General features: G+C 54.3%; 67 protein-coding genes, 3 tRNA genes and 1 pseudogene (1 of these 71 running past the window's edge). 50 read left to right on the top strand and 21 right to left on the bottom strand.

Annotation, left to right across the window (positions count from 1 at the left end):
• Together ACT3RQ_RS16170 and ACT3RQ_RS16165 are read right to left on the bottom strand one after the other, a co-directional pair.
• On the bottom strand, positions 1 to 932 hold the 5' portion of the coding sequence (locus ACT3RQ_RS16170; protein ID WP_444680889.1) for an IS110 family transposase. The gene continues 148 nt to the left of window position 1, outside the view; the window shows 932 of its 1080 coding nt (coding positions 1-932); the start codon lies at positions 930 to 932; its stop codon lies off the left edge, out of view.
• A 293-nt stretch (positions 933 to 1225) separates the two neighbouring features.
• Positions 1226 to 2091: pseudogene (locus ACT3RQ_RS16165) on the bottom strand (IS3 family transposase); the annotation flags it as partial.
• A 1217-nt stretch (positions 2092 to 3308) separates the two neighbouring features.
• On the opposite strand from ACT3RQ_RS16165, the gene ACT3RQ_RS16160 reads away from it, so the two are divergent.
• Positions 3309 to 3560: a hypothetical protein gene (locus ACT3RQ_RS16160; RefSeq protein ID WP_444680888.1), complete on the top strand. Its 252-nt coding sequence runs from the start codon at positions 3309 to 3311 to the stop codon at positions 3558 to 3560.
• 371 nt (positions 3561 to 3931) lie between these two features.
• Here ACT3RQ_RS16160 and ACT3RQ_RS16155 read toward each other — a convergent pair whose 3' ends face one another.
• Positions 3932 to 4996, bottom strand: coding sequence for a phage portal protein (locus tag ACT3RQ_RS16155; RefSeq protein ID WP_444680887.1), 1065 nt, complete (start codon positions 4994 to 4996; stop codon positions 3932 to 3934).
• Positions 4993 to 6783: a terminase large subunit domain-containing protein gene (locus ACT3RQ_RS16150; RefSeq protein WP_444680886.1), complete on the bottom strand. Its 1791-nt coding sequence runs from the start codon at positions 6781 to 6783 to the stop codon at positions 4993 to 4995. The genes ACT3RQ_RS16155 and ACT3RQ_RS16150 overlap by 4 nt, the downstream gene beginning before the upstream one ends.
• Before the next feature lie 145 nt (positions 6784 to 6928).
• Here ACT3RQ_RS16150 and ACT3RQ_RS16145 point away from each other — a divergent pair, with 145 nt between their 5' ends.
• From ACT3RQ_RS16145 to ACT3RQ_RS16010, 28 genes are all read left to right on the top strand, one after another.
• Complete coding sequence (locus ACT3RQ_RS16145) at positions 6929 to 7744, top strand: GPO family capsid scaffolding protein (protein ID WP_444680885.1); 816 nt, start codon at positions 6929 to 6931, stop codon at positions 7742 to 7744.
• 53 nt (positions 7745 to 7797) lie between these two features.
• The gene (locus ACT3RQ_RS16140; RefSeq protein WP_444680884.1) at positions 7798 to 8805 is read left to right on the top strand and encodes a phage major capsid protein, P2 family; all 1008 of its coding nucleotides are present in this window, start codon (positions 7798 to 7800) and stop codon (positions 8803 to 8805) included.
• Positions 8805 to 9485, top strand: coding sequence for a phage terminase small subunit (gpM, locus tag ACT3RQ_RS16135; protein ID WP_444680883.1), 681 nt, complete (start codon positions 8805 to 8807; stop codon positions 9483 to 9485). The genes ACT3RQ_RS16140 and gpM overlap by 1 nt, the downstream gene beginning before the upstream one ends.
• A 101-nt stretch (positions 9486 to 9586) precedes the next feature.
• The gene (locus ACT3RQ_RS16130) at positions 9587 to 10048 is read left to right on the top strand and encodes a head completion/stabilization protein (RefSeq protein ID WP_444680882.1); all 462 of its coding nucleotides are present in this window, start codon (positions 9587 to 9589) and stop codon (positions 10046 to 10048) included.
• Complete coding sequence (locus ACT3RQ_RS16125) at positions 10045 to 10260, top strand: tail protein X (RefSeq protein ID WP_444680881.1); 216 nt, start codon at positions 10045 to 10047, stop codon at positions 10258 to 10260. Before ACT3RQ_RS16130 ends, ACT3RQ_RS16125 begins: the two co-directional genes overlap by 4 nt.
• 18 nt (positions 10261 to 10278) lie before the next feature.
• Positions 10279 to 10620 (top strand): putative holin, encoded by a 342-nt coding sequence (locus tag ACT3RQ_RS16120; RefSeq protein ID WP_444680880.1) that lies wholly within the window; start codon positions 10279 to 10281, stop codon positions 10618 to 10620.
• On the top strand, positions 10620 to 10892 hold the full coding sequence (locus tag ACT3RQ_RS16115) for a phage holin family protein (protein WP_444680879.1): 273 nt from the start codon (positions 10620 to 10622) through the stop codon (positions 10890 to 10892). The genes ACT3RQ_RS16120 and ACT3RQ_RS16115 overlap by 1 nt, the downstream gene beginning before the upstream one ends.
• A 2-nt stretch (positions 10893 to 10894) precedes the next feature.
• Positions 10895 to 11251 (top strand): D-Ala-D-Ala carboxypeptidase family metallohydrolase, encoded by a 357-nt coding sequence (locus ACT3RQ_RS16110; RefSeq protein WP_444680878.1) that lies wholly within the window; start codon positions 10895 to 10897, stop codon positions 11249 to 11251.
• The gene (locus tag ACT3RQ_RS16105; RefSeq protein ID WP_444680877.1) at positions 11248 to 11592 is read left to right on the top strand and encodes a hypothetical protein; all 345 of its coding nucleotides are present in this window, start codon (positions 11248 to 11250) and stop codon (positions 11590 to 11592) included. Before ACT3RQ_RS16110 ends, ACT3RQ_RS16105 begins: the two co-directional genes overlap by 4 nt.
• A gap of 117 nt (positions 11593 to 11709) precedes the next feature.
• On the top strand, positions 11710 to 12192 hold the full coding sequence (locus ACT3RQ_RS16100) for a phage tail protein (RefSeq protein ID WP_444680876.1): 483 nt from the start codon (positions 11710 to 11712) through the stop codon (positions 12190 to 12192).
• Entirely contained in the window at positions 12189 to 12644 is a 456-nt protein-coding gene (locus ACT3RQ_RS16095) for a phage virion morphogenesis protein (RefSeq protein ID WP_444680875.1), read from the top strand. Before ACT3RQ_RS16100 ends, ACT3RQ_RS16095 begins: the two co-directional genes overlap by 4 nt.
• A 77-nt stretch (positions 12645 to 12721) precedes the next feature.
• Complete coding sequence (locus tag ACT3RQ_RS16090; RefSeq protein ID WP_444680874.1) at positions 12722 to 13312, top strand: phage baseplate assembly protein V; 591 nt, start codon at positions 12722 to 12724, stop codon at positions 13310 to 13312.
• A gap of 4 nt (positions 13313 to 13316) precedes the next feature.
• Positions 13317 to 13514, top strand: a complete 198-nt coding sequence (locus ACT3RQ_RS16085; protein WP_444680873.1) for a hypothetical protein — start codon at positions 13317 to 13319, stop codon at positions 13512 to 13514.
• Between the two features lies 1 nt (position 13515).
• Positions 13516 to 13851 (top strand): GPW/gp25 family protein, encoded by a 336-nt coding sequence (locus ACT3RQ_RS16080; RefSeq protein ID WP_444680872.1) that lies wholly within the window; start codon positions 13516 to 13518, stop codon positions 13849 to 13851.
• The gene (locus tag ACT3RQ_RS16075) at positions 13848 to 14690 is read left to right on the top strand and encodes a baseplate assembly protein (RefSeq protein ID WP_444680871.1); all 843 of its coding nucleotides are present in this window, start codon (positions 13848 to 13850) and stop codon (positions 14688 to 14690) included. Before ACT3RQ_RS16080 ends, ACT3RQ_RS16075 begins: the two co-directional genes overlap by 4 nt.
• On the top strand, positions 14683 to 15372 hold the full coding sequence (locus ACT3RQ_RS16070; RefSeq protein WP_444680870.1) for a phage tail protein I: 690 nt from the start codon (positions 14683 to 14685) through the stop codon (positions 15370 to 15372). The genes ACT3RQ_RS16075 and ACT3RQ_RS16070 overlap by 8 nt, the downstream gene beginning before the upstream one ends.
• Positions 15373 to 15384: 12 nt before the next feature.
• A complete protein-coding gene (locus tag ACT3RQ_RS16065; RefSeq protein ID WP_444680869.1) occupies positions 15385 to 17514 on the top strand; it encodes a phage tail-collar fiber domain-containing protein in 2130 nt (709 codons plus the stop codon).
• Positions 17515 to 17524: 10 nt separating this feature from the next.
• Positions 17525 to 18313, top strand: a complete 789-nt coding sequence (locus tag ACT3RQ_RS16060; protein ID WP_444680868.1) for a hypothetical protein — start codon at positions 17525 to 17527, stop codon at positions 18311 to 18313.
• A gap of 15 nt (positions 18314 to 18328) precedes the next feature.
• Entirely contained in the window at positions 18329 to 18517 is a 189-nt protein-coding gene (locus ACT3RQ_RS16055) for a hypothetical protein (RefSeq protein ID WP_444680867.1), read from the top strand.
• A 170-nt stretch (positions 18518 to 18687) separates the two neighbouring features.
• Positions 18688 to 19860, top strand: a complete 1173-nt coding sequence (locus tag ACT3RQ_RS16050) for a phage tail sheath protein (RefSeq protein ID WP_444680866.1) — start codon at positions 18688 to 18690, stop codon at positions 19858 to 19860.
• 36 nt (positions 19861 to 19896) lie between these two features.
• The gene (locus ACT3RQ_RS16045) at positions 19897 to 20403 is read left to right on the top strand and encodes a phage major tail tube protein (protein WP_444680865.1); all 507 of its coding nucleotides are present in this window, start codon (positions 19897 to 19899) and stop codon (positions 20401 to 20403) included.
• A 62-nt stretch (positions 20404 to 20465) separates the two neighbouring features.
• Positions 20466 to 20801: a phage tail assembly protein gene (locus tag ACT3RQ_RS16040; protein WP_444680864.1), complete on the top strand. Its 336-nt coding sequence runs from the start codon at positions 20466 to 20468 to the stop codon at positions 20799 to 20801.
• A 32-nt stretch (positions 20802 to 20833) separates the two neighbouring features.
• Entirely contained in the window at positions 20834 to 20977 is a 144-nt protein-coding gene (locus ACT3RQ_RS16035) for a GpE family phage tail protein (RefSeq protein ID WP_444680863.1), read from the top strand.
• 27 nt (positions 20978 to 21004) lie between these two features.
• On the top strand, positions 21005 to 23647 hold the full coding sequence (locus ACT3RQ_RS16030; RefSeq protein WP_444680862.1) for a hypothetical protein: 2643 nt from the start codon (positions 21005 to 21007) through the stop codon (positions 23645 to 23647).
• A 10-nt stretch (positions 23648 to 23657) separates the two neighbouring features.
• A complete protein-coding gene (locus tag ACT3RQ_RS16025; protein ID WP_444680861.1) occupies positions 23658 to 24101 on the top strand; it encodes a phage tail protein in 444 nt (147 codons plus the stop codon).
• A complete protein-coding gene (locus ACT3RQ_RS16020; protein WP_444680860.1) occupies positions 24098 to 25084 on the top strand; it encodes a contractile injection system protein, VgrG/Pvc8 family in 987 nt (328 codons plus the stop codon). The genes ACT3RQ_RS16025 and ACT3RQ_RS16020 overlap by 4 nt, the downstream gene beginning before the upstream one ends.
• A 135-nt stretch (positions 25085 to 25219) precedes the next feature.
• Positions 25220 to 26143: a HipA domain-containing protein gene (locus ACT3RQ_RS16015; protein WP_444680859.1), complete on the top strand. Its 924-nt coding sequence runs from the start codon at positions 25220 to 25222 to the stop codon at positions 26141 to 26143.
• Position 26144: 1 nt separating this feature from the next.
• Positions 26145 to 26915 carry an HIRAN domain-containing protein gene (locus ACT3RQ_RS16010; protein WP_444680858.1) on the top strand — a complete coding sequence of 257 codons (771 nt, stop codon included), beginning with the start codon at positions 26145 to 26147 and terminating at the stop codon, positions 26913 to 26915.
• Between the two features lie 163 nt (positions 26916 to 27078).
• On the opposite strand, the gene ACT3RQ_RS16005 is transcribed toward ACT3RQ_RS16010, so the two are convergent.
• Positions 27079 to 27429: a hypothetical protein gene (locus ACT3RQ_RS16005; RefSeq protein ID WP_444680857.1), complete on the bottom strand. Its 351-nt coding sequence runs from the start codon at positions 27427 to 27429 to the stop codon at positions 27079 to 27081.
• A gap of 155 nt (positions 27430 to 27584) precedes the next feature.
• On the opposite strand from ACT3RQ_RS16005, the gene ACT3RQ_RS16000 reads away from it, so the two are divergent.
• Positions 27585 to 27803 (top strand): DUF4113 domain-containing protein, encoded by a 219-nt coding sequence (locus ACT3RQ_RS16000; RefSeq protein ID WP_444680856.1) that lies wholly within the window; start codon positions 27585 to 27587, stop codon positions 27801 to 27803.
• On the opposite strand, the gene ACT3RQ_RS15995 is transcribed toward ACT3RQ_RS16000, so the two are convergent.
• The 5 genes from ACT3RQ_RS15995 to ACT3RQ_RS15975 form a co-directional block, all read right to left on the bottom strand.
• Positions 27795 to 28490 (bottom strand): hypothetical protein, encoded by a 696-nt coding sequence (locus tag ACT3RQ_RS15995; protein ID WP_444680855.1) that lies wholly within the window; start codon positions 28488 to 28490, stop codon positions 27795 to 27797. The genes ACT3RQ_RS16000 and ACT3RQ_RS15995 overlap by 9 nt on opposite strands.
• A complete protein-coding gene (locus ACT3RQ_RS15990) occupies positions 28468 to 29595 on the bottom strand; it encodes a hypothetical protein (RefSeq protein ID WP_444680854.1) in 1128 nt (375 codons plus the stop codon). The genes ACT3RQ_RS15995 and ACT3RQ_RS15990 overlap by 23 nt, the downstream gene beginning before the upstream one ends.
• Complete coding sequence (locus ACT3RQ_RS15985; RefSeq protein ID WP_444680853.1) at positions 29595 to 30647, bottom strand: hypothetical protein; 1053 nt, start codon at positions 30645 to 30647, stop codon at positions 29595 to 29597. Before ACT3RQ_RS15985 ends, ACT3RQ_RS15990 begins: the two co-directional genes overlap by 1 nt.
• 198 nt (positions 30648 to 30845) lie before the next feature.
• Positions 30846 to 31511 carry an XRE family transcriptional regulator gene (locus ACT3RQ_RS15980; RefSeq protein ID WP_444680852.1) on the bottom strand — a complete coding sequence of 222 codons (666 nt, stop codon included), beginning with the start codon at positions 31509 to 31511 and terminating at the stop codon, positions 30846 to 30848.
• 128 nt (positions 31512 to 31639) lie between these two features.
• Complete coding sequence (locus ACT3RQ_RS15975) at positions 31640 to 32086, bottom strand: hypothetical protein (protein ID WP_444680851.1); 447 nt, start codon at positions 32084 to 32086, stop codon at positions 31640 to 31642.
• Between the two features lie 43 nt (positions 32087 to 32129).
• Between ACT3RQ_RS15975 and ACT3RQ_RS15970 the strand changes: the two genes are divergently transcribed.
• From ACT3RQ_RS15970 to ACT3RQ_RS15910, 13 genes are read left to right on the top strand one after another with little or no spacing between them, the layout of a single operon-like run.
• Positions 32130 to 32687, top strand: coding sequence for a hypothetical protein (locus tag ACT3RQ_RS15970; RefSeq protein WP_444680850.1), 558 nt, complete (start codon positions 32130 to 32132; stop codon positions 32685 to 32687).
• A gap of 57 nt (positions 32688 to 32744) precedes the next feature.
• A complete protein-coding gene (locus ACT3RQ_RS15965) occupies positions 32745 to 32951 on the top strand; it encodes a hypothetical protein (RefSeq protein WP_444680849.1) in 207 nt (68 codons plus the stop codon).
• Positions 32952 to 32982: 31 nt separating this feature from the next.
• A complete protein-coding gene (locus ACT3RQ_RS15960) occupies positions 32983 to 33186 on the top strand; it encodes a hypothetical protein (RefSeq protein WP_444680848.1) in 204 nt (67 codons plus the stop codon).
• A 37-nt stretch (positions 33187 to 33223) separates the two neighbouring features.
• Positions 33224 to 33415: a hypothetical protein gene (locus ACT3RQ_RS15955; RefSeq protein WP_444680847.1), complete on the top strand. Its 192-nt coding sequence runs from the start codon at positions 33224 to 33226 to the stop codon at positions 33413 to 33415.
• Positions 33408 to 33725, top strand: coding sequence for an ogr/Delta-like zinc finger family protein (locus ACT3RQ_RS15950; RefSeq protein ID WP_444680846.1), 318 nt, complete (start codon positions 33408 to 33410; stop codon positions 33723 to 33725). Before ACT3RQ_RS15955 ends, ACT3RQ_RS15950 begins: the two co-directional genes overlap by 8 nt.
• Positions 33718 to 34119, top strand: coding sequence for a hypothetical protein (locus tag ACT3RQ_RS15945; protein WP_444680845.1), 402 nt, complete (start codon positions 33718 to 33720; stop codon positions 34117 to 34119). Before ACT3RQ_RS15950 ends, ACT3RQ_RS15945 begins: the two co-directional genes overlap by 8 nt.
• Complete coding sequence (locus ACT3RQ_RS15940) at positions 34116 to 34325, top strand: hypothetical protein (RefSeq protein ID WP_444680844.1); 210 nt, start codon at positions 34116 to 34118, stop codon at positions 34323 to 34325. Before ACT3RQ_RS15945 ends, ACT3RQ_RS15940 begins: the two co-directional genes overlap by 4 nt.
• On the top strand, positions 34322 to 36634 hold the full coding sequence (locus ACT3RQ_RS15935) for a replication endonuclease (RefSeq protein WP_444680843.1): 2313 nt from the start codon (positions 34322 to 34324) through the stop codon (positions 36632 to 36634). The genes ACT3RQ_RS15940 and ACT3RQ_RS15935 overlap by 4 nt, the downstream gene beginning before the upstream one ends.
• A 14-nt stretch (positions 36635 to 36648) precedes the next feature.
• Positions 36649 to 36864 carry a TraR/DksA C4-type zinc finger protein gene (locus ACT3RQ_RS15930; protein WP_126981681.1) on the top strand — a complete coding sequence of 72 codons (216 nt, stop codon included), beginning with the start codon at positions 36649 to 36651 and terminating at the stop codon, positions 36862 to 36864.
• Positions 36854 to 37141, top strand: coding sequence for a hypothetical protein (locus ACT3RQ_RS15925; RefSeq protein WP_444680842.1), 288 nt, complete (start codon positions 36854 to 36856; stop codon positions 37139 to 37141). The genes ACT3RQ_RS15930 and ACT3RQ_RS15925 overlap by 11 nt, the downstream gene beginning before the upstream one ends.
• Positions 37138 to 37347, top strand: coding sequence for a hypothetical protein (locus ACT3RQ_RS15920; protein WP_444680841.1), 210 nt, complete (start codon positions 37138 to 37140; stop codon positions 37345 to 37347). The genes ACT3RQ_RS15925 and ACT3RQ_RS15920 overlap by 4 nt, the downstream gene beginning before the upstream one ends.
• On the top strand, positions 37344 to 38492 hold the full coding sequence (locus ACT3RQ_RS15915) for a site-specific integrase (RefSeq protein ID WP_444680840.1): 1149 nt from the start codon (positions 37344 to 37346) through the stop codon (positions 38490 to 38492). Before ACT3RQ_RS15920 ends, ACT3RQ_RS15915 begins: the two co-directional genes overlap by 4 nt.
• Before the next feature lie 17 nt (positions 38493 to 38509).
• Positions 38510 to 39349, top strand: a complete 840-nt coding sequence (locus ACT3RQ_RS15910) for a hypothetical protein (protein WP_444680839.1) — start codon at positions 38510 to 38512, stop codon at positions 39347 to 39349.
• A 135-nt stretch (positions 39350 to 39484) separates the two neighbouring features.
• On the opposite strand, the gene ACT3RQ_RS15905 is transcribed toward ACT3RQ_RS15910, so the two are convergent.
• The 7 genes from ACT3RQ_RS15905 to ACT3RQ_RS15875 all read right to left on the bottom strand — a co-directional run bounded on the left by ACT3RQ_RS15905 (position 39485) and on the right by ACT3RQ_RS15875 (position 44284).
• Positions 39485 to 39560 (bottom strand) — tRNA-Thr (locus ACT3RQ_RS15905).
• Positions 39561 to 39632: 72 nt separating this feature from the next.
• A tRNA-Gln gene (locus tag ACT3RQ_RS15900) sits at positions 39633 to 39707 on the bottom strand.
• Between the two features lie 5 nt (positions 39708 to 39712).
• A tRNA-Phe gene (locus ACT3RQ_RS15895) sits at positions 39713 to 39788 on the bottom strand.
• A gap of 156 nt (positions 39789 to 39944) precedes the next feature.
• Positions 39945 to 40220 carry an oxidative damage protection protein gene (locus tag ACT3RQ_RS15890; RefSeq protein WP_172118873.1) on the bottom strand — a complete coding sequence of 92 codons (276 nt, stop codon included), beginning with the start codon at positions 40218 to 40220 and terminating at the stop codon, positions 39945 to 39947.
• 35 nt (positions 40221 to 40255) lie between these two features.
• Positions 40256 to 41350: an A/G-specific adenine glycosylase gene (mutY, locus tag ACT3RQ_RS15885; RefSeq protein WP_444640612.1), complete on the bottom strand. Its 1095-nt coding sequence runs from the start codon at positions 41348 to 41350 to the stop codon at positions 40256 to 40258.
• 112 nt (positions 41351 to 41462) lie between these two features.
• The gene (locus tag ACT3RQ_RS15880) at positions 41463 to 43802 is read right to left on the bottom strand and encodes an AsmA family protein (protein WP_444680838.1); all 2340 of its coding nucleotides are present in this window, start codon (positions 43800 to 43802) and stop codon (positions 41463 to 41465) included.
• On the bottom strand, positions 43799 to 44284 hold the full coding sequence (locus ACT3RQ_RS15875; protein ID WP_444640608.1) for an acetyl-CoA sensor PanZ family protein: 486 nt from the start codon (positions 44282 to 44284) through the stop codon (positions 43799 to 43801). The genes ACT3RQ_RS15880 and ACT3RQ_RS15875 overlap by 4 nt, the downstream gene beginning before the upstream one ends.
• 204 nt (positions 44285 to 44488) lie before the next feature.
• On the opposite strand from ACT3RQ_RS15875, the gene hisB reads away from it, so the two are divergent.
• The 5 genes from hisB to ACT3RQ_RS15850 all read left to right on the top strand — a co-directional run bounded on the left by hisB (position 44489) and on the right by ACT3RQ_RS15850 (position 47880).
• Positions 44489 to 45082, top strand: a complete 594-nt coding sequence (gene hisB, locus ACT3RQ_RS15870; protein WP_172118877.1) for an imidazoleglycerol-phosphate dehydratase HisB — start codon at positions 44489 to 44491, stop codon at positions 45080 to 45082.
• 88 nt (positions 45083 to 45170) lie between these two features.
• Positions 45171 to 45812 carry an imidazole glycerol phosphate synthase subunit HisH gene (gene hisH, locus ACT3RQ_RS15865; protein WP_172118878.1) on the top strand — a complete coding sequence of 214 codons (642 nt, stop codon included), beginning with the start codon at positions 45171 to 45173 and terminating at the stop codon, positions 45810 to 45812.
• A gap of 11 nt (positions 45813 to 45823) precedes the next feature.
• Positions 45824 to 46570 carry a 1-(5-phosphoribosyl)-5-[(5-phosphoribosylamino)methylideneamino]imidazole-4-carboxamide isomerase gene (hisA, locus tag ACT3RQ_RS15860; RefSeq protein WP_444640606.1) on the top strand — a complete coding sequence of 249 codons (747 nt, stop codon included), beginning with the start codon at positions 45824 to 45826 and terminating at the stop codon, positions 46568 to 46570.
• Complete coding sequence (gene hisF, locus ACT3RQ_RS15855) at positions 46567 to 47340, top strand: imidazole glycerol phosphate synthase subunit HisF (RefSeq protein ID WP_172118880.1); 774 nt, start codon at positions 46567 to 46569, stop codon at positions 47338 to 47340. Before hisA ends, hisF begins: the two co-directional genes overlap by 4 nt.
• A gap of 36 nt (positions 47341 to 47376) precedes the next feature.
• Positions 47377 to 47880: a hypothetical protein gene (locus ACT3RQ_RS15850; protein WP_441679879.1), complete on the top strand. Its 504-nt coding sequence runs from the start codon at positions 47377 to 47379 to the stop codon at positions 47878 to 47880.
• 12 nt (positions 47881 to 47892) lie between these two features.
• Here ACT3RQ_RS15850 and ACT3RQ_RS15845 read toward each other — a convergent pair whose 3' ends face one another.
• Entirely contained in the window at positions 47893 to 48495 is a 603-nt protein-coding gene (locus ACT3RQ_RS15845; protein WP_172118882.1) for a YjaG family protein, read from the bottom strand.
• A 113-nt stretch (positions 48496 to 48608) separates the two neighbouring features.
• Here ACT3RQ_RS15845 and ACT3RQ_RS15840 point away from each other — a divergent pair, with 113 nt between their 5' ends.
• Positions 48609 to 49301, top strand: coding sequence for a type 1 glutamine amidotransferase (locus tag ACT3RQ_RS15840; protein WP_444640605.1), 693 nt, complete (start codon positions 48609 to 48611; stop codon positions 49299 to 49301).
• Positions 49302 to 49422: 121 nt separating this feature from the next.
• Here the strand turns inward: ACT3RQ_RS15840 and selD are convergent, their stop codons facing one another.
• The 3 genes from selD to ACT3RQ_RS15825 form a co-directional block, all read right to left on the bottom strand.
• The gene (gene selD, locus ACT3RQ_RS15835; RefSeq protein WP_444640603.1) at positions 49423 to 50460 is read right to left on the bottom strand and encodes a selenide, water dikinase SelD; all 1038 of its coding nucleotides are present in this window, start codon (positions 50458 to 50460) and stop codon (positions 49423 to 49425) included.
• A 79-nt stretch (positions 50461 to 50539) separates the two neighbouring features.
• Positions 50540 to 51913 (bottom strand): DNA repair protein RadA, encoded by a 1374-nt coding sequence (gene radA / locus ACT3RQ_RS15830; RefSeq protein ID WP_444640601.1) that lies wholly within the window; start codon positions 51911 to 51913, stop codon positions 50540 to 50542.
• Between the two features lie 98 nt (positions 51914 to 52011).
• Positions 52012 to 52464: a copper resistance protein NlpE N-terminal domain-containing protein gene (locus ACT3RQ_RS15825; protein ID WP_193057399.1), complete on the bottom strand. Its 453-nt coding sequence runs from the start codon at positions 52462 to 52464 to the stop codon at positions 52012 to 52014.
• A 164-nt stretch (positions 52465 to 52628) separates the two neighbouring features.
• Here ACT3RQ_RS15825 and hisC point away from each other — a divergent pair, with 164 nt between their 5' ends.
• On the top strand, positions 52629 to 53690 hold the full coding sequence (hisC, locus tag ACT3RQ_RS15820) for a histidinol-phosphate transaminase (RefSeq protein ID WP_444680837.1): 1062 nt from the start codon (positions 52629 to 52631) through the stop codon (positions 53688 to 53690).
• Positions 53691 to 53825 lie beyond the last annotated feature (135 nt).

The raw sequence follows: 53825 nt of genomic DNA, 5'->3' as shown, positions 1-53825 counted from the left end.
TCGGCATCCAGACGTAGCCGCCCGATAGCGATGATATGCAGCGCACTATTGGCGGCGCGATCGCCACCCCGGTTGAGCCGGTGCTGCTGCGTCTTACCTGACGAGGCAGGAATAGGACTAACGCCACATAGCGCCGCAAAGCTGGCTTCTGAGCCAAGGCGGTCCGGATTGTCGCCTGCCGTGATCAGTAGCTGTGCGGCCGTCTCGTAGCCTACTGCCGTTCGCGACACCAACTTTGGTGCCAGCTCATCGACGATAGCCTTGATCATGACGTCCAAATCGGCAATCTCGTCGTGCAGTTCCAGGTAGCGGCGCGCGAGGGATTTCAGGGCGATGCGGTAAGCCATCGTGACATCCCGGTACCCGTTCAAATCGGGTCGCCATGCCGCCAGTGTCCGAAGCAACTGCATTCGCGTCATGTTCCTCAACAGATCGCGCAGTTCTTCTGGCGCCGAGACCACTTGAGTCTGGATCATCTGGAGGGCCACACGGCGAGCCGCGACCGCCGTTTTTCGGCAAACCTTCAGGACACGCAAGGACTCGATCATCCCGTCACGTGTCTTCGGGGTGACAGTGTGAACACCCGCATAGGCCGCATGAGCGGCATTCTCTGCATCGATTGCGTCATCCTTGCCGCGCTTGCGCCGTACGGTCTTATCGGGTGTCGTGACTTCCAAGATAGTGATGCCTGCGCGCTGTAAGTAGCGCAGCAGACCAGCTCCATAGGTGCCGGTGCATTCGATTCCCACCCGGCTGAGCTCGCCGAAGGAGCGCATCCAGGTCAGCATAGTCTTGTAGCCATGCCGGGTGGTAGGAAAGCTGGCGGTGCCAAGCACACGGTCATGGGCATCCACGACGGCGGCTACATGCAGCTCTTTGTGGGTATCAGCACCGCCGATAATGACGGAGCGATCACTTGGTTGCTGACTCATAGTGGATCTCCAAGCTATTGATTCAGGATGGCTTCACCGAGATCGATAGCCTGGACACGACAGTAATGAGACAGGCTGTCAGGCCCTTCTTGAGTCACATGCTTCGACGAGGCGAAACCTCGCCGCCAGTGCTCCCGGATCACCGACAGGTCCAAGGAAAGACACACTAGCCGGGTCGATCGGAATGTGGGTCAGGAGACCCAGGAGCCCTCACGGCACCAGGTCTTCAGAATAGGTCGATTACTATAAGTGTCGGATCAACCCAGAAACACCTGGCACCTTGTAGTCTTACTATCGGAATGGAACATAACGCTCTTCGGCTGACCACGTTGCTCCCAGGCGTGATCCAGCGCTTTCACAACAAGACCTGCATCCGGGCTGGACGACATGGCCCAGCCAACAACACGACGAGCATAAAGATCCAACACAACGGCCAGATAGTTCCAACGCTGGCCACTCCAGATATAAGTGATGTCACCACACCAGACCTGATTGGGCTGGTCTGGTGTGAATTTGCGGTCAAGATGGTTCGCAATATCTGGTCGCTCAACGGTGGCCTGCTTGTAAGCATGAGGGCCCGGCTGCTTACAGATCAGCCCCATTTCGCTCATCAAACGCCGAACCTTGAAACGACCAATGGTGACGCCTTCTTCGTTGAGCAAGCCCTTGATCGAGCGGCTGCCAGCTGAGCTGCGACTCTTTTTGAAAAGACGGCTTACCTGAGCCTTTAAGGCCAATTGCTCAACATCCACGCGGTCCCGCCGCTGGCGGTACTCGTAGTAACTGGAGCGGCTAATATCAAACGCGTTACAGACCATTTCAACAGGCATTTGCTCACTCAACTGGTCTATCAGCGCGTACGATTCATGTCGTCCGACATCAAGAGAGCAGTAGCCTTTTTTAGGATGGTTTTTTCCATCTCAAGGCGTTTGCAGCGAGCCTCAAGCTCCTGAATACGCTGCTGTTCTGAGGTTAACGCTTTACCCTTGGGCGTTACCCCCTGACGCTCGTCCGCAAGTTGGTGAACCCAGCGTCGGAGGGCACTTTCTCCGACGCCCAACGAGGTACAAGCTTGGGAATAGCTGTACCCTTGATCTAGTACCAGGCTGGCAGCTTCCTGCTTAAATTCAGGCGAAAAAGTACGTCGTTTCTTGGTCATCAGACACCTCGCTTATGGTGGCAATATTACCACCTACGTTGGTGTCCGGTTTTATTGAACCACTACAGTTCGCGACTCATTCCATTATCTTTGCGATCATTAGCCATGATTCATCTCCTTTTCATGCTTTCGGCAAAAACATATCAATCATTAACTCGATTAACCAATCGAGTAATTTGAGCGTAGCTAACCCCAAAGCCATTTCAAGAGATACGACAGATAATGGAAATCTTTAACCTTTGTCACCACGTTGTTTTGTTGTTATTAAAATACAGCACTAAGATAAAACAACACGGGATTAACAACGCTTGCTTCTACCGTAAGCAGAGACATAAAGAGAACATATCCCCTTACTATTTAACTTACGTAATTTTTCCGTATAACTATTTTTTAGATCAAGCTGGAAGTAATAGAGTGAAAGCGATGGTTAAAACAATCTTCTTGCATACTCACGAGAATTAGTTGGGCCATGGTGCCTCCTGCTCCTGTTTTTGCAACTGCGGGTCGCCAAGGTGAGAAAAATGAATACCGGCGCTGCCCAAGCCAGAAATAGTGATCAAGCCGTCATCATAATGACTATTTTTTATTTATCGAAACCCAGCGTAACGATTACAAGCCATTGAAAAAAACACTATACAGGTTTAATGCAAGAGAATGCTTACAAAAATATCAGCGATAGACTACATCATTCCCTACTAAAGCCGTTAGAATCGTACCTGCTACGGATCGCAGTAGCTCACTTGAGTCGCGCCAGCCCATGGAAGGGTTTCGGAAAGCAATATGCGAAAGGATCAAGGACGCGCGAAAGGCCACGGACGGCCTCATCATCCATGTTAGATAACCTCTGCTACATCGTTTTATCCCGCCATTTTCAGCACCAACCTTACTCATATTTTTACCAGTTCTCATCGCGCAAACTAATAGACGTTATGCCTGCCTTTATCGTTACTTCTTTATGTTTATTTTTATAGCACGCACAAAAAAGCCGCCCTTTCGGACGGCTTAATCTAATTCTCTAATGTGTTGCTTTTAACCATCTTCTGATGGTGCCGACACCAGGAGTCGAACCCGGGACCTACTGATTACAAGATATAAAATTTAAACATTAAAATCAGCCACTTAAAATAAAATCATCTATGCAAAAAATGCTAGTGACTACTTTGTAAATCATTGGTTTAGGATAAGGTGCTATGTAGAAAATCAAGCCGGGTTACTACATGAAATTAAAGAAATTTACCTACTCGCTACGACATGCCGAAAATGGCGGACACTACGTTCAATTTGATATCCGCTCACAAAACAACGGCGCCAAGATCGGGCTAACGCCAGAGGATACCGAAGAGCTTTGGCTTACCTGTGCAGAAATGCCCACCGTGGTTGCGGATCTGGTCGATGACCGAACTTGGGAAGCCCACCGTAAACCCATACTTGAAATGCTCGCCGCGCACTACGTCACGACGTCTGATTAACCAGTGCAACAACTGCATAATTGCGCATGAAAACGCATAAAAATATTGCCCCTTATAACCGCCCTCCCGCCCAGTATCTGCGCGGCCTGGGCCCCTGCCGCAACACTGCATAAAAACCACTACATTTAACGCGCGGGCGGGGCGGGGTGACGATAGCGCGGCGTGGGTCGTGGCCGTTGGTGGGTAGGCGGGCCGCACAGCACGCACAAGGCACGTTATCGATTAATGTGAGGAAGGGATAGGAAAAGAATAGAGCCGCTTACAACGAATAATAGAGCTAATCATAAGACTAATACGACTCATTTAAAATTCTACTCATGTGTGCGCATAAAAAAAACCGCCCGGGTGGGCGGCTTCGCTTTACGGTGCTGTCAGACGGCGTCGGGATCTACTAACCGGTAAGGGTCGAACTTCACCACCTCTTCACCAACGTGCTCGTTGATCTCTCTCATGGTCGCCTGCAGTGGTTCCAGCTCGTTAGCCACAAACACGCGCGCGGCTTTCTCAATGTCACCAAAGCCGCCGGTATTTTGCGGGATGATGCCCATCAACTGGGGTGGGATACGATGCCCTGCGAGCTGATCGTCTCGCGTAATATTCTTGATGTTATAGAACTCGTCTTTAGCCGCCACTTCTGACACCGGGATGATCTGAACCCCATCTTTCTTACCACGCGGTGAGTAGAGAAATAGGTTGCGGAAATTCCCCGGCCCCTTTGAATCCTTCAACGCTTTGCGCATGTCATCGATGTCTTTCTGATCATGAGCCGGGTCATTAACGTACATAATGAAACCAGCGTGCGAGCCATTGAGATAGTACCGGCGCCGGAAGAGTGTCGCGCTCTCATTCAGCCAGGCGCTTTGCAAGCTGCCGATATAGTCCGGCACGCCGTATATGCTTTGATCAATGTCCGGCTCCAATAAATGGATGGTCCGTCCTTCCGGTAGTTCGGCGCGCTCCATGTAGTTGGGCACCCACCAATAGCGGTCATTATCACCGCGACGAACGTACTTAGCCGCGCGATGCTTCAACGCCAGCCGCCGCCCAAGCCGCCCTTTCACTTCCTCAAGATACCCATTACCAAACACCAGATAATCTAAAGCCAGGCCACTAAAATCGCGGCGCCTTAGCAGCGGGTTAGGCACAAAGGTTTTCAATAAAATATTCCGCTTCACCTGCATCGCGCTGCCGTGGTGCGGGGTCGCGCGGTAGCTCTTGGCCAAGATGCTCAGCGGGATCGGCGGCTCGTACCACTCATCAGGCGTAAGCCAAACCCCCTCATACCAAACGTCTCGCATGGAAGTGACCGGCTCCGGATCGCCAAACGTGAACGCCTCCATTCGCCCGCCATCGGTGGCCACCGCCGGGGCGGCCTTCTCAGTCTCATAGGCATACACACGGTGGCGCGGTTTGTCCGCAGCGGTAGTCGTCGTCATTCGTAAATCTCCATGATGGATTTTCCAGAGCCTTCGCTAGTGGGGCCGTCGATAGGCTCGAAATGTAGGGCGTGCATCGTTGCCCACGCTAAATCGGCGTGCCCGGTCGCCTTATTGCGACCTGATACGTAAGTGAATTGGCGGCCAGATCCGGTTAGTTCTTTCTTGATAGCCATAAATGAAGCGGCCAAGTCAGACCAGCCCGCGTCAAATTCCAAACGGTCTTTTCTCATGATCTGCTGTGCCTGCATGACCATTTGAGTTTTCAGGGCAACGTCATAGCGGTATCTGATAACCGTGGGGAACCACTTTTCGACATACTCGGCAACAGCACCGCCGATGCCGGTGGTATCAATACCGATATGGCCAATGTTGTATTTGTCGCGGAACGCTTCGATAAACTCGGCTTGCTTCTCGTAGTCCTGCCCCTTGAGCCGGTGCCGCTCGAGCACGCGGTGCTTTTCATCACTAGATTGAGCCGGTAGCACTACGACCAGCCCAGCACCGTCGCCATCCTCTCCTTGGCCGGTCGGGTCGTAACCAATCCAGACTTCACGATCCCCAACAGGGCGCGGGGCAAACGGCCGGTAGTCGTCCCACACTTCCCAGCTATCCACCATGCACGCCTTCATCGTCGCCAGCGGGAACGCGCTCTGGCTATCATCGACGAAGCCACACATCAGTAGGTTGTCGAACTCTTCCGGCGAGTACTCCATGCGCAGCTGTTCAAGGTCGAAAAGATCACAGCCGCCCTCGATAGCATCCAGCACCGTCACGATCTGCCGCCAGTGGCCATCCGGGCACAGCTTCCCGTTTTTCAGTGCTTCATGGCTGACATCGAACTCGGCGCGCTCACTCTTCTTGCGCCGCTTATTGAACAGATCGCCATTCCAGAACGGATAACCCTCATGGCCAACGCTCGACGGCGTAGAAAAATACGTCTGCCGCCACTTCTTGTGCATGGCCATGCCAGACGTAACTTTCCGGAACTCAGCAAACCGATGAATCCAGAAATACTCATCCAGATACACGTCACCGTGATAGCCCTGGGCGGTTTTGCTATTCGTGCCTAGAAAGTGCAGCTCGGCGCCGTTGTCCAGAACGATGGGGTCGCCCTTAAGCTCGACGTCGCAAACCTCTTTAACGAACTGCACGATGTAGTTGCGGAAAATATGCGCCTGGGCACGGCTGGCAGAAAGAAAGATCTTGTTACGCCCGGTTTTAAATGCATCGACGATGGCCTCGCGAGCGAAAAACCACGTTGCGCCAATCTGGCGGCTTTTGAGGATATTACGGATGCGATGCTTATGACCCGCCTCAAGCCAAACCTTCTGATACTCGAATAGAGAATCAAGAAACGCGACTTCTAGCGCTTCCATTAGCTCTTCATCCAACGCGTTACGCTTTGGCTTGCGTTTCGGCCCCGCGTTACGCGCTTCAATTTTTGGGTTTAAATCCGCTTCGTTACCCGTTTCGTCATACTTCCGAACCCTGGCAAGCCGCTCCATTTGCCGCCCAAGCAAATCAATCTCTTTATAGTGCTTGCCTTCTTTTTCGGGCAGCGCGATAAGCTGAACCATCCGCGCCTCAAGCGAGTGCTCAACGCGTTCGGTCGGCGTGGCATCTTCCCAACGGTCACGCGCTTTCCAGCTATGCACCGTCGCAGGTTTCTCGTTAATCACCTCAGCAATACGCGCGACTCGCCACCCCTGCCAGTACAAATGGCGGGCGGTCATTCGCGGTGCTTCCTCGGCGCTTAAAATCGGGGTGGGGGCTGTAGTCGTCATGCCGCCAGCGTACCCGTCGCGCGCGATGCCCACGCCTGCCTCTGCTTGTCTTGCCTCCCCCGCACAACGCCCAAGCGTTGAGACTATCGCGCTACACGCGGAACCTGAGCGCTACCGAACCGCCACCCCGCTCAGGATGCCCAACATGCCCAAGTTTTTCCGCGTCGCCACCGAAGGCGCAACCACCGACGGCCGCGAGATTCAACGCGAATGGATCGAACAGATGGCCGCCAATTACAGCCCGAAAAAATACGGTGCCCGCGTCTGGATGGAGCACATCCGCGGCATGACAGCCGACAGCGTCTTTAACGCCCTGGGCGATGTCCTCTCAGTGGAAGCCCGCGAAGTGGAAGACGGTAAGCTCGCCCTGTTTGCCGAGATCGACCCCACCGACGAACTCAAGGCGATGAACAAAAAACGCCAAAAGGTTTACAGCTCCATCGAAGTAAATCCCAAGTTCAGCGACACCGGGGAAGCCTATTTAGAAGGCCTGGCCGTTACCGACTCCCCGGCCTCGCTGGGTACCGAAATGCTCGCGTTTAGTCGCGACAAAGGTGCCGCGTCGCCGCTGGCCACTCGCAAGCAGCACGCTGACAATCTCTTCACCGAGGCCGTGGAAATTGATCTCGACTTCACCGAAGAGAAGCCGCCAGCCGCCGACGGCTTGAAAGCCAAAATCGCCGCCTTGTTCGGCCGTCAGGACACCAAAACCGCCAAGGGCTTCGAAGCCTTCCGCACCGAGCTGGAAGGCACGCTGGAAGTGGTGGCCGAGCACTACAACGCGCTGGCCGATGAACTGGAAACCCGCCCCACTGCCGACCAGTTCAGTCAGCTTCAAGACGCTCATGACGATCTGAAAAAACGCTTCGATGAGCTGTTCAAAAAGATCGACAACGAACCAGACACCCCACCCCGCGCCCCTGCCACGGGTGGCGGCGAGGTTGAAGAAACCGACTGCTAAGCGCTGGCCAGCCGTAACACCAGCCACCGCCACTAAATTCAAGGAAACATTAAATGCGCAACGATACACGCAAGGCCTTAAACCAGTTCAAAGCCAAGCTGGCCCAGCTTAACGGCGTCGAAAACACCAGCGAGCAATTCAACGTCGCCCCCAGCATCCAGCAGACGCTCGAAACCCGCATGCAGGAATCAAGCGAATTTCTCAGCCAGATCAATATGGTGGGCGTCGACGAAATCAAGGGCCAGAAAGTCGGCCTCGGCGTCTCCGGCCCCATCGCAGGGCGTACCAACGTCGAACAGAAGGACCGCCAGACTCGCGATGTCGCTGAGCTGAGCGCAGAGAATTACGAGTGCGTCAGCACCGAGTTCGATACGCACATCCGCTGGGCCCAGCTCGACGCCTGGTCGCGCTTCCCGGACTTTCAGGCCCGCATCCGCAACGCCATCCTTCGCCGCCAGGCACTCGACCGCATCATGGTCGGCTTCAACGGAGAAACGGCAGCCGTCGAAACTGACCGCGCCGCCAATCCGATGCTCGAAGATGTCAACAAGGGGTGGCTGCAGAAGTACCGTGAGCACGCGGCCCAGCGCGTGCTCAAAGACGTCTCTGTAGGCGAAGGCGGCGACTACGCAAACCTCGACGCGCTGGTGTTCGATGCCGTGAACGAAATGATCGACCCGTGGTACCGCGAAGACACCGCACTCGTTGCAATCATGGGCCGCAAAATGCTGGCCGATAAATACTTCCCACTGATCCAGCAGCACGCCGAAACGCCGACCGAAGCCCGCGCGATGGACATGATGATCAGCCAGAAGCGCGTCGGCGGACTTCAAGCCGTACGCGCGCCGTTCGTACCCGACGGCGCCGTGATGATCACCTCACTGGCCAATCTCTCGCTCTATTGGCAGCTCGGCAGCCGCCGCCGCTACGTGCTGGACAACCCCAAGCGCAATCGCATCGAGAACTACGAATCCAGCAACGACGACTACGTAGTAGAAGATTACGGTTTCGGTTGCCTGGTCGAAGGCATCACCGAAGTAGAAGCCGCTGGGGGCGAATAATGAAAAGCCCAGCCCGTAAGCATTTTGAACAAGTGACCGCCGCGAAAGCGGCGGGCGCTGCCACCCCCGGCGAACAGCAGCAAGGCGAGCAGTACGAGCTACACGCCGCCGCCCTCTGGGAAGCCCGCCGCACGCTCAAAGGCATCAAATCCGTTCAGAACAAGATCGAGAAAAAGCGCGAGCTACTGCCGGACTACCTGCCTTACATCAACGGTGTGCTTGCCGAAGGCAACGGCGCCAAAGACGACGTGCTCATGACGCTCATGATCTGGTGCATCGATATCGGCGACTTTGAAAAAGCCCTCGAAATTGGAGCCTACGCCATGAAAAACGACCTCGACACGCCAGACCAGTACGACCGCGACACGGTCAGCATTTTGGCCGAAGAGATCGCCGAAGGCGTGAAAGCGCAGCTCGAAAAAGAAGGCGCCGACGCCGACGCACTCGCCAACGTCATGGCCCGCACGGTAGCTATCGTCGGTGATCACGATATGCACGATCAGATCAAAGCCAAGCTGCACAAATCCTACGGCTACGCCCTGCGCGCCGCCGAAGATCACGAAGAGGCACTGGAACAGCTCAAGCAAGCGCTATCGCTCAATGAGCGCATTGGCGTTAAGCAGGATATTCAGCAGCTGGAACGGCAGCTCAAGAACGCAGGCGGAAAGGCCAACGCCTAACGCCCAACCGAGTCGCACCCCGACGGCAAGGGGGCACCACCGAGCAAGGGCTTTTAGCCTCGCGCGAAGTGGTCCACCCCCTTCTTAAATAGGTCGCCAACATGATTGCCCACGGCACCAACCCACCCAGCAAAGCACTGGCCATCATCACCAATAACGGCTTTTGGCCGGATGTAGACCCGACCCAGTTTAAGGAAGAAGAGCGCGTTCACAGCGTCACCGATCCGCGCATAAGCAAGGCACTCCGCGCCGCCATCGCTGATATCAATCGCCAGCTTGCCAGCTACCAGCATGAGCAGCAGGAAAGCGGCCGCACCACGATAGACGAAGTACCCATCGAGCCCTGGCAAACACCAGGTGACCTGCAGCTTCTCTACCTGCGTGCGGTTTACGCCCAAGCCCAAGCGGATCTTTTGGAGCGCTACCGCGACGCATCAGCTACTGACAAAGGCGACGAACGCGGCGAAGCCAAGGATCTAGCCGCCGACGATTACCGCGCCGATGCCCGCGATGCAATCGCAGAACTCACCGGCCGCAATCACACCACGGTCGAGCTGATATGAAACGGGTAGTGCGCGCCCACCAAGGCGAAACACTCGACGCCCTGCTCTACCGCGTGTACGGCAAAACCGCAGCGATTACCGAGCAAACGCTGCAGCTAAACCCGCACCTGGCTGAACAAGGCCCGGTGCTGCGCGAGGGAACCCCGGTCACGCTACCGCCGCCACCGGAAACCCGCGAAACCAAAAAGCCAAAGATTCAGCTGTGGAGCTGAGAAACATAAGGGGATGACATGGCCGAACCATCAACCGCCGCCGCCGCCGGTACCGCATCGCTAGCCGCGTTGGTGATCGGCATGTTGCCCGGTATCGACGCCAATGCCGTAGTAGGCGCGTTTTGCGGTGCCACACTGTTTGTAATGAGCGCTAAAGAGCTCAGTCTTATCGAACGTCTGGTTTACCTGTTTATCTCGTTCTGGATCGGCTACCTCGGCGGACCCGCAACGCTCGGCGGCATACTCGAACATTCCGCCGTCTCTGCATTTATTGCCGCCGCAGTAACAGTCACCGCAGGGCTACGAGCAATCGAAGGAGTAAAAACGCTCGACCTCAAAAAATGGCTAGGGGGTCGCTAATGAGCATTACCTACCTAATCACAATCGCGGCCTCGCTAGTGGTCATTGGGCGGCTGCTTACGTTCCGCCGCCTCGATGGTCGCTACCGCCCCGGCATCTCGCTGGTGGCGTGGCTAATCATCGTTGCCGCCACTTGCATCGCCATATTTGGTCCACCGCCCAGCATCGCGGGACGCTGGATCATCAGCGCCGCCATGGTCGCACTGGCCATCGGTTTAATCCGCACCGGCGGCAACGTCGCCCACCTATTCCGCCCACTCCGGAGGCAATAGCCATGCCCCAAGTAAGCCAGCATTTTCAACGCCGGGAATTCGCCTGCCGATGCGGTTGCGGCTTCGATACTGTCGACAGCCAAACCCTTGCCGCGCTTGAAGCTATTCGCACGCACTTCGGCCAGCCGGTCACCGTTACCAGCGGTTGCCGATGCGCTGCTCATAATGCCCGCGTAGGCGGCGCCCGCAACAGTCAGCACACGCTAGGCCGCGCGGCGGATATCAAGGTAAGCAACGTAGCGCCCGCACAGGTTGCCGCCTGGGCAGAGGTCAATCTCCCTCATGCAAGCGTAGGGCGATACAGCACTTTCACCCACATCGACACCCGCTCAACAGGACCAGCGCGGTGGCGGGGATGAAGCGTGTGTACATAGTCGCCAGCGCCGCTGTTGTAGCTGCAGCCTTCGGCGCTGGCTGGCAAATATCCAACTGGCAAAACGACAGCCACGCCCTAACAGCCGAGCGCACCGCCCAGCAGGCCATCAACGCCGCCATGGCGCGTGAATCCGAGATCGCCGCAAACGTAGAAACGCGCCTCGCCGAGCTGCAAGCCAACGAGCGGATCATCGATAGGGGAATCATCCGTGAAATCCAGAAACCGATTTATCAGCGCGTGTGCCTTGAGCCTGACGTTATCCGCCTGCTCAACCACGCCGCAGAAGGCACCGAACCAACAGAACCTAATGCAGCGCTGCCCTAGCGTGCTACCCCTGCTCAGCACCGGAACCGGCGAAGATGTCGCGCTCACAATGAGCGCCTGGGCAGCCGAGTATCACCGCTGCGCAACCCGTCATAACGGCCTAGTCGAGTCTCTACAATGATCAAATTACAGCACTTAAGGGCGCATTTGCTCGCTAGTGTCCCTGAATTGGCACGCAACCCCGAACAGCTCCATACCTTCGTCAACGACGGCAATATCAAGTTCGCGCGCGGCACCAACCTAAGCCACCAATACGCCGTCGATGCCCAAATTCTCATCACAGACTATAGCGGCCCACTTGACACGGTCATGATCCCGCTACTGCAATGGCTCAACACCTACCAGCCCGATTTAGTCGAAGACGAAGCCATCCAGATTGAAGCCGAAATACTCAACAACACCCACTGGGATCTCGCACTCACCGTGCGTCTCACCGAGCGCGTCGTCGCCCTGGTCAACTGCGAAACCGGCAGCATCAACGCCGCTCACCGTATGCCCGCCTACCCCGCCGACGCCTGCCCCGCGAAAAACTGGCAACTCAACATCAAGCACCCAGGCGATGACGACTACACACTCGAAGCCGAGTGGAATAGCCCATGAGCGACGAACTACAACAGCTCGACGCATGGCTAACGCCACTCATCGAAAAGCTCACCCCTAAAGAACGCCGAGTACTCGCACGCGAAGTCGCGCGGGATCTGCGCATCGCCAACCGCGAGCGCATCAAAGCCCAAACCAACCCCGACGGCACCCCGTTTGAACCGCGCACCCAGCTACGCGGCCGCCGTGGCCAAATACGCCGCAAAGCGATGTTCACAAAGCTGCGCACCGCAAAACACCTGCGTATCAAAACCAGCGCCGATGAAGCCGCCGTCCAGTTCGCCGGGCGGGTCGCCAAAATTGCCCGCGTCCACCACTACGGCCTACGCGACCGCGTCGAAAAAGGCGGCCCCCTGCACAAATACGCCCGCCGCGAGCTAGTCGGCATCACCGGCAACGACCGCAACCGCATCGCCAACAGCGTGTTAAACCACCTCACCCCGCCCAGCTAAACACCCTCAATTGTTCTAAGCGGCTGGCACAACGCCCGCCGCTACCCATCCGCACGTAGTCATCGCAGCATGGCCGCATGAACAACACCGCCGAAATACTCCGCCTTATTCAGAACCTGATTCGCCTTGGCCAAGTCGCCGAAGTGGACCATGGCGACCCCGATGCCGACCCGCCGCAACACCCCCGCGTGCGCGTTAAATCCGGTGACCTGCTCACCGCGTGGGTGCCGTGGCTAACCAGCCGCGCCGGTACCACGCGCGAATGGAACCCGCCCACCGTCGGCGAGCAGTGCGTCTTGTTTTCGCCCGGGGGCGACACCGCCAACGCCTTTGCAGCACCAGGGCTCTACCAAAACGCCCACCCCGCACCGAGCAATGACCCCGCATTGATCGGCCGCTGGTACCCAGACGGCACTCGCGTTGAATACGACCACGAAAAACACCGCCTGCTAATCCACTGCGTCGGCGATATCCATCTGGAAGTAGAGGGCAGCTTAACCGCCAACGTCGGTGGCGATATGAAAGCCACGGTGGCAGGCGTGGCCACCGTCGATGCCGAAAGCATCCACCACAACGGCGGAAGCTCCGTGGTCACCACCGCCCACGTTTGCCACTTCACCGGCAACCCACACGGCGACGGTTCCAGCACCGTCACAGCGGGGGAATAACGCCATGGCTCTCAGCAAAGCGCAGCTAAAAAACCGAATCATCAGCGAAATGCAGGCGCAGGGAGCCACTGCCACCGGTGAACACAGCTGGGTAAACCGCATGGCCGAAGCGATCGCCAACGCCGTGGTAGATGAAGTGCAAAGCAACGCAGAAGTGCCGGTCACCGGCGGGTCATCGGCAGGCAACTACAAGGTGAAATGACATGGGCATGAACGTGACCACCGGCGAAACTCTAAGCGGCCTCGAACACATCCGCCAAAGCATCGCCGACATCATTACCACCCCGCTAGGCTCGCGTGTAATGCGCCGCGACTACGGCAGCCTTGTGCCCGAACTGATCGATAGGCCGATATCTGACGCGCTCATGATGCAAGTCTACGCCGCCACCGTCATTGCTGTTTCACGCTGGGAGCCGCGCATCACCATCACCGGCACTCGCCACAACATCAGCACCGGCCAGCACGGCCGCGCCACGATAGAGCTAACCGGAAAAACCGCCGACGGCACCCCCATCAACGTAGGAGTGCCGCTGGTATGAGCACCATCGACCTATCGCGACTGCCCACGCCCACACTGCTCGACGAACTCAGCTTTGAAGAGATCCTGACCGAGCTACGCGCCGACCTGCTCGACCGCTCGCCCGATATAGCAGACGTACTGCAGCTAGAAAGCGAGCCGGTCAACAAACTGCTGGAAGTGGTCGCCTACCGTGAAATGATCACCCGCCACAAACAGAATGAGCGCGTCCGCCGGTTGCTGCTCGCCTACTCCTACGGCGATGCCCTCGACCACATCGGCGTCACGTACTTTTTCACCGAGCGCTTTGACGGCGAAAGCGACGATGCCTACCGCCGCCGCCTGTTGCTCGCCCCGGATCGTTTCTCCACCGCCGGTGCCGAAGCGGCCTACATCTACCACGCGCTAAGCGCCGACGCACAGGTCAAAGATGCCTCAGCAACAAGCCCCGCTGCCACCGAAGTTACCGTCGCCGTGCTGGCCAACAGCGGTAACGGCACCGCATCGCCCGAGCTAATCGAAACCGTCGAAAATGCCCTGAATGCCGAATTTGTCCGCCCGTTAACCGACCGCGTCACCGTCATCAGCGCCGACGTAGCCACCTACACCATCAACGCCGAACTCATCATCCGGCCGGGGCCAGATCCCGAGGTCGTCCGCGCCGCCGCCCATGCCTCCGTTGTTGAGTTCACCGAACGCCGCCACCGTCTGGGCGATGACATTTTCCAAGATGCGGTGCTGGCCGCGCTCTACGTCGAAGGCGTCGAGCGCGTGCGACTTCATAGCCCCGCTGCAGATATGCCCCGCTCAGCCATTCAGGCCGCGTACTGCACGAGCATCGAGGTAGCGCTACATGACTAAAACGCTACTACCACCCAACACCACGCCGCTTGAACGCGACATCGAGCACGTCACAAACCGCCCGATAGATGCCGAGCTGGACACACTGTGGGACGCCGACCGCATCCCCGATCATCTTCTGCCATGGCTCGCCTGGGCGGTGGGTGTACGTCAATGGTCAGAAGAATGGAACGAAGCGCGTAAGCGCGCCGAAGTGAAAAACGCCCTCAACATCCGCCGCCGCGCGGGCACTCTCGGCGCACTCCGCCAAGTCATCGGCATGCACGGCATTGAAGGCGGCGACATCGCCGAATGGTTTAACTATGCAGGCCAACCCGGTCACTTCCGCCTGGTGCTGGATCTCGACGGCGTCGGCATCAGCAAAAACGGCTATGACGAACTCATCACCGGGCTAACCCGCGCCAAACGCCTCAGCGCTCACTTTGACCCCACTCAGATGCGCAGTACCACGCGGGGCAACGTTCGAATCGGCGCAGGCAAACACACCAGCGGCAACATCACACTACAGCCCTATCGCCCCTCGCACCTCACCACCAACGGCACCGCCGCGATAGGCGCAGGACAGCACGCAAGCACCACCATCACCCTCACGCCCTACCACCCTCGGCAACTCGCTGCCCCCGGCCCGATAACGTTCGGCACCGGCCAGCACGCCAGTGGGCAAACCACCATCTACCCCTAGGAGCCAAAGCCCATGGCCGAGTACTACACAACACTCACCACCCAAGGCCTCGCCAAGGTCGTCGCCGCACTCAGCGGCGGCCCCGCCCTGCAGCCGCACAGCATGGCCGTGGGCGATGGCGGCGGCCCGAGTTTCTACGACCAATACGACCGTGACGCACTAAAGCAACGCTCATCACTTGTTAATCAGCACTGGGCAGACGACCTAAACCTTGTCGATGTTGACCCCAACAACCCCGCTTGGGTAATTACTGAAGGATTGATACCTACTCACGTTGGCGGCTGGTACATTCGTGAAGTGGGTATCTTTGATGTTGCCGGTGACTTGATCGCCATCGGCGTTTACCCCGAAACCTATAAACCGGTGGCTACAGCGGTAGAAGCGGACCTGCTGGTTCGCTCAATTCTAGAAGTGGGTGAAGCCGCCGCTGTGCAGTTAAAGATTGATCCATCACAAGTGATGGCCACGCGTGCGTGGGTGCTAGAAAGTGCCATTCCGCAAGCACTCACAATGCTCGACGATGCCGTCGAGCGTGCCGAAGTTGCCCGCGATATCGCCCAGCTGGCCGTTGGGATTTTCGACACAGAGCAAGAAGGCATCGATGCTACCGATGCTGATGCGTATTTCTGGGTAGCGCTCAAAGACAACGAAGATCTGGTCGCACTCTACAAGAATGCAGAGGGCGTCGCTGAATTCTACGGCACTTACTCAAGCGGAAAGGCATACAAGCTGTTAGCAGAGCGGTTAAACAATGTCGCCCGCGCATCGTCTCGTTCTGCCCGATTACAGCGTGAGTTCCACGGTAACAACAGCGACAGCCCGGCGTATTCAATGACCGATGGTGAGGGTAAAGAACTCATCACTATCGAACGAAATGGCAGGGTAAAAACCAACCCAGGCCCGCCACGCCGTGAATTCCACACTGGCCGTCGCCGGGCACGCGCAACGTCTAGAGTCCAGCTGTTAACAGAAAATGAGGAAGTCGCGTTAGCGCTAGATGATCGTGGCCAGCCGATCCAGACGTGGATAAAAGAATTTCACGGCAATGGGCTGCCCGACTGGGGATACATGACCCCGGATGGGCTGCTCATCCAGGGCGGAAACCGAGATGGATCTAACTACTACGGTGGCGGCAATTCAGAGTTAGAGCTAATCGATTTGCCGACCAGTTCACGGCATGTAAAAAAGGGCAATGTCTGGGACAACTACGGCGCTGTAAGCCTCCCGCGCCGCGACAACCCCGCGCTATTCGGCGTTGTCACTGACATTTTCCCCGGTGGCCATCGTGACGGCTATGCGCTGCTCGATCAGATGCAGACAGAATTCCCCACTTATATCGACTCTTCAATCATTGGGCACGACAGCCTTGGCAATGAGATCCGTGAATACACGTTCCTCAATCCTGATTACATTTACTTGCGTACAGAAATGCGAGCAGAGCGCCCTACTATTGTGCTGCTCGGCAATATCCACGGCAGTGAAACGGGTGCAAGTGCGTCAAATTTCCAGTTTATCTGGAACCTCGTTTATGGCTGGCGAAACTCAGAAATAATGAGCTGGCTACGCTGGAACGCCAACATTGTTTTTGTGCCGTTTATCTGCCCCGACGGGTATGACAACAGGAGGCGACGCAATCCTAACAATGTAGATTTAAACCGTAATTTCCCCGCAGGATGGGAGGAAGGCACGAGCAGTTACAAAGGCGACGCACCCGGTTCAGAGCTGGAAACACAGGCAGTCATGTCTATCCCGCCACGTTATCCGAACGCCGCTTATATCGGTCACCACAATTTCTCAAACTCAACGACTCAGCGAATCTTGTGGATTGGAACGCTAACGGAGGGCGGTTTCAAAGTCGCGCAAGCGGTGTCTGATGATGTAAACCAACTGGTGCGCCGTGAGTACGAGGGCACTAGTGAATATCTCGAATCAGCTCGCGGCCAGTTTCGACTTGCTGACCTCATAGGTGGCGGGATGGATCGCTACATTCACATCGAACATGGCTGTGAATCCTATTTGCTCGAAACCCGCTTCGGGTCCTGGGGGCCAACGCGCGAGGATCGTCAGCAGCTCGGCACGCGCGCCTTGGAATTTTTCTGTAAACGCATTTGTGAGCAGCAAACTCAATTTTCTATCAACTGAGGGGGTCATAATGATCAATCTACAAGTACTGCACGGGCTCCATATTCCGGGGAAAACGAATCTTAAAAAAGTAGAGTTCACGCCGGAGGGTATGGAGCTAGGGCATATCGACTGGAGCACTTTAATCGACCCCGCGTACTGTACGCCGTCAGCCGAAACGGTTTGTAACCGTGCGCTTCGTGAAGAAGAAGTGCATATAAACGCAGGCCGAATCACAATCGGTAATTTTGAGGGCGGCCCACTTTCGTTTGTAACCGACTCAGATAATCTTGATGGCAATTTTATACGCATCAATCCTGATGCGGCTGTTAATCCTGATCAGTGGACACTCGTGCTAGTGATGGAGCCGTCTTCAAACAACTCATCGATACAGCGGTTTGTTAGCCCCACAGTAGTTAATCAAGAAGATGGCGTTTGTTTTAATATCGGGATGAACAACACACTGTCGTCACTCGTTATCTATGAAAATGCGCTACTTGTTGGCGGTCAGCCTCAGCGCCTACGCTACGGCGTGCCTGCGGAGCGTCGCGGCACACGGGCATTAGTCATGTTCACGTTTTCAGTTCGCGAGGGGCTGAAAATATTCTGGAATGGCGAGCAAGTGGCAGCAAACCCTGACGACCGACGTCCGCTAACGTACGGTTACAACGCGGGCGAATGGGAGATGTTTCGCACAGCGCGCGGGCAACTCGGCATGGCAGGCGTAATTGATGTCGATCTAAGCGAGCCGGACTATGAAGGGGATCGGCTCGCGTTAGAAAAATTCATGATGGAAAAGTACGGCATTGAAGCGAGCTAACGGGAGATCACGATTATGAAATTGAACGAGTTTTTACACGAGCACAGCGAATGGATTGCAAGCAATGTGCCCGGCAAGCCACCGTTCTCAGATGTAAAAATCAAGAATAAAACGGTCTCCAGCGATGACGTCGAGACGATCGAACTCGGTGAAGATCCCCACGTGACGATCAACGGAAAATTGGTCTCGTACTCAAGCGAGTAAAGGCAGAAAAGAACACCCCAGCCCGCCACCCGGCGGGCTTTTTATTGCCTTTCTGTCCAGCCCCCCTCGCACAACGCCCGCCGCTACCCTCCCGCGCGTAGTCATCGCAGCATGGCACCACTAGCAAGCCACACCATTACCCCGCTTGAACCTGCGCAGGAGCCAAGCACATGGCAGACCAACATCACCACGGCGTCCGCGTCGTCGAAATTAACGAAGGCACGCGACCCATCCGTACCGTGTCCACCGCCGTCATCGGCATCGTGGCCACCGCCCCCGCTGCCGATGAAGACGCCTTCCCGCTCAATACCCCTGTTTTAATCACCGATCTCTACGCCGCCATCGGCAATGCAGGTGCAGGCGGCACGCTGCGCCGCACGCTCTCCGCCATCGTCAGCGAAACCCGCCCCGTCTGCGTGGTCGTCCGCGTAGAAGAAGGCGACGACGAAGCCACCACCACCGCCAATATCATCGGCGGCGTCAGCAGCACCGGGCAAAAGCTCGGCATGCAAGCCCTCACCGCTGCAGAAACCAAGCTCGGCGTAAAGCCGCGCATTCTCGGCGTGCCGGAACTCGACAACGAAAGCGTCGCCGCAGAGCTAGCAGGCATCGCCCAGCAGCTGCGCGCGTTCGTTTATGTCAGCGCCTACGGCTGCGAAACCAAGGAAGAAGCCAACATGTACCGCGAAGGCTTCGGCCAGCGTGAAGTGATGGTGATCTGGCCCAACTGGCAAGCGTTCGATGTTGACGCCGAAGAAACCCGCCCGCTGTCTGCAGTGGCTAAAGCACTCGGTCACCGCGCCCGGTTGGATAACGAAATCGGCTGGCATAAAACCCTATCGAATATGCCGGTCAACGGCGTAACCGGCATCACCAAGGATCTCTCTTGGGATCTGCAAGACCCAGCGACCGACGCCGGTTATCTGAATGCCGCCGACATCACCACGTTGATCAACAAGTCAGGCTTTCGTTTCTGGGGTTCCCGCACCTGTTCGGAAGATCCGCTGTTCGCGTTTGAATGCTACACCCGCACCGCCCAAGTGCTGGCCGATACCATCGCCGAGGCGCATATGTGGGCCATTGATAAGCCCATGCATCCCAGCCTAGTGCGCGACATTATCGAAGGCGTCAACGCCAAATTCCGCGAACTCACCCGCCGGGGCTACATCCTCGGCGGCTCCGCCTGGTTCGATGAAGAGCTAAACAGCCCCGAGGTATTGAAAGCAGGCAAGTTGTACATCGACTACGACTACACGCCGGTACCGCCGCTTGAAGACCTCACCTTCCAGCAACGCATCACCGACCGTTATTTAGTCGACTTCGCCGCCCGCATCAACGAATAAGCCGCAACGCGATAGGCACTAACAGGAGCAAGCAAAATGCTACCCAAGATTCTCAAGGACTTTAACTTGTTCGGCGACGGCAACAACTGGCAAGGCCAGATCCCCGAGCTCACGCTGCCGGAACTCGCCCGCCGCATGGTCGAGTACGAAGGCGGCGGTATGGATGGCCCCATCGAAGTCGACCACGGCAATGAGCTGCAGGAATTTGAATGGACCGCTGGCGGCATGATCGTCGACATCTTCGACAGCTACGGCAGCCCCATTCACGACGCCACTATGCTCCGCTTCACCGGCTCTTACGAGTCCGACGAAACCGGCGACATCGTGCCGGTCGAGATCGTCATGCGCGGCCGCCACAAAACCATTTCCATGGGCGACGCAAGCAAGGGCGACAACAACCAGATCAGCGTCACCACCACGCTCAGCTACTTCAAGCTCACCGTCGACGGTGAAGACATCATCGAACGCGACGTGCCGGGCTACGTATTCAACGTGCGCGGTACCGACCGCTTGGCCGAACGCCGCCGCGCCCTCAGCCTGTAACCACCACCCCACTCACCACGGCCACCCCGGTGGCCACACCCAGCACATAGGAAATCACAGCAATGGAAGACAAGACTGAAAACCAGATCGCCGCCGAAGAAGCCAAAGCCACCGCGCCGGGCATACCCACCAAGCAAATTGAGCTAGACACGCCTATTCAGCGCGGTAAAAGCACAATTGAAGAGGTAACGGTGCGTAAGCCGCTAAGCGGCGCACTTCGCGGCGTGGCATTAGTTGATCTGCTGAACATGGATACCCGTAGCCTGCAAAAGGTGTTGCCTCGCATCACGGAGCCAGCACTAACAGAAACTGACTGTCGCGACATGGACCCCGCCGATCTACTCCAGCTAGGTACCGCCGTCTCAAATTTTTTGTTGGGCAAGCGGGCCGAGGGGTAACAGCCAATATCCCCAACGACGTAGAAGACGCCATGGCCGATATCGCCTTCGTCTTCCACTGGCCGCCCAGCGCCATGGATGACATGGGGCTTGAAGAGCTGGGCCGCTGGCGAGAAAAAGCCCGCGAACGCAATACGCCTAAAAAGCGCGGGCGAACATCACGCAATGCCCCATAACGGGGCATTTTTGCTGCAGGAGGCCGGATGGCCAACAACCTGAACCTGAGCGTCACGCTCAGCGCTATAAACAAAGCGACCGGCCCCTTACGGCAAATCATGCAAGGCGCAAGCGGCATGGGCGGCGCGTTGCGTGAAAGCCGCGACCAACTACGCAACCTGCAGGATCAGCAAAAGAAACTGACCGCCTTCCGTGATATGTCGCGCCAGAGCCATGACACACGCCGCGCACTCATGGATAAGCGCGAAGAGCTGAAACGAATAACGGGGCAACTTGAAAGCACCGAAGGGCCAACGCGACGGCTCACCCAGCAGCAAGAGAAGGCCCAGAAAGCCGTCGATAAGCTCAGCAATGAATACAGGCAAAACCGCGACCGTGTCAGAGAGCTAGCCCGTGAACTGCCCGCCGGTGCCGAAGGCGCGCGCGGCTTCAAGGAACAAAACGCCGCCCTTGAAGAGCAAATACGCCGCACCAATGAGCGCCTGGCCAAACAGAAGGACGCTCTGCGCCGCCTGGGCGAAGCCAACGTAGGCGGCCGCTTTAATGCAATGACAGGTGAAATCCGGCGGTTTGGTCGTAACGTGACCATCGCCGGTGGGCTGGCTGTCGGCTCAATCTTCGCCCTCAGTAGCAGCACCGCCAGCCTGGGCGATGACGTCGCCAAAACAGCCGACAAAATGGGGATTGGCACCACTGAATTACAACAACTGCACTACGCCGCCGAGCGCGCCGGGGTAGGCACGGAAGGCCTAAACAGCAGCATGCAGCGAATGGTTCGCCGTGTGGGTAGAGCCGCAAACGGTACCGGTGCCGCCGTTGCTCCCCTTGAGCAGCTCGGCTTATCCGCACAGGCACTGAATGACATGCGACCTGAACAAGCCGTGGCCGCCATCGCCGACGCGCTTGAAAATGTAGAAAGCCATGGCGACAAAATTGCCATCATGAGCGGCATCATGGGCAACAGCGGCGAGTCCATGATCAATATGTTGCGCGGCGGCAGCGAAGAGCTAGAAGCGCTCATGGCCGCCGGGTTAGAAACCGGTTACGCACTCAGCGACGGTGCCGCGCGGGGCGCAGAGGACTTTCAAGACGCCCTGCTCGATGCCCAGCTTGCCGTCAAAGGCGTCAAAAACACGATTGGCGCCGAGCTAATGCCCGCCGTGACGGAGATCATGCGTGAGTTCGTCGGCTGGATGCGCGAAAACCGCGAGCAAGTGCAGGCATTCGCCAGAGAATTTGGCGACCGTCTTAAAAACGCCGTGCCCATCATCATCAACCTCGCCACCGGTGCTGCAGGCATGGCCAGCAGCATTGCCGACATCGTTAGCAGAACGGCGGACTTGGTGGGCGGTTTCGACAACCTCGCCATGCTGGTTGGCGGGCTCTTCGCCGCCAAGATGATTCTCAGCATCGTCATGTTTGGGGTAAGCATAGTGAAAGCAGGGGCGGCGATGGTCGCCTTTGCCAAAACGTTGCCAGCCCTTGCCGCCGGGTTTAAAGCCGTAGGCGCGTTAATGGCCGCCACGCCTATTGGCTGGCTGATCGCAGGTATCGCCGCTATAGCAGGGGCCGCCTACCTGATTTACAAATACTGGGAGCCAATTAAGGCGTTCTTCGGCGGGTTATGGCAGCAAGTAAAAGAAGCGTTCGACGAAGGGTTAGGCGGCATAGGTCGCCTGTTAGTTAACTGGTCGCCGTTTGGCCTCCTTTGGGCGGGAATTTCATCAGCGCTAGGCCGCCTCGGCGTTGACCTGCCCGAATCGCTATCAGAGTTGGGTGGTGGAATTATCGAAGGGCTGGTGAACGGCATCAAGGCGGGGTGGGAAACACTGCGCTCGGCAGTAAGCGAGATGGCCAGCAACGTAGGCAACTGGTTTAAAGAAGTGCTCGGCATCAACTCCCCCAGCCGCGTGTTTGAAGGATTCGGCACCAATATCGTGGAAGGCATTATCAACGGTATTAGCGGGATGGCCGGGGCTGTTCGCGACCACGTAACCGGGCTGGCCAGCGATATAGCGGGGTGGATGAGCGACACCGTCGGTAGCGCAGTCGACGTGGGGAAAGATATTGCCAGCGGCTTGGGCGACGGTATTCGTAATGGGGCCAACTCGGCATGGAACGCCGTAAGAAGCCTAGCCACAGGCACAGAAGACGAAGCTCGTGACGATCTGGATACTCATTCCCCCAGCCGCGTATTCAGAAGCATTGGCATCGATGTATCTGCCGGGTTAGCCAACGGTATTGAGGACGACTCAGACGGCCCGCTTAAGCAAGTGCGCAGCCTCACCAGCAACCTACGCAACGCCGCCGCCGGGCTAATGCTTGGCGCTGGTGTTGCTAGCCCCGCTGCGGCACTGGACATACCACAACCCGAAGCGCAAACCGTCACCGCAAGCATCGCCGCCCAAGAGCTGCCCAGCGTAGACCGCGACAGAATCGACACCAGCAGCATACAAATCGACGCCCGCCCACCGCTGCAAAGCCACACCAGCCAGCCAAGCGGCGGGCTGGTCATTCATGGCGGTATCAGTATCGACGTGCATGCCGCCCCCGGCATGGATGAGCAAGCGCTGGCCCGGATGGTAAACGAGCAAGTGCAACGCGCCCTTCAAGATGCCGAACGCCGCGCCACCGCTTCAAGCCGCCGCAATTTCTACGATAACGACTGAGGGCAACCCCATGATGATGACCTACGGCCTGTTTGTGTTCGGCCTCGGCACCGCCGCTTACCAGGAACTGCAGCGGCAAACCAACTGGCGACACGCCAGCCAAAGCCGTATCAACGCGCGGCCGGTGCACCAGTTTCTCGGCCCCGGCGACGACACCATAAACCTAACCGGCACCCTACTGCCCATGTTTACCGGCGGCCAACAAAACCTCGATATGCTGCGCTCACTGGCGGACGGCGGCCGCGCGTGGCCGCTGATCGAAGGCACTGGCACCTACTACGGCATGTTCACCATCACCAGCCTCAGCGAGCGCAAAAGCGAGTTTTTCCGCGATGGCGCTGCCAAGCAAATCGAATTCGAACTGCAGCTAACCCGCATCGATGAAGGACGAACCGAACTGCTCGGCGTACTGGAAAACAGCGCCCTGCGCGCAATCACCGGGGCGCTGGCATGAGTATCCACCCGGATTATCGAATAACGCTCCAGGGACAAGTCATTAGCCCAGAGTTTCGCGCCCGCCTTTCACTGCTCATGCTCCACGACAGGCGCGGCATGCAGGCCGACCAGCTCGACATAACGCTAACCGATGATGACGGCATGCTGGATATACCGCCCACAGGTGCCGAGCTAACGTTGGCCATAGGCTGGAAAGGCCAAGCGCTCACCGAGCGAGGCATGTTCATTGTCGATGAGGTCGAACACACCGGCGCACCGGATACACTCAACATCCGTGCATCCAGTGCAAACATGCGCCAAGGCCTGCCAGGCAAACGAACACAGAGCTGGGATAGCGTCACCGTCCGCGACATCATCACCACGATAGCCGCCCGGCATGACCTCACGCCCAGCGTCGGGGCCACGTTGGCCGGTGCCCGCGTCACGCATATTGATCAAACCGACGAAAGCGACCTGCACTTTCTCACACGCTTAGCCGAACGCTTCGACGCGGTGGCCACCGTCAAAACCGGTCATTTGATATTCGTGCCTACTGGCCAAGCCACTACGGCCAGCGGGTTAGAGATCCCGCCAATTCACCTGCACCGCCAAAGCGGCGACCAGCACCGCTACTTAATGGCCGAGCGCGACGCCTTCACCGGCGTTACCGCCCTATGGAATAACACCGCCCACGCCACACGCGAAGCGGTAACGGTAGGCGACCCGCAAAACGCCCAGCAGCTACGCCACGCCTACGCCAGTGAAGCCGAAGCGCTGGAAGCCGCAAAAGCAGAATGGCAACGCATCCAGCGCGGCGTCGCCTATTTCAGTATCACTCAGGCCGTCGGTGATCCCGACATATTCCCCGAAACCCCGGTATGGTGCATTGGCTGGAAAACGCAAATCGACACCACACCCTGGATCATTACAGAGGTCACGCACAGCCTCACCGACACCAGCTACACGACCGCGCTAACCTTGGCCGTGCGGAGCCAAAAATAGCCTAAAATACAATGAACTATATATAAATGACTAAAACGCCATTTATCCTTAGGGAAGAAAGGGCCAAAAAAATATCTATTTGTATATAATATTGCTATTTTATGGAGTAAGACACATCGACGAAAAGCACAGAGCATGTACCAAATTGTAACAATCGCACCTGATTGGATCTTAGAAGATGAACCAATGGGTACGAAGAATAAATGCTGGGTGCTGTTACCCGATGACGACACCCCATGGCTCTTTAAATTTTCTCGAACAATTTCAAAGCAGCCATTAAGTATTGCCGGAGAACACTGGTCTGAGAAAATTGCTAGTGAAATTGGCAGAATATTAGGCATACCTTGCGCAAGAGTCGAACTTGCTGAGTTCAATGGTACTTATGGCTCAATCAGCCAAAAATTCGAAGAATTAAAAAACTCTTCATGTGAATTAGTCCATGGAAATGAGTTGCTAGCAGGTGCAATTGAAAATTACGACCAAGAGAAGAAATATGGCCATAGCCTACATATTCTTGAAAATATTCTAACAGCAATCAAAACCGTAACTAATGGTGAGCAAGCTCGTAGAGACGCTTATCATGCAATTGGTGGTTATATACTTTTAGATGCATTAATTATGAATGGTGATAGACATCATGAAAACTGGTCAATGTTCAGGAAATATTCAGCTGGGCAAATCAGCCATGAAATGGCACCCTCATTTGACCATGCATCTTCACTAGGTCGTGAATTAGAGCCGCGAAAAATTTCAATTTGGAAGCAACAAGGCTCCCAGAGTTACAGCAACCAAATTGATAAATATATTAGAAAGGGCCCTGGAGGAGTCTTTGAAGAAGTCGACGCTAGGAAAGGCATGAATCCTATAGAATTAGTAGCACTTGCTAACAAAAGATGGCCTAGCGTAATTTCTCCATGGCTAAAAAAATTATCAGAGACTGATATCGATGTTATATGTGGGACATTAAAAGAAATACCAATAGCATGCACTAATAGCTATGCTATGGAATTTGCAGAACTTTTACTTAGAAAAACGTACGTCAGGTTATTGGAGATCTGAAATGAGCACACTCTATCTAGCATGGCGCTCAAAATATAATACTAATAATTGCACACAAAACGAATCGCGATGGTTTCCCATTGGAGCTCTAGATTATGATAAAGCCAAATCATTATATAGTTTCTTTTATCTAAAAGGCGCAGAGAAAGCCAGAGAACTAGCTGGCTTTTCAGCATTAGATGCTTTCCCTGATTTAGAAAAAAAATATCAGTCGGATGAGCTGTTCGAATTTTTTAAGAATAGAGTTCCAAATAGAAAAAGAAGGGACTTTTCTAGCATTGTAGAAAGAATGGATTTGGAGGCTAACTCAGCAGACCCAGTTTCAATTTTATCTATTTCAGGGGGCACTAGACAAACCGACTGCTTAGAAATGTTTCCTGATCTAGAACCTAATGAAGAAGGCTATTTTACGTGTAAGTTTTTCGTACATGGGAGCCGCTTCATGTCTGATTATTCCAATGAAAAATTAAAGAAACTTGAAGTTGGAGATGAACTAAAAATTGCTATCGAAATGAATAACCCGGCAACAGGTAGCGCAATTCAAATCCAAACCAAAGATGATCTCGTTGTGATTGGTTATGCTCCAAGGTATTTGCTAGAAGACTTAAAGCAAATGGAACAAAATCCGTACGACGTTCAAGCGCATATTGCCAAGGTAAATCTAGAGCCAGCTCCTTCTAATCAACGGTTGTTAGTAAGCCTATCTGGTAAATTGCCTAAAACTAATAGCGGTATGAGAGCACAAGAAGAGTTTTCCGCGCTCATCCACTAACTTAAGCTGCACCCTCGGCCACTCCAAATGGCCGAGGGTTTTTATTGTCGCGTGCTTCTGACGAAGCGTTCCCGCAACGCGTGCTATTAGGCGACAAAATCACAATGTCAAACAAACTTAATCGATAATGTAAGCCATTCGCCATACTTTTGTAAGAGATTACTTACAGCGCCCAGCACCTAGCCTGCCTAACCACCACCCCCTTGAACTGCTCCACGTTTACAAAGCACCCCTGCCCCCCATTGGGCGGCAATAACCGGCAGCGGCTGCCCACCCGGTGCGATTTAAACAATCGGTATTCCCCCTCCACCTCGGCCACCACCAGATCCGCATGGCCAAACGAGCGTGCTTCATCCACCACCAGCACATCCCCTTCCATCCATGGCCCGCCGGGAACTGCGTCTTCGCTCACCTCGACTAAAAAATAACTGGGTGAAAATCGCCGATGATCAAATTCCGCTACCGCCGGGTGCTGAACCCCCACCACTGCTGGCCCCAAGTAATTTACGCGCATGCCCTTGCCCTGCTGTTTTTGATATGACACGACGTATATTAGAATTTTCCTGTCGCGCTCCCAGAGTCTAATACTGTATAAAACAACAGTCTTACACAATAGGTAAAGCAAATTATGATTGGTTTTGTCGACTTGCCCAGCACCGCCAACAGCTTATGGCCGCCATGGACGCGCTCAACGAGAAGATAGGAAAGGGAACGGTACGCTTGGGGCTGCCGGAGAAGAATGCCCCCAGGCACCTACGCTGCGCGAGCCGAAGCCCGCGCTATACGACAAATTGGGATGAATTGATGAAGACGTATACGGATGAGGGGGCGTCAAAGAGATATGTCAAACGGGAAAAAATGAAAATAACATCTCTAAATTTAAACTAAAACGATATCTTTTGATGACTCAATAAACCCAGCTAATATTTCATCAAAGACAGATTCATCAATACCTAACAAGCCCGACGAAGAAACCTCAACCTTACCAGAACCAAATTTAGTTCTAACTCGTAGCCTTGCGCTGCTTATTTTGAATTTTTTCTCTTGTAAAAATTCCTCTAGATCGACATAAGCATTTAATGAAGAGGATACTGAAACATCAGCATATGAAGAAGAGCTAATACTAATACCCTTAGCTTTAATTTTGTCAGCCCTCACACTCAAAATACTATCGAAAGACTTAGCGTTTTCAATAAAATCATCTACAGAAACTTTTGACTCCCTAAAATAAATATGTCCATCTACTTCTTTGAGTAGGAAGTCAACCAGTCCCTTAAGGCTTCTCGGGGGGTTAAATACTAATAATAGAAAGCCATCACTGCCAAACTTTTGCAATTGAAATTCATATCGAGGAAATCGAACAACTTCGACCTCACTTTCTCGTCCTTGAAGGTCGATGACTGTTTCTCGCGTAACTACCTTCTCGACATAAACAGCAGAAACAGAGTTTTCATTAAACTCTGTTAAGGTAAAACTATTGTCTTGAAAATTATGACCTGACAAATCAGAAAACTTTTCTATCAGGCGATTCAAGGGCAATTCAAGAAAAAACTTAACTATTTTCACCTTGATCATCTTCGCCTCCAGGCTGATCAGCCAAGTCATCAAAAATATCAGCTACTGCTTTTTGGGCAGCTTTTTCAATTTTAACACTTAACTCTCTCTCTTCCATAGAACTAAAGCCAGTTTTACTAGAATTATATTCCAAGTTTCCTTTGTATTTATAATATCCCCTTGGCAGATATGAGAAGCCTGTAAAGTTTTCAGCATCTTTAAACTGTGCCTCAAATTCAAAAATATCTGAGTCATAGCTGCCATCATCAGATTGCCAAATAATTTTCCAAATATAGAAACCTTTTTCGTACAACCCCCTAAGCTCTTCTGACTGAAGTACTTTCTCTCCCTTTAAAGATGCTCGAGTAATATGCACACCTAGATCAACGCTATCTGATTCGTCCTCTTCTCCATCTTCATCATCAAGATTATCCTCTAGGTTTTTAGGATGAAATATATAAACATCCGTTACATCACGAAAATTTAAGCCATCCAAACCCTTAATGAGTCTTTCAAAAAACTCAGTTCTTTTTTCCGGCTCTTGAATACCTTCCATGTTTATACTTTCTATCTCAAGCTCCTTGCCTAAACTCTCAGACAAGTTTGAGACCAGTATGCCCTTAAAGCTTTCTACTACATCTGTGAGAGGGCTTCTAATCACTAATTTATCACCTTCGACTTCTAAACTTAAAACAGCCTCGCGCTCATCAACTTGTCGAAACTCATTTTTATTGAAATTGACTTCCCGATAATTTACAACCACCTCTACCTTGTTACCGATAATTTTAACCTGAGAATTAGCATCTAGATCTCCAATCATATCATTCAACTCAAGAGCTGCCTCTTGCACTTGTTCGACACCAATTCCAGGTACATCGATATAAGAAACAGTAGATTTATCCCTTCTTCCACGTGACCCTAAAATTTTGGCTAAAGCTTTATAATCATAATAATCATGAATCAAGCGTGAAAAATATTTAGATAAATCCTCTCTACTAGCATCAGAGGGAATTACAATACCTCTTGCTAAAAACAAATCTTTTAAATCGCTTTTTGTAAGCTGAGATTGATGCAAAGCATCATAAAGCGCTTTATCGTTTACACTATAGAGGCTACCTGTTTTCATCATGATCTCCAGCCCACATCGATACTGCTTAAAGAGGTACGATAAGTTTCAACAAGTTCAAACTCAATATTTTCGAGCAAACTTCTTTTATACTGATCAAACCCCCACGCCTGAGAATAGGCCTCAATAGCTTGATAATAGTTGGCAGTTATTTCTTTATCTCTATCTAAGCACGCAACCCTTAACTTAATTTTTTCACCGCTATCAAGAATCTGAAAGCGAGATATCAAATCAAAGAAATACATAAACTCACGATGATCTCCACCAGGCCTATTGTAATAAATCAAATAACCTGAATCACCCACTACTTCTTTAGCAGATGTTTCATCGTTCACTCTCTCAATGGCTGGATGCTTTATTACTAGAAATGGACCGGAAAGCATCTCTATCGTCGCAGCACGCGTAAGTGCATTACCGTGTGTTTTATGCAGAGTAAGTTCTGGATAGAAAAACATATATTTATTTTTAGGGAACTTATCGTCATATGCTAAAACCTTCATGTCACTAACAATTGTAAGAAGATAATTTATGAGCTTCGGTTCCACTATATGAAGATACTGTTTTTTCTTTAATGGCAAGCTATCCGTATTTAGTTGCTTTTCAGTTTTAGATGGATTATAGGGTTTAATATGATTATAAAAATCTTTATCATATTCATTATCATGATTATAAACAAAAAGCATGCCTCTAACTTCAGGATTACCACTTACGCTAGGAGCATAACGCCCACGCCACTGAGAACTAACGCGAGCACAATCAATCGTACTTGCTAAAGATTTAAGTGCGCCTCTAATTTGAGTTTGTGATATAGACCCCTTCTTGTAACTTTTCAAGTCAGTATTTAAATAGACTGTTTTATTCAAATAAGGATCATCGTAATAAAATACTACGTCAACAGGATGAGTATGATCATCTTTCCTTGCATGTTCTTGTGATTTAACACAATCGAAGTTTGTATCCGTTAACGCAGCAACATCCCAACGAAAATGTTGAAAAACATCCCTAGATATTATCTCAGCTATCTCCGCCACAAACCGAGTCTCACCACTCATCATCGCCACCTATTTATCAAAGACAATAAAACTTTCACAAGCCTCAGCCTTGTGATTATCTACAAACCTTTCAAATAAGAACTAAATATTTGATAGTAAAATAGAGTGACAATTCTGATTTTATATTTTTCATTTTCACCTCCCCTGTTTTATCTTTCAGCAGTCTCAAAGCTGCCTTATGACGTCATAGTTTTACAGTTAAACAACCCGCCCAATCCGAATCTCACACCGCCCCAGAATCTCCAAATCCCCCATATCCTGCGGCTTAATCATTTCAGGCTGATAAAGCTCGTTATCACTGATCAAATACAGCGCGCCCCCTGCTAAACGCTGCACCCGCTTGATCCGCCTTTCACCACTCACCAACAGTAAAAACACCCCTTCCTGCTTCGGATCGCGATTCCCACGGTTCACTAGCACCCAGTCACCATCGGCCAAGGTGCCGTCCATTGAATCGCCGCGCACTTTGATACCCACCACTTGGGCAGGGTCTAGCCCCTGTTTAGAAAGCTCAACCGTCGAAAAGTACAGCGTGGTTTTTACTGGTTCGCCTTCAAAGCTACGGCCAGCACCCGCTGCCGCTTCGATGTCGTACATCTTGACCGGTGAAAACCCCGCCAATGGTTCATTTAACGCAACCCCTAAAGGCTGAGCTGCGGGAGTACCTGAACGCTGGCCTTTGAGCACATAAAAAATATCCACGCCCTCATCAGCAACTGCCGACAAGTAGGAAGAATCGGGACTACTGGTGCCTTTTTCGTATTTAATTTGAGTCGTTTTACCAACACCACCAATCTGCGCCAAAGCAGTCTGGCTCAGCCCAATCCGTTCACGCTCTTCTTTCAGGCGCTCGCCAATGATCATTTTTATGAACCACCTTTATTGACAGGTTCATTTTTATGAACCATTCTATTCATGTCTTTTACTTCACTTCACTTTGCAAGGGAGCCACTGCCATGGCCACACCTCCTGAAAGTTCGCGGAGTACCCCGTCAGTAAAAATCAACACTACCTCGCAGCGGTGCATCGAGCATCACCTCAGCACTACAGGTATGACATTTCAGGTACCCACCCGGAGAACGCAATTTCTCGATAGGTTGGAGTATCGAAAGCTCGCGCTTTTGGAAGCAGTGTGCGCAAAACTCCATACCCTTTTCCATGTCCGCTTCCAGCTCTTTTCCGGGACGAACCTTAACTACCCAAGCCCCGCTCGGTTTCTGCTGACGCGTGTAGTACTGCCGCTCAATATCAAATTTCTCAAAATCAGCAATCGTTTTCTTAAGCGCAGCATTCTCTTCAACGAGCGCCGTCTCGCGTATCTGCGTTTCTACGAGTTCCCGTTGGAGCTCCGAAAGCCGCTTGGCTCCTTCGCCGCCGTCTTCGATAAATTCCCAAAGCCCTTGGGTACGTCGAATAAGGTCGCCCACGTTCGCCGCCATAACCGCTAACCCCCTTTAACGAATCAACACAGGAGCCACTGCCATGGCCACACCTGCTGATACTTCACCGCTTATCACGGTGGAAAAGCTCGTTGTTACTCAGACCCAAGGGCCGCTTACTGTCGAGATAGCGCAACAAGGGCTTGAAAGCTTCAACGCCTCTTGCCAACGCAAGCCCATGACACTGGGCGAGCTACTCGACGTTATGCGCGTCGCCAATGAACTAGGCGCTACCGATACCACCGCCACCTTCCAGCTCGATGAAAAAGCGCCCCATCGAACGTGGACCCTCAATGCCGTTAAGGACGATAGCGCTAAAGCCGTCAAAACCATCCTGTTCCGCGGTGTCGACGTAGAGCTGAACCGCTGCTCGCCCGCGACCCGTACTGCCATCACCGCCGATATCGGCGCGGCCAACCCGCTGGCCGATCTCGAAGCGCTGGAAGAACGCACCATCGCCGAGGCGGCTGGCCAACTCGCTGCCACGATGCTGGCTAACGGCGCCGCCGCCGTGGATATCGAAGACGCCCTTTGCGAACTGCGTGCCCATCTGGATGAACACTTTCTGCAGCGCAAGCTGATACGTCTTTACGAGCGCTAACCCAACCGCCCGATTATCTCTTTCAAAGTCTTTCACTTTATTAAGGAAGCCTAACCCATGACTACCGCCAACACCATTACCCCAAAGCCACTTTATGCCCCAAAAGGCTGCGATCAGGCCGTGATGACCTACCTCACGGAAACCGAGTGCGCCGACCTTGAGCGGATTCAGCAACTGGAAATGCGCTCCAAATCGGCCACCGCCCGCATGCTCATGCTGCGCGGCATCGCTCAGTACGACCAAGACACCCTTTCTGCTGAATAACCCTTCGTGCCGCTGCATAAGGAACGCCGTCATGCACCAAGACACTCGCCGCATTCGCCATCGCTACGCCGCCATCAACCTGGATGAGTACGAAGCCAAGGTTATTGATGCCTTGGTCGACTACACCGGCATGTCGAAGGCTACCTTGCTTCGCCAGTTAGTGCTGAAAGAAGCGCTGGAAACCCTAGGCGTTAGCGACATCGTGAATACCAGTGTGGGCCAACGTGCGTCGTAAAGGCAGGTACAAAAAAGGTCCTCAAGGAGTCCTTGAAATGCCCCAAAGCCACCTAGTGCTGGATGACGAACTCGAACGCCAGCTTGAGGCGGTACGTAAGCAAGAAGGCCTGGAATCCATTGATGAAGCCGCCGAGTGGCTAACTCGCCGCCGGCTGCGCAAAGGCACGCAAGGGCTTACCGGTCGCGGTCGCGCCCTTTACCCCGTATCAGGAGAGCGCAGTGAGTAGTACCGATACCCGACATGCTGAGTTCAGCCGCCTGCGCATCAACTGCCCGCACTGTGGCGGCCACATGAAGGTGCGCACGTCCAAAAGCGATATGTCGCTGTTGCGCGAGCTCTACTTGCACTGCACGAACGAGTTCGATTGCGGCTTTCGCGCCAAGGCCCACCTCGAGTTCGTTCACAACCTGGCCCCCAGCCGTTGCCCCAACCCCAAAGTGAAGCTGCTCACATCGCCCTGGGTACTCAACCAAATGAGGCTCGACCTACCTGCGGCGAACGACGATCCCTACGAGGAGGAACCTACCCATGAGTAACGTGGCCCACCTTCCCCTAACACCCAGCGTTCAACCCGACCGCGCAGGCTTCGGCGAACTCCGCGCCGAGCTACACAACCGCGTGGCGGATCAGGATCTGGTCGACGTGTGGGCAAACCTGCCCTTTGCAGAACGGCGCCTGGTGCTCAAAAGCGCGGGCATCAAGGAAGATGCCACCTTGCAGATCAGCCAGCTGGCTAAACCCGCACGCGATGCGGTCCGCTCGGCTATCCACCGCATGAGCGACTACGCCAGTGGCTTGAAAGACCAGCTACGCAACCGCGCCCAGCACCCAAGCGCCGAGCTAGCCAGCCACGCCCGCCAAGCGCTGGCCGAAGGCAATACCAAAGCGGCACTGCATTGGCTCAGCCTGATTGAAAAGGGGGTGGCATGAATACTCAGGCCACCATGGAAAGTCTCTACGTCATCAATGAACGCCTCAAATTTCTGGCGGGCAAGCTTGAGCAAGCAGGCTACCAAATGGCCGCCGAGGAAGTTGGCCGGGAAGCTGAGAAATTAGGCGAACGCTTTAGCCAGTTGGATGGCGTGCTGGATGATTACAAGCTCGACATCGCCGCCGTGCAGGTGGGTGGCCAGTGAGCGCGTTGGAACTCGCCTTCGGCTATAGCTCGGGCACCAAAGATTGCTACCTGTTCCTGAAAGCGTACTTCGGTCGCCTGCCCTCACTGGCCGACCAGCTCGCCAGCGGTTACGTGCATGTATCCAAACGCCACGGCCACGCCGCCGCTAACCGTTGGCTACGCCACAACGCGAAAGAGCTGATCGACCCGGCCAGCATCTACCGCCGCTTTGAAGCCATCAAGGGCGACCTCGAACGCGGCTTTAACGGGCTGGTGAAGCGTGCGCCCACCACCATTGAAGGTTTGCAGCAGGGCTGCCAATGGTTGGCCCGCGTTGAGGAAAGTCTGGTGCTGCACGGCCTGAACGTCACTCACGACGATGAAGCGGTCATCAACCACGCCGACGCACAAGCCACCGCGTTGGAGCGCGAGCGTAGCAAGCTGATCGGCGGTATTGCCGAGCATAACCGCCGCCTGCGTTTGGGGCTGCTGCCGCCTTCGCTAAACCTCAAGCCTACCAAGGCCCGCACGCTTTCAGGCCAAGCGCGGGAAGTGGCGCTACAAATCGCTAACTCACGCAATCCGTTAAGCCCACCCATGGGCATCATTCCATTGATGGCAGTCTTTAACTGGCACCGTGCGCCGGTAATGAATCTGGCTGTCGTCAATGAAATGGCGCTCACCATCGCCCGCCACCGGGCGCGCTTGCACGGTATTAACCCGCCCAGCCTACGGCTTAAAAGCGGCGTGCAGTTGGCCAAGCTGACAGACCCAAACTGGTGGCGCCGCCAGCTGCGCCGTTTGGGCGGCCGCCGGTTGGAGCAGGTGCAGCGTGAAGCCCACCGCGTACACAAACGTGCGGGCATCTATTGCAGCAATGTAACGCTGGAACGTCGCCGTTCTCAGAAGAACCGTAACCGCGCATTGCTGGAAGCACTGGAAGCCATCAATCAAGAGGGTCAGGTTTATACGCTGGCCGAACTCGCCGAATTGGGGCTTTCCAACCCTGACCACCGCCGCGCGGAATTGATGCTGCGCATCAGCGACACCGAGGCGGAATCCCGCCGCTTGGGCCACGTGGGCATGTTTTACACCATCACCGCGCCCAGCCGTTTCCATCCTGTTATTTCTGAAAACAGCGTGAGCAACCCGAAGTATGACGGCAGCACACCACGCGATGCGCAAGCCTATTTACAGAAGGTATGGGCGCGCACACGCGCCGCCCTCGCCCGAGAGAATCTGGGCATCTACGGCATCCGTGTGGTGGAGCCTCACCACGATGGCACCCCTCACTGGCACTTGCTGATCTGGATGAAGCGCGAAGACGCCAAGCGCGTGAATCACATCATGCGCGACCACGCGGAAGCCGACACGCCCGAAGAGCTTTTCGACCGCCGTGGCCGTAAAACCACCGCGCGGTTCAAGGTAGAGCGCATCAACTACGCCAAAGGCACCGCCGCTGGCTACGTGGCCAAGTACATCAGTAAGAACATCAATGGCGAGCAGTTCACCCGCGATGGTGTCGCCGATGACGACAAGGACACCTATGGCCACGACCTGAACAGCGTGGCGCCGCGTATCGAGTCGTGGGCCGCTGTGTGGGGTATCCGCCAGTTTCAGTTCGTCGGCCTGCCCAGCGTGACCGTATGGCGTGAAATTCGCCGCCTGAATGAAAAGCACTTGGATGAACTGGAAAGCTGGGAGGCCGCCACACGACCCGATAAGCGCATTGCTGGCCGCCTTGAGCAGATCCGCAAAGCCGCGAACTCTGGCCAGTGGGATCAGTTCTTGCGCTTGATGGGCGGCCCTAATCTTCCCCGTAAGCAGCGCCCCATCAAACCCTGGACGATGCCGCGCGTGGATCTCGACCGCATCGAATTCAGCCATTCCACCGGCGAGGTACACGAAGGCATCGAAGCCAAAGGCCGCCACGGTGAAAGCAAACTGGGCACCTTCGGCATCGTGGTAACCGACGGCCGGGGCAACGAACACGAATACCTGACCCGCTTTTACCGCTGGCAAGTGCGCAGCAAGTCGCGCAGCCACCAAGGGGTTTCGGGAGGCGGCGAAGCCGCGTCCCCTTGGACTCGTGTCACTAACTGTACGCAGGGGCCAGATATTCAGCCCCGCGAGCCATCACCCGCAGAGCTAAAAGCCCAGCTTGCCCGATTCAAAGAGTGGCAAAGCTCAGAAATTTATAGAGCAAAGCTGGAAGCGGTACACCGAGATGTCACCGCAGACCGCGAAGCGGCCAGAAGAATGGCCGCATCACCGCCCCCTACCCAATTTAGCGAGGAAGAAGAGTTCTTCCCGCCCGAACTTTGCTAACCGAAGGAACAGTAATGGCCGATAACGTCGACCGCGCAGCGGAAATTACCCAACGCACCCTGGAAGCCACGCTGGCCAACCGCGCCCAGCTTGCGAAACCAGCCGCACACGATGAATGCATCGACTGCGGTTATCAGATCCCAGCCGCTCGCCGCCAAGCAGCGCCGTGGGCGACTACGTGCATCGAGTGCCAAGGCATTCGTGAGTTAAGGGGGCGGCATGTGCGCTAACCAGCCCAAGGGCGGGGCTTATGCCCGCCAAGCCGCGATGCTTTGCCAAGATAAAGCGTTCCAGCTCTACCTGGATCGCCGCCGGCGGGCCAAGTTTGGCATTGAAGAAGCTGCCCTGCCCGACGGTACCCATAACGCAGAAGACGCCCGCGACTGGCTGATCGCCGCGTGCAAGATTAATAGCCGCGCCGAGCTGGATAGCAACCAGGCGGCGTGCCAAACCTTTCGCATGATCCGCAACCGCTTCAATCGCTGGCGGGCAAGGGGAAAGCAATGAGCCTACAAAACGTATTAGACTGCGATGAGCTGAAAGCCATCACCGGTTACCAGCGGCCCGCCGACGCCGCGCGATGCCTGCGTGAACAAGGGGTGGTCGTATTTAATGGCCGTCGTGGACCTTGGACCACCATTGACCTCATTAACAAAGCGGGCGGCATTGAAGCCGCCCCGGGAAAAGAGCTAAGCCCTAGCGACATACTATGAAGACACGCCCGCGAAAACATAGCCCCGATATACCGGCGCACATCAACCAGACAAAGCTCCCGAACGGAGTTTATTTTGATAAGCGCGGCCGGGGCCGCTGGTATGTTCAGTACCGCGATGAAGCCGGTAAGCTCAAAACCGAGCGGATCGCCGGGGCCGATGCAACGCTGTCAGAATTGCACCGCATCATGGAACAGCGCAGCGGCATCGACCGCCGCACACTGCGCTACCTGGCCAAGCAGTTTCACGACTCGGCACAGTTAAAAGAGCTGGCCATTAAAACCCAGCAAGATTATGAATACTGCAGGAACGCCCTGCTGGAGATACCCACCAAATTGAATAGACCGCTGGGAGATTTACCCACAGCGCAGTTTTCACCGGCCTTGGTGCAGCGTTTGGTTGATAAGATCGCCGCCGAGGGCACGCCATCAAAAGCCAACCACCTGTTACGTTACCTTCGCCGCTTGTTCCGCTGGGGTATTAACCGCGGTTACTGCGATAGCAACCCAGCCCAAGGCGTCGAATCGGCAAAAGAGCGCAAACAGCGCCGCTTGCCAGAGCTAACCACTATTGCCCAACTAACGGAATTTGCTCGCCAGCGCGGCCAACGCACACGCGGCGAGAAAGGCGCATGCGCGCCCTATCTCTGGATAGTGATGGAGCTAGCCTATATTTGCCGCCTGCGTGGTATTGAGGTCGTGACCCTAAGCGATGCCAACAGCACAGCTGACGGCGTGATGACCAACCGCCGCAAGGGCTCGCGGGATAATGTTGTACGCTGGTACCCAAGATTAACCGCCGCCTGGACAGCCGCAACCGAGCGCCGCGCGGGGATCTGGAAAGCCAAAGGAAAGCCGGTACCGATGCATCCCGAAGCAAGGCCACTAATCGTGGCGGCCGACGGCAGCGATTTAAGAAAGTCGAGCCTGGACACCGCCTGGCAGCGGCTAATGAAAATGGCAATTGAAGAGGGCGTGATAACTAAAGAAGAGCGCTTCGGCCTTCACGACCTAAAACGTCGCGGTATCACAGACACCAAAGGCACCCGCCACGAAAAGCAAGAGGCCAGCGGCCACCGCTCGGCTTCAATGATGGACACTTATGACTTAAGCGTGCCGCTCGTAAGTCATCCTGGCGAAAATTAGAGAAGGGTTATTTTATCGTGAGTCATAAACCTAGCAAGCTAGCCAAAAACTCAGATCAAAAGAAAAGTCCTAATAAGGCAATCTGTCGGCTTTGTGGTGAGGAAAAATTCTTACGAAAATCGCATATAATTCCTCAGTCATACTATCGACGCATTAAAAGCGGAAATGGCCAGCTACTTAAAGTAAAGGGTGATAAAACCACGCCACCAGCTCTTGATAACTCGGATCCAAAAGATAGGCTACTTTGTCAAGATTGCGAGCAATTTATTGAAAAGCATTACGAAAAGGATGGAACACAGTTTTTTAAGCCTCGATCGACCACTATAGTAATGCCAAATTATATTAAAATAAAAAAATTCAAGTACCGCATTATATATCTATATTTTTTGAGCATTATTTGGCGCGCCAGTGAATCCAGTCTTCCACAATACAAAGACCTCACTTTAGGAAATATTGCGCCTCTAATTCGCCAGTGCCTTATAAATAAGAGCCTTAGCATAAGCCCTCAAGTTCGCATTGACCATTTTATTAAGATTTGCGTGGTTAGAATTACTGAAAAAAGCGGTACTATCTCTGACAGATTAATAAAAAAATGTTTGATAGATATAGCCTTGGATAAGGGAGAAGAACTCAGCGAGGGATTTTTATACTACTTTATGATTGACGGTTTTTTAGTATGCTACTTGTTTAAGGCAGTAGAAAACTTTGAGCTACAAAAAACAGCAAGATACCTTTCACAGCTCGAAGATCGCTCCAGCATCAAGCTTCAAAAAGTCGACATTTCAGAGCTTAGCCAACTAAGCAGTTTATTTTCTGAAGTGACCAGGAAGATTTTAGAAGCAGGGCCACCCCGTTAGCTATTATTTGTTAATAATAACCAAGAAAAGAAAGAAAGCATGAAGATCTATGTAGAGAACTACGGAAACGAAAAAGCCGCCCTTTCGGACGGCTTAATCTGATTCTCTAATGTGTTGCTTTTACTCATCTTTCGATGGTGCCGACACCAGGAGTCGAACCCGGGACCTACTGATTACAAGTCAGTTGCTCTACCAACTGAGCTATGTCGGCGCTTCACATTTTCTTGAGAAAATGATTGCTTTGCTGTTAGGCTCTACAATCAACAAGAAATCTTGTTGGCAATGGCTGGGGTACCAGGATTCGAACCTGGGAATGCCGCTACCAAAAAGCGGTGCCTTACCACTTGGCGATACCCCAACGTTTGGTGGCCAGAGACGGAATCGAACCGCCGACACGGGGATTTTCAATCCCCTGCTCTACCAACTGAGCTATCTGGCCGCTGCCAACGGTGCGTATTAAACTAAAAACTCAGCTTTTCGTCAACACCTTTGTGAAACTTTCTTTTCTAACCGTCGCTTAGGATAACTCTACGACTAACGGCGCAGGGCTGAAACGCCCGTAATTCGTGGGGCTTCCGCCTGCTTGAGCCGTTGATTAAGCCTGGGTAGGCGGCACATAGCCCTCGGCCTGATCGGTGGTTTCGTTATTCAGAAAGCGTTGCATTTGATCCATCAGGTAGGCGCGTGCTTCCGGGTCGAGCATATTCAGGTGCTTTTCGTTGATTAAACGGGTCTGCAGCGCCTGCCACTCTTCCCACGCCTGCTTGGATACAGTGGTTTGGATTTCCTGGCCCTGCTTGCCGGGTAGCGGCGGGAACGGAAGCGCTGGCAGCTCTTTTTGATACTTACGACAAAAAACCGTATTACTCATTGATAACTCCTTGGTGAACAGTAACGCCGAAGGCCTTATACACGCCCGGGCGCTAAGTTAAGGGTAAAAGATGCCAGTTGACCCAGCAGCGCTTTGACAGGTGCCGCCAAGCCAAGCTCCCGGGGGTGGTTAACATCAAACCACACCCCATGCTCTCTTACCTCACTCAGCCTATCGCAGGAAACCGGCTGAGGGGTAATCTCAAGACGAAAATGGCTAAAGGTATGCTGAAAGCCTGGCATGGCCGTCTCACGTTTAGGCGATACGACGTGTTGTTCAAGCCAGTCGTTCAGTTCTCTGTGCGTGTCGAATTGCGGCAAGCTCCATAGCCCGCCCCACAAACCGCTAGGCGGGCGTTGCTCCAACCAGACGCGCCCTTGGGAATCGCGTAGCAGGAGCATAATCGTACAGCGAGTGGGCAACGCTTTCTTGGGTTTGGATTCAGGATAGCGCTGTGGCTCACCCTGAGCGTACGCCAGGCATACATCATTAAACGGGCAGCATGTGCAGTCAGGCTTACTGCGCTTACATAAGGTGGCACCAAAATCCATCATCGCCTGCGTGAAATCCGCTAAGCGTGTGGACGGCGTGTAGTAGTCGGCCAACGCCCACAACGTTCGTTCGACAGCAGGCTTACCGGGCCAGCCAGGGATAGCGTGTAATCGCGTTAGCGAGCGTTTTACGTTGCCATCTAAAATGGCGGCTCGGTTGCCGGTACTCTGGGCGATAATTGCGCCTGCCGTTGATCGCCCAATGCCAGGCAAAGCGACTAGCGCATCGACACTTTCAGTGGGCAGTTCGCCGTTGTGCGCCTCCAGCGCCAGTTGAGCGGCCTTATGCAGGTTGCGCGCCCGGGCGTAATAACCAAGCCCGGTCCATAAGTGCAACACCTCATCCTGAGGAGCGAGAGCGAGCGACTCAAGCGTTGGGAAGCGAGCCATAAAGCGCTCAAAGTAAGGGATCACTGTCGCCACTTGGGTCTGCTGAAGCATAATTTCCGAAACCCACACTCGGTAAGCGCTACGGGGCGACTGCCAAGGCAAGTCGTGCCGACCATACTGGTCAAACCAGGTAAGCAGGCGGCGATAAAACTCGCTTGCTTCAAGCCTTGGGGTTGGCATGTCAGCCATTGGGACTCCTTCGCTAGCGTGTTCGTAACGTCTTTGGCTGAATGAGCCAATCAGCGTATACCAATAAAAAAGCGCCGGCATTTAGCCGGCGCAGACTGACTTATAGGAATGCTCAGTTGAAGAGGCGGCGAATACCTTCGCGAAGGTTTTGGCCGGCGCCTTCACCCAAGCGCTCATCCAACTGATCCAACGAACCGCCTACGCGCTCCTCAAGCTCCGTAGTCACACGGTTTCCAGCTTCGTTACGCAACAGGTTAACCACGGCGGTCTGAAAAGCGTCTCGATCAATGCGGCACCATTCGCTGGTTGCATCGCCAATGTGGCCCTCACAGCGAACGGGCAGCGGCAACTGCTCCAGGCGAGGGTTCACTTCACAGGCAGCATCGGCGGTATTCGCTAACCGTGCATCTGCACGCGTATCAAAGTTCAGGCTGTTGAAATTCAGCTCGCCCTTTCCGTTAACTTCGATCCCCGGCAGAGTGATGTTCAGGTTGTCACTGCTCATGACGCCATTACGTATCTGGAACGTCGCATCAAAACGCTCGAAGCGCGTATAGTTATGCCAGTCGCGGACGGCTCCTTCGCCTTCTACCTGGGCTGCCAGCTCACACATCTGCTGAGAAATATTAATATCTAAAATCGCACCTTCATTAAGGCGCCCATCCAACTGTCCATTCAGGTTGCTGACCAACGCTTCACGGGTATTGCCACGGGACGTTAGCTCGCCATCCAGATGCAAGCGTCCTCTCAGCGGAGAAGGCTCGTCCTCATCACTGAGTGCTTCAATCAACGATGCCATTTGCACATTATTAATGGTCGGGGCCAGCGCCCACTCCATTACCCGCTCGCGGGCATCCAACTGGCCTGAAGCACTAAGTTCTCCGCCATAAAAGCGCGCGTCAAAGGCGGTCAGTTGCTGAAGGCCTTCCTCACCTTGTAGCTGCAAGCGCGTGTCATTAAAGGTAAGACCTCCCAGCAGAAGTGTATCGACACGTAGGTCGCCCTCCATTGACAACTCACTGAGCCATGCTTGCGGCAGCAACGTCTCTGCACTCTGGGCAAACGCCCTGCGCAATAAGCCTAAACTTGCCTGCTGAGACGTTGCGGGACCTGGAAGATAATGATCAACATTCAGGTTATCGCCTTCCAAATCAAACGTTAACTGCGACCCATCCAGCGCGGCAGCAACTTGCCCTGTAAAGGTGCTGTCATCGACAACCAGCGATAGCCGAGGTAGCGATACGTGCTGCTCATCCCCTTCAATGGGGCTGGTCATGGCGATATCGCTAAGCGCTGCCTCGCTAGTGGTATTCAATTCAACGCCTGTACGAGTCAACCACGGACGCAGCGTAAAAGGCGCGGCGGTCATCTGGCCACGATATTGAGGTGCATCAAACATCTGCTCGACATTCAGGTGGCCACTCACGCGCAGACCATCAGGCCCGGTCAGCTGTAGCTCCTTTAGCTGTGCGGTTTGCGCCTGCCAGTTACTTTCCAAACCAAAGGCTAGCGCCAACGCTAAACTGCCCTGCCATTTTTCAGGGTCCTGCAGGCCTGCTTCTAGTACGCCTTCGGTAATACTTAACTGCTTCTCTTCCATACGTGCGACGATTTCAGCCGCCCTTAAACCAAGCCGCTGGGGCTCACTGTCTGGGTGCAAACGTGTGTTTGTACTTAAACGGGTATTTTCCAGTACCACGCTGTCTCCTGCGAGCTTAAGGCGCATGCGTGTTTCAAGGTCAATATCAGTGGTTAAATCCGGCGTGCGCTCCAGCACTTCAGCATCCAAACGATTATGTTTGGTTAGCGTAAACATGGCTTTTAAAGGGAAAGGACTTACCGGATTGACGTTGCTGCCGGAAACATTCAGCGACTGCAGGCGCCACAGCGCTTGGCTTTGCGCATCGCGAAAACGAATATCGGCGTCTTTTACTTCAACACTGGCGATGTTCAATACAACGGAAAGATTGCCCGCATCGGCATTCGGCCCTGCACTTGCTGGCGCCAGCACAGTTTGTGCTTTTTCATCGCTACCTTCAGCCAAACGCTCGACCAACGGCTCCCAGTTGCCTTCACCTGCCTCGTCCCGCTCAAGGTTTAGGCGCATGCCGTCCAGCGTTAAGCCGTCAACTGCAATTTCGCCGCGCAATAATGGCGCAAAAGCGACGCTGACCTCGGCGCGCTGTATAGAAGCAAACGATGTATCTTCTTCCGATTGCTCGGGCAGCCAGGCACGCGCTTGCTCAACGCTTACCCCAATGCGTGGATAGAAAGACCATGTGATCGGCCCATCAAGCGCCAGGTGCAGCCCCGTATGCTCTTCCACAACGGACGTCAGGCGTGGCTTGAAATCTTCGGGGTCAAGAAAGGTGGTCACATAAACCACCGCCGCCACCCCTACAATGGCGAGAATGCCGACAGCAGCCAGCAAAATACGTAATAACTGTTTCATAACCCTTTCCCTTGTGGGTCTAACTCAACAAAATTGCTGGTAAGAGGTTGATCCGATGTGGGTCTTTCGGCACTGGTGCCAGGGCGATAGCCAAGCTTGGAGAGCAGCACCTGGTCGGCCAACGGTAGCGATGAGATGTCAATACGCAGTTTACGCCCCTCTTGCTTGGCCTGTTCACCCAGCAGCGCCATTAGCCGCGAGCCAACGCCGCGGCGGCGTGTGGTTTTGCGTACACAGAGCTCTGAAAGCCACCATGCCCGGTCTTGTCCTTCTTGAATAGCCACCGCCCCCAACAATCGATCATTAAAGTGCGCGCAGGCAAAAAAGTGCTTCGCTTTTAGATGTTGCTCTATAAAAGGCAGGACCGCTTGAGCAGGCACTCGCTCTTTCGGTGCATCCTCATAAATGCGCGTCAAATCGAGACGCACTTGTTCATCGTTCTCCCAACAGGCTTGGTCGACGCGCTCCAGTGTCACCGGCATGATGAACTCCTCTTCGCCAAAGCAGCAAAACTGCCATTTTTAATGCCTAAAAGGGCGGCTACATTGCGCGCATTGTAGCGGATGGGGGCGCCGATTCTCTATAATGTTCGCTTTGCCGCAGATATATGTCCTAATAACAGAGCGATGAAACAGTGCGACCCATCGCCTTCCCTTCAGAATGCGCTAGAGCGCAGGAGATGCAACATGGCAGCGCGTATTGCCACGGTTAGCCGTGATACCAATGAAACCCAGATCACCGTCAGCGTCAATCTGGATGGCGAAGGCCACCTTCGCTGCGAGACGGGCGTTCCCTTTCTGGATCATATGCTTGATCAGGTTGCACGCCACGGGATGATAGACCTTGATATCCTCGCCAAAGGCGATTTGCATATTGATGAACACCATACCGTTGAAGACCTGGGCATTACTCTAGGCCAGGCGTTTAATGAAGCGATTGGCGACAAGCGCGGCATTTATCGCTATGGCCATGCGTATGTGCCGCTGGATGAAGCACTCTCCCGCGTGGTGATCGACTTCTCTGGTCGGCCCGGCCTTTATATGGATGTCGAATTTACGCGCGCCACCATAGGCCGTCTTGATACCCAGCTGTTCTGGGAGTTTTTTCAAGGGTTCGTTAATCATGCGCGCGTCACGCTGCATATTGACAACATGAAAGGCTTTAACGCTCACCACCAAGCCGAAACAATTTTTAAAGCCTTTGGACGCGCCCTACGCATGGCGGTGGCAGAAGATCCACGCATGGCGGGGCAGATGCCTTCCACCAAAGGGAGCCTGTAATGGCGGGCTGTCGTACCTATATCAGTGCATATATCAGTACAGTAAACAGCTCAGGTAACCGTTCGTTCACTCGATCAAGGAGCGCTTCATGACTATTGCGGTAATCGACTACGGGATGGGTAATCTACATTCTGTCGCGAAGGCGCTTGAACATGTAACGCACGAGAACGTCATTATCACCCGTGATTCGCGGCGCATTTTAGGCGCCACCCGTCTGGTACTGCCAGGCCAGGGCGCTATTCGCGACTGTGTGAGTGAGCTTGAACGCACGGAGCTGCGTGGCTTGGTTGATGATGTGCTAACGCGTCAGGCGAAACCGTTGCTGGGCATTTGCGTGGGCCAGCAAATGTTAATGGAGCGAAGCGAAGAGAACGGCGGCGTCGACTGTCTGGGCTTCTTCAAGGGCAGCGTGGATCGCTTTCCAACCACGATGCGCGACGCACACGAACAGCGTTTAAAAGTGCCACATATGGGCTGGAACCTGGTGGAACAAAGCCATGACCATCCGCTATGGGCAGGCATTGATAACAACGAGCATTTCTACTTTGTGCACAGTTATTACGTGAATGCTGCCGACGATGCCCAGGTTTTTGGCACCACGCATTATGGCGATGTCAGTGCCCACGTGGCGATTGGCCGCGATGCCACCTTTGCCGTACAGTTCCACCCAGAAAAAAGCTCCCGAGCAGGCCTACGCTTACTCGAAAACTTTGTCACCTGGACACCCTAAGAGGTTTAGTTATGTTGGTAATTCCTGCGATTGATCTCAAAGACGGCCAGTGTGTGCGGTTGAAACAGGGGCGTATGGATGATGCAACCTCTTACGGCGATGACCCGGTCGCTATGGCCGCGCGCTGGGTAGAAGCTGGCGCACGACGCCTTCATCTGGTCGACTTGAACGGCGCGTTTGAAGGTAAGCCGGTCAATGGCGATGCCGTGACAGCCATCGCACGTGCCTACCCCAACCTGCCCATTCAAATTGGTGGCGGCATTCGTACTGCTGAAACCATTGAGCACTACCTGAATGCAGGCGTATCCTACGTGATTATCGGCACCAAGGCGGTTAAAGAGCCCGCGTTTGTGGGTGAAATGTGCCGTGCTTTCCCAGGTCGCGTGATTGTTGGCTTGGACGCTAAAGAGGGCTTCGTGGCCACCGACGGCTGGGCAGAAGTTTCAAGCGTTAAAGCCGTCGACCTGGCAAAACAGTTTGCTGATGACGGCGTCTCCAGCATCGTCTATACCGACATTGCCCGTGACGGCATGATGCAAGGCGTTAACGTTGAAGCAACGGCTCAGTTGGCTCGCGAAGGCGGCTTGCCGGTCATCGCCTCTGGGGGCGTGACCAACCTGGATGACATTAAAGCGCTATGCGATGTCGCCGATAGCGGTATTTTAGGCGCCATTACCGGTCGTGCCATTTACGAAGGCAGTCTGGATGTGGCTGAAGCACAACGTCTTAGCGACCAGCTAACAGGAGGCGGTGCGTGAGCTTATCCAAGCGTATAATCCCCTGCCTGGACGTTGATGCTGGGCGAGTGGTGAAAGGCGTCAACTTTGTCGGCATTCGTGACGCAGGCGACCCGGTCGAGATTGCTCAGCGCTATAACCAGCAGGGTGCCGATGAAATTACCTTTCTGGATATTACCGCTAGCCACGAAGGCCGCGATACTACTGTCGAAATGGTCGAACGCATCGCAGGGGAAGTGTTTATTCCGCTGACGGTGGGTGGCGGTATTCGCAGCTGTGACGATATTCGTACAATGCTGAATGCCGGCGCGGATAAAGTGTCGATCAACACCGCCGCCGTTACGAATCCTGAATTTGTTCGCGAAGCTGCGGAACGCTTTGGCAGCCAGTGCATCGTAGTGGCGATTGATGCCAAGCGCGTCTCCAATGAAGGCGAGCCGCCGCGCTGGGAGATTTTCACGCATGGCGGCCGCCGCCCAACCGGGCTTGATGCGGTGGAGTGGGCCAAAAAAATGGTCGAGTTTGGCGCGGGCGAGCTGCTGCTCACTAGCATGGACCGTGATGGCACCAAAATCGGCTTTGATCTTGGCGTGACCCACGCGATTTCAGAAGCCGTGAGCGTGCCAGTGATTGCATCTGGCGGCGTGGGCAATCTGGATCACCTGGTGGACGGCGTATTGAAAGGTGGTGCGGATGCGGTGCTGGCCGCCAGTATTTTCCACTTTGGAGAGCATACGATCCCTGAAGCAAAGCGCTATATGGCAGAACGCGGTATCGAGATGCGTCTGTAACATTTTTGTTGCCCAGTCCCTTTTTAGGAGTATTACATGCCCCGTTGTTTCCCATGGTTGGGAGGGCTAACTGGTTTATGGCTGAGTGCATCTGCCTCAGCCTTCACCTTACCGGACTGGCCTCCGACGCTTGAGCTGGACCATACGCTGGTGCAAACCAGCCTGTTAACCCGCCACTTTGATCCACAGCCGGATCATAACAACCAGCAGAATTTGATCGGCATTGAGTTACATAACCCGGACCGTTGGCTGGCAGGTACGGCGTGGTTTAAAAACTCGTATAATCAGCCCACCTGGTACGTTTATGCCGGGCGCGAATTCCCCCTTTGGCAGTTCAAAGAGATTAACGTCAGGGCCAAACTCACCGGTGGGCTCCTGCATGGCTATAAAGGTGAGTATCGGGACAAAATCCCTCTCAACCACCTTGAAACCGCACCCGCCCTGCTGCCCAGCATTGGGATGCAGTGGGGGCGCTTTGAGTCTGACCTCATCATTTTCGGCACCGCGGGCATGATGGTAACCGCAGGCCTGCGCTTTTAGGCAGGCCAAGCCTCACTCATCATCTTCCTCAAGGCTAAGGCCCAGATTACTGATACCGCCGTTACGCCCTAGCGTGCGTATTTCCTTAAGCGCGGCTTTGTTTAGCGGTTCACTGACCGCTTCCAAAACCGCGTCCTGAAAATCATTTTCGTCGGCCATTAACGGATGATCCCGAATCAGTAAAGCAAGCTTTTGGGCATCCTCTTCGCCTTCAGTAAGTTCGATAAAGGCACGTACCCCGGCACGTGACGTACGGCTCACATCCAGCACGGCTTCTGGCGAGTCGCCTTGCAGTGTGTCCAACAACGCCGACAGGGAAACCACCGCGTCCAGCGCACGACGCGCACCAAAGCTTTCATCATCAGCAGGCGGTTCGCACTCCGCCAACTTTTCCGCCTGACGCGCAAAATCAATGCTCGCGTTGGGCACGCTTAAGCGCTCCCAAACCAGGCTAATTACGGTACGCAGCGTGTGAATATCCCCTTGGCCAGTGGTCTGCTCGTACAGGGCGTAATTAGGCAGCAGGCGCTCACATAATGCAGCCATAAACGCTTGCTGAGCCGGTAGCGGAAGCAGTTGCAACTGCTGATAAAATCCTGGGGGCTTGGACGCCATACTGATTTCCTAACGCGTGATATTGGTGAAATGGGGGCAATACGTTATGGTCGAACTCGCGCTGTCATTAACACTGACAGCCTTTACTGTGTACGGCCGGCGAGGAGATTACCATGCATATTCATTTGCTACAGCACAGTGCTGATCATGCTCCCGCCCGCTTAACGGATTGGTTAAGCAGTATGGGACATAGTTACACCATTTTTCATCTTTATGCCGGCGAGTTAACGCCTCGTCCGGCAGAAAGCGATGCGTTAATCGTGCTGGATGGCCCTGAAACGTTTATAGATCAGCCGCCTGCCTGGTTTAAAGCCGAAAACAAATTGATTAACCGTTATCTTGATGGTCAAAAGCCCCTGATGGGCATTGGCCTAGGGGCCCTGTGGATCGCTCAGGCACTTGAGGCAATCATCGCTCCAGGTACGTATCCCGAAAGAGGTTGGCATACCGTATCGCTGGCTCCAGAAAGCCCGTTTGACTTACCCGAGCAGTTTGACGCCTTTATGTGGCACCGTTATGTATTTAGCTTGCCCGATAATGCATTGCCGTTGGGCGGCAGTGCGGCGGCACCGCTGCAAGGCTTTAGTTGGGACAGTGGCCGTGTCATCGGTTTGCTGTGCCTTTTTGAGGTAACACTTGCCAATGTGAAAAAGCGACTTGAGCATGCCGAGCCCACTACACCTACCTCTTCCGCGGCAGACCGCTTTCGCCAGGAAAGTAGCCAGATCCTTGAAGACGCAACGCGCTTTCATCGGCTGGCACCGCTGCTTGATCGCGTCATGACTCAATGGCTTAGAGTGAGCTAACCACGCCGAAAGATAGCCGCCAAGCGCTCCACTGCTTAGCGGCCTCCCAACAGCTGTCCCAATCCCCCACGTGAAGTTCTGGCGCCGCTGTCGCGCGCTGTTTCAGGCACTCTCTCAAGCACTATCCCACCACCTCGATCAGCGCCTCGCTCTCACGGGCTTTCATGACGCCAAACGGCTGAAGCGATAAGCCGAACTCGCGACCAATGCGTTCAACATCATCTTGCCAAGCAGGGTCGACACTTAGTAGTAAACCGCCTGACGTTTGCGGGTCGCATAGCCACTGCCAGTGAGCTTCATCCATATCAGGCAAGCTTTTACCTAAGGCATCGCGGTTGCGCCGTGTGCCGCCGGGAACGGCCCCTTGACGACGATAGGTTTCTGCCTGAGCCAGCCGAGGTAGGCGGCGAAAATCTATCTGGGCCATGACGTTGCTTGCGCTGCATATTTCCGACAAATGCCCCGCTAAGCCAAACCCGGTAACGTCGGTCATGGCATTAAGGCCTTTTACATCGGCAAGCTTGACGCCGATACGGTTGGATTTAAGCATGGTTTCCCGAGCCAACCCGTGATGCCCTGCTTCCAACAGGCCTTGCTTCTCTGCGGTGGTCAGCAGCCCAACACCTAACGGCTTGGTCAAAAACAGCAGATCACCCGGCTTAGCGCGGCTATTGAGCTTTAGCTTGTCCAGGTCGATCAGCCCATTCACTGCCAGGCCAAAAATGGGCTCGGGCGCATCAATCGAGTGGCCACCCGCCAAGGCGACACCCAGCTCACGGCAAACGCCCTGGGCGCCGGCAATGACATCGCCGGCAATCTCCGGGCTCAGTTTGTCTAATGGCCAGCCAAGAATGCTTAGCGCCATGACCGGCGTACCGCCCATGGTGTAAATATCACTGATGGCGTTCGTGGCAGCAATTCGCCCAAAATCAAACGGGTCATCGACAATCGGCATGAAGAAGTCGGTAGTGGCAATCATGCCTCGCCCATCGCCTAGGTCATAGACAGCGGCATCTTCGCGTCCTTGATTGCCCACAATGAGCTGCTTATGCCCGGCTAGTGGCCCCGCTTTGGCGAGAATGCTGTCCAGTACATCAGGGGCTATTTTACAGCCACAGCCTGCGCCATGACTGTATTGGGTTAGGCGAATTGAGCTCATTGTGTCTCTCCTTGGCACTGCTTGTCTTTAGAACAGTTGTTATAACAGCCTTAATAACAATTCTTATAGCGTAGCCTACTTAAAGCGCCTCTAGCGCGTCGCTAAGCTTATCGACGACAATGACTTCCATCCCCTTGGGTGACTGCTTGGGTGCATTCGCACGAGGTACAATGGCACGTAAAAAACCGTGTTTGGCGGCCTCGGCAATTCGCTCCTGCCCACTGGGTACCGGGCGTATTTCACCAGAAAGCCCCACTTCGCCAAACACTACCAGCTCCTTGGGTAACGCGCGGTTTTGTAGACTGGAGACGACCGCGAGCAGTACGGCTAGGTCCGCGCTGGTCTCCAATACTTTCACCCCGCCCACCACGTTCAGGAAAACATCCTGGTCGCCGGTAAAAAGGCCGCCATGGCGGTTGAGCACGGCCAGCAGCATGGCTAAACGGTTTTGGTCTACCCCAACCGCCACACGGCGTGGATTCCCCAAAGCGGATTCATCAACCAGCGCCTGTACTTCGACAAGAATAGGGCGAGTGCCTTCCCACACCACCATGACAAGGCTGCCTGGCGCTTGCTCTTCCTGGCGCGAGAGAAAAATGGCACTGGGGTTTTTAACCTCTTTTAAGCCTTGCTCCAGCATGGCGAAGACGCCCAGCTCATTCACCGCACCAAAGCGGTTCTTCTGACCACGCAGGGTTCTAAAGCGGGAATCGGCACCACCTTCCAGCAAAAGCGACGCATCGATCATGTGTTCCAGCACCTTGGGGCCTGCCAGCGTGCCATCTTTGGTGACATGGCCCACCAGTAACAGCACCGTATTGGTTTGCTTGGCAAAGCGGGTAAGCGCAGCGGCGGACTCACGTACCTGGGCCACCCCGCCCGGCGCCGAGCTAATATCCTCCAGATGCATGGTTTGGATAGAGTCGATCACCAATATTTCAGGCTTCTCACGCTCAGCCACGGCCAGGATAGTCTCAACGCTGGTTTCCGCAAGCATTTTCAAGCCGTTGGTAGGCAGCTGCAGGCGATGGGCGCGCATGGCGACCTGAGACAATGACTCTTCACCGGTGACATACAAAATGCGCCGCTGCTGGGCCAGCTTACAGGCCGTTTGCAGCAGTAGCGTGGACTTACCCGCACCTGGGTTACCCCCAAGCAGTACCGCAGAACCCGGCACCAAACCACCGCCCAATACACGGTCAAACTCATTAAAGGTAGAGCTTAGCCGCGGCACTTCACTTAGATCGACATTGCTTAAATCAACCACATCTCGGGAGAGATCGCCCGCATAACCTCCCCGACCTGACCCACTGCTTCCGCTTCCGGGCCGCGCACTGGTCAGGCGAATTTCGCTCAGCGTATTCCACTCGTTACAACTGGAGCACTGCCCCTGCCACTTGCGATACTCCGCGCCGCACTCGGTACATACAAAGGCACTTTTGGCTTTAGCCACCGCGCTGATACTCCCGTTGATGTTAACTCTTTGTCACTATTACCAGACTATAAAATACAAAAGGCGGCCAATGGCCGCCTTAGGATGTTACTGCTTACTTACTGACGCTGTAGCTGTAACATTTCGCCATTTTCAAAGCGACGACGCTCTGGATCAATTAGCTCCAGCGTACGTTCATCAATACGCTGAAAGTAGTAAATTTGGCCGTCGCCATTGGGCGTCAACTCGTACACAGAGGCATCGGGATCAGACGGCGTGCCGCTCAACACTTCCCAGTTACCTGCGTAGTTTTCAGGCGGAGGCGTTTGAGGGTGATTGCGATACGTCGCATCCAGAGTGAAAGTACGCTCATCAGGTGTGCTTGTTTCTTCGCCCACCATGGTAACGTCCAGATCAATACCATCACAGTTACGGCAAGGCAGTGTGCCTTGGTAGCGCTGTTGTGACGCACTAACGCCTGCGTCACTTTCCTGGGCCGAAGGGCCGCCGGTCGCACAGCCTGCCAACAATGCCAACATAGCCGAACCGGCTAGCAAACTCCTGAATTGCATGGGGTGTCTCCTTATCGTGTTGGTCATACATTTCTTTCGCGCGATTATGACAGCATAACCGTTACAAGGTGCAACGCACACCCCTGATTGCTAGGGGAATGCTTGCGCTTAAGCGAGCATCAAGCGACCATGGCCTATTATGCAAGGATAATCAGGTTACCCACATGAGCCAATACTGGAGTCCCGCTGTTAAAGCGCTAACCCCTTATATACCCGGGGAGCAGCCGCGTGAGCGTATTATCAAGCTCAATACCAATGAAAACCCTTACCCGCCAGCGCCGGGCGTCGGCCAGGCACTGCGTGACTACGCGACCGACCATTTGCGTCTCTATCCCGACCCAACGTCTGCCGCGCTGCGTTCAAAACTTGCTGAAACGTATGGCGTTGAAAGCCAGCAGGTATTTGTGGGCAATGGTTCAGATGAGGTGCTAGCGTTGGCTTTTCAAGCCTTCTTCTGTCACGGCGCACCGCTTGATGCCCCATCGATTACCTATAGTTTTTATCCGGTATACGCCAACCTGTATAACGTTGAGCTACGCACTCATCCACTCAATGAGCAGTGGGAAGTTGATCTGGAGGCACTGGGAACCGCGTCGGCGCGTAGCGGAGTGATTTTTGCCAATCCGAATGCGCCTACCGGGCATGCGCATTCGCTTGAGGATATTGAAACACTACTCAAGCGAGTAACGGATCGCGTTGTATTAGTTGATGAAGCGTATGTCGACTTTGGCGCCGAAAGCGCGATTGCATTAATTGATCGCTATCCGAATTTGCTGGTGACGGGCACATTCTCCAAATCACGCAGCCTGGCCGGCTTACGCTTGGGCTACGCCATTGGCTCAATGGAGTTGATTGATGGCCTGCACCGCGTTAAGGACTCGTTTAACTCCTACCCGGTAGATAGCCTGGCAAGCCTTGTAGGTATTGCTGCACTTGACGATAAAGCGCACTTTGACGCAAGCCGGGAGCACGTGATTACAACCCGTGAACGCACCCGTCAGCGTCTTGAAGCATTAGGATTTGAGGTATTACCCTCCAAGGCTAATTTTGTGCTTGCCCAACATCCTGAGCATGCAGGCGCTCAACTATTTGCGGGCCTTCGCGAGCGCGGTATTCTCGTACGCCACTTCAATACCCCTGAACTTAATAACTTCCTGCGCATTACCATCGGCACTGACGATGAGATGAATAGCCTGATAGAGGCGCTGGAATCGATCTGCGGCTAGTTCGCTCGCCATACAACGTTAAATGTCCTGTCGCACGAGGCGCGACAGGGCATTTTTGTAGGCATAGCTTTGTAAGCATAAGCTTCAGCCACCGCTTTTCATTTTCCACGCATAAAAAAAATCCCCCGAGGCGCA

Origin of the sequence: Halomonas sp. AOP43-D1-4, from assembly GCF_052446175.1 — a bacterium.
Taxonomy (GTDB): domain Bacteria; phylum Pseudomonadota; class Gammaproteobacteria; order Pseudomonadales; family Halomonadaceae; genus Vreelandella; species Vreelandella citrativorans.
Note: the sequence above shows the minus strand (reverse complement) of the source record. Positions and strands in the feature narration are given on the sequence as shown.

Excerpts from the sequence above, each read along its gene's own strand:
- ACT3RQ_RS16025 (WP_444680861.1), top strand. The coding sequence starts at position 23,658 with ATGATGATGACCTACGGCCTGTTTGTGTTCGGCCTCGGCACCGCCGCT.
- ACT3RQ_RS16005 (WP_444680857.1), bottom strand. The coding sequence starts at position 27,429 with ATGCGCGTAAATTACTTGGGGCCAGCAGTGGTGGGGGTTCAGCACCCG.
- ACT3RQ_RS15940 (WP_444680844.1), top strand. The coding sequence starts at position 34,116 with ATGAATACTCAGGCCACCATGGAAAGTCTCTACGTCATCAATGAACGC.
- ACT3RQ_RS16120 (WP_444680880.1), top strand. The coding sequence starts at position 10,279 with ATGGCCGAACCATCAACCGCCGCCGCCGCCGGTACCGCATCGCTAGCC.
- ACT3RQ_RS16100 (WP_444680876.1), top strand. The coding sequence starts at position 11,710 with ATGATCAAATTACAGCACTTAAGGGCGCATTTGCTCGCTAGTGTCCCT.
- ACT3RQ_RS15955 (WP_444680847.1), top strand. The coding sequence starts at position 33,224 with ATGCCCCAAAGCCACCTAGTGCTGGATGACGAACTCGAACGCCAGCTT.
- selD (WP_444640603.1), bottom strand. The coding sequence starts at position 50,460 with ATGAGCTCAATTCGCCTAACCCAATACAGTCATGGCGCAGGCTGTGGC.
- ACT3RQ_RS16065 (WP_444680869.1), top strand. The coding sequence starts at position 15,385 with ATGGCCGAGTACTACACAACACTCACCACCCAAGGCCTCGCCAAGGTC.
- ACT3RQ_RS15995 (WP_444680855.1), bottom strand. The coding sequence starts at position 28,490 with ATGATCAAGGTGAAAATAGTTAAGTTTTTTCTTGAATTGCCCTTGAAT.
- ACT3RQ_RS15920 (WP_444680841.1), top strand. The coding sequence starts at position 37,138 with ATGAGCCTACAAAACGTATTAGACTGCGATGAGCTGAAAGCCATCACC.
- ACT3RQ_RS16105 (WP_444680877.1), top strand. The coding sequence starts at position 11,248 with ATGAAGCGTGTGTACATAGTCGCCAGCGCCGCTGTTGTAGCTGCAGCC.
- ACT3RQ_RS16130 (WP_444680882.1), top strand. The coding sequence starts at position 9,587 with ATGATTGCCCACGGCACCAACCCACCCAGCAAAGCACTGGCCATCATC.
- ACT3RQ_RS16060 (WP_444680868.1), top strand. The coding sequence starts at position 17,525 with ATGATCAATCTACAAGTACTGCACGGGCTCCATATTCCGGGGAAAACG.
- ACT3RQ_RS15945 (WP_444680845.1), top strand. The coding sequence starts at position 33,718 with ATGAGTAACGTGGCCCACCTTCCCCTAACACCCAGCGTTCAACCCGAC.
- ACT3RQ_RS15840 (WP_444640605.1), top strand. The coding sequence starts at position 48,609 with ATGCATATTCATTTGCTACAGCACAGTGCTGATCATGCTCCCGCCCGC.
- ACT3RQ_RS15980 (WP_444680852.1), bottom strand. The coding sequence starts at position 31,511 with ATGATCATTGGCGAGCGCCTGAAAGAAGAGCGTGAACGGATTGGGCTG.
- ACT3RQ_RS16055 (WP_444680867.1), top strand. The coding sequence starts at position 18,329 with ATGAAATTGAACGAGTTTTTACACGAGCACAGCGAATGGATTGCAAGC.
- ACT3RQ_RS15965 (WP_444680849.1), top strand. The coding sequence starts at position 32,745 with ATGACTACCGCCAACACCATTACCCCAAAGCCACTTTATGCCCCAAAA.
- ACT3RQ_RS15985 (WP_444680853.1), bottom strand. The coding sequence starts at position 30,647 with ATGAGTGGTGAGACTCGGTTTGTGGCGGAGATAGCTGAGATAATATCT.
- ACT3RQ_RS16050 (WP_444680866.1), top strand. The coding sequence starts at position 18,688 with ATGGCAGACCAACATCACCACGGCGTCCGCGTCGTCGAAATTAACGAA.
- ACT3RQ_RS16035 (WP_444680863.1), top strand. The coding sequence starts at position 20,834 with ATGGCCGATATCGCCTTCGTCTTCCACTGGCCGCCCAGCGCCATGGAT.
- ACT3RQ_RS16030 (WP_444680862.1), top strand. The coding sequence starts at position 21,005 with ATGGCCAACAACCTGAACCTGAGCGTCACGCTCAGCGCTATAAACAAA.
- ACT3RQ_RS15970 (WP_444680850.1), top strand. The coding sequence starts at position 32,130 with ATGGCCACACCTGCTGATACTTCACCGCTTATCACGGTGGAAAAGCTC.
- ACT3RQ_RS16085 (WP_444680873.1), top strand. The coding sequence starts at position 13,317 with ATGGCTCTCAGCAAAGCGCAGCTAAAAAACCGAATCATCAGCGAAATG.
- ACT3RQ_RS16010 (WP_444680858.1), top strand. The coding sequence starts at position 26,145 with ATGAGCACACTCTATCTAGCATGGCGCTCAAAATATAATACTAATAAT.
- hisB (WP_172118877.1), top strand. The coding sequence starts at position 44,489 with ATGGCAGCGCGTATTGCCACGGTTAGCCGTGATACCAATGAAACCCAG.
- ACT3RQ_RS16110 (WP_444680878.1), top strand. The coding sequence starts at position 10,895 with ATGCCCCAAGTAAGCCAGCATTTTCAACGCCGGGAATTCGCCTGCCGA.
- ACT3RQ_RS15875 (WP_444640608.1), bottom strand. The coding sequence starts at position 44,284 with ATGCCGGTGACACTGGAGCGCGTCGACCAAGCCTGTTGGGAGAACGAT.
- ACT3RQ_RS16000 (WP_444680856.1), top strand. The coding sequence starts at position 27,585 with ATGGCCGCCATGGACGCGCTCAACGAGAAGATAGGAAAGGGAACGGTA.
- ACT3RQ_RS15960 (WP_444680848.1), top strand. The coding sequence starts at position 32,983 with ATGCACCAAGACACTCGCCGCATTCGCCATCGCTACGCCGCCATCAAC.
- hisA (WP_444640606.1), top strand. The coding sequence starts at position 45,824 with ATGTTGGTAATTCCTGCGATTGATCTCAAAGACGGCCAGTGTGTGCGG.
- ACT3RQ_RS16145 (WP_444680885.1), top strand. The coding sequence starts at position 6,929 with ATGCCCAAGTTTTTCCGCGTCGCCACCGAAGGCGCAACCACCGACGGC.
- ACT3RQ_RS16125 (WP_444680881.1), top strand. The coding sequence starts at position 10,045 with ATGAAACGGGTAGTGCGCGCCCACCAAGGCGAAACACTCGACGCCCTG.
- ACT3RQ_RS16160 (WP_444680888.1), top strand. The coding sequence starts at position 3,309 with ATGAAATTAAAGAAATTTACCTACTCGCTACGACATGCCGAAAATGGC.
- ACT3RQ_RS15850 (WP_441679879.1), top strand. The coding sequence starts at position 47,377 with ATGCCCCGTTGTTTCCCATGGTTGGGAGGGCTAACTGGTTTATGGCTG.
- ACT3RQ_RS16090 (WP_444680874.1), top strand. The coding sequence starts at position 12,722 with ATGAACAACACCGCCGAAATACTCCGCCTTATTCAGAACCTGATTCGC.
- ACT3RQ_RS15825 (WP_193057399.1), bottom strand. The coding sequence starts at position 52,464 with ATGCAATTCAGGAGTTTGCTAGCCGGTTCGGCTATGTTGGCATTGTTG.
- ACT3RQ_RS15925 (WP_444680842.1), top strand. The coding sequence starts at position 36,854 with ATGTGCGCTAACCAGCCCAAGGGCGGGGCTTATGCCCGCCAAGCCGCG.
- hisH (WP_172118878.1), top strand. The coding sequence starts at position 45,171 with ATGACTATTGCGGTAATCGACTACGGGATGGGTAATCTACATTCTGTC.
- ACT3RQ_RS15930 (WP_126981681.1), top strand. The coding sequence starts at position 36,649 with ATGGCCGATAACGTCGACCGCGCAGCGGAAATTACCCAACGCACCCTG.
- ACT3RQ_RS15990 (WP_444680854.1), bottom strand. The coding sequence starts at position 29,595 with ATGAAAACAGGTAGCCTCTATAGTGTAAACGATAAAGCGCTTTATGAT.
- ACT3RQ_RS16020 (WP_444680860.1), top strand. The coding sequence starts at position 24,098 with ATGAGTATCCACCCGGATTATCGAATAACGCTCCAGGGACAAGTCATT.
- ACT3RQ_RS16080 (WP_444680872.1), top strand. The coding sequence starts at position 13,516 with ATGGGCATGAACGTGACCACCGGCGAAACTCTAAGCGGCCTCGAACAC.
- ACT3RQ_RS15890 (WP_172118873.1), bottom strand. The coding sequence starts at position 40,220 with ATGAGTAATACGGTTTTTTGTCGTAAGTATCAAAAAGAGCTGCCAGCG.
- ACT3RQ_RS15975 (WP_444680851.1), bottom strand. The coding sequence starts at position 32,086 with ATGGCGGCGAACGTGGGCGACCTTATTCGACGTACCCAAGGGCTTTGG.
- ACT3RQ_RS15880 (WP_444680838.1), bottom strand. The coding sequence starts at position 43,802 with ATGAAACAGTTATTACGTATTTTGCTGGCTGCTGTCGGCATTCTCGCC.
- ACT3RQ_RS16075 (WP_444680871.1), top strand. The coding sequence starts at position 13,848 with ATGAGCACCATCGACCTATCGCGACTGCCCACGCCCACACTGCTCGAC.
- gpM (WP_444680883.1), top strand. The coding sequence starts at position 8,805 with ATGAAAAGCCCAGCCCGTAAGCATTTTGAACAAGTGACCGCCGCGAAA.
- ACT3RQ_RS16015 (WP_444680859.1), top strand. The coding sequence starts at position 25,220 with ATGTACCAAATTGTAACAATCGCACCTGATTGGATCTTAGAAGATGAA.
- ACT3RQ_RS16045 (WP_444680865.1), top strand. The coding sequence starts at position 19,897 with ATGCTACCCAAGATTCTCAAGGACTTTAACTTGTTCGGCGACGGCAAC.
- hisC (WP_444680837.1), top strand. The coding sequence starts at position 52,629 with ATGAGCCAATACTGGAGTCCCGCTGTTAAAGCGCTAACCCCTTATATA.
- ACT3RQ_RS16070 (WP_444680870.1), top strand. The coding sequence starts at position 14,683 with ATGACTAAAACGCTACTACCACCCAACACCACGCCGCTTGAACGCGAC.
- ACT3RQ_RS15845 (WP_172118882.1), bottom strand. The coding sequence starts at position 48,495 with ATGGCGTCCAAGCCCCCAGGATTTTATCAGCAGTTGCAACTGCTTCCG.
- ACT3RQ_RS16150 (WP_444680886.1), bottom strand. The coding sequence starts at position 6,783 with ATGACGACTACAGCCCCCACCCCGATTTTAAGCGCCGAGGAAGCACCG.
- ACT3RQ_RS16095 (WP_444680875.1), top strand. The coding sequence starts at position 12,189 with ATGAGCGACGAACTACAACAGCTCGACGCATGGCTAACGCCACTCATC.
- ACT3RQ_RS16140 (WP_444680884.1), top strand. The coding sequence starts at position 7,798 with ATGCGCAACGATACACGCAAGGCCTTAAACCAGTTCAAAGCCAAGCTG.
- ACT3RQ_RS15915 (WP_444680840.1), top strand. The coding sequence starts at position 37,344 with ATGAAGACACGCCCGCGAAAACATAGCCCCGATATACCGGCGCACATC.
- ACT3RQ_RS16155 (WP_444680887.1), bottom strand. The coding sequence starts at position 4,996 with ATGACGACGACTACCGCTGCGGACAAACCGCGCCACCGTGTGTATGCC.
- ACT3RQ_RS16040 (WP_444680864.1), top strand. The coding sequence starts at position 20,466 with ATGGAAGACAAGACTGAAAACCAGATCGCCGCCGAAGAAGCCAAAGCC.
- mutY (WP_444640612.1), bottom strand. The coding sequence starts at position 41,350 with ATGGCTGACATGCCAACCCCAAGGCTTGAAGCAAGCGAGTTTTATCGC.
- ACT3RQ_RS16115 (WP_444680879.1), top strand. The coding sequence starts at position 10,620 with ATGAGCATTACCTACCTAATCACAATCGCGGCCTCGCTAGTGGTCATT.